This is a genomic window from Sphingopyxis sp. SCN 67-31 (assembly GCF_001725095.1).
The window spans coordinates 57672-115342 of the sequence record NZ_MEFH01000011.1 but is presented as its reverse complement, the minus strand read 5'-3'; the positions used below and the strand labels follow the sequence as shown (position 1 = coordinate 115342).

The 57671-nt window shown below is 67.0% G+C and carries 33 protein-coding genes and 1 tRNA gene (1 of these 34 only partly in view); 20 read left to right on the top strand and 14 right to left on the bottom strand.

Annotated features, from left to right (window positions below; all coding sequences use genetic code 11):
• Nucleotides 1-42 precede the first annotated feature (42 nt).
• Nucleotides 43-981, bottom strand: a complete 939-nt coding sequence (locus ABS88_RS01005; RefSeq protein WP_353745030.1) for a murein L,D-transpeptidase catalytic domain family protein — start codon at nt 979-981, stop codon at nt 43-45.
• A gap of 210 nt (nt 982-1191) precedes the next feature.
• Here ABS88_RS01005 and ABS88_RS24970 point away from each other — a divergent pair, with 210 nt between their 5' ends.
• Entirely contained in the window at nt 1192-1647 is a 456-nt protein-coding gene (locus ABS88_RS24970; RefSeq protein ID WP_338111733.1) for a hypothetical protein, read from the top strand.
• A 12-nt stretch (nt 1648-1659) separates the two neighbouring features.
• Here ABS88_RS24970 and ABS88_RS00995 read toward each other — a convergent pair whose 3' ends face one another.
• Nucleotides 1660-3477 carry a DUF885 domain-containing protein gene (locus ABS88_RS00995; protein WP_286748690.1) on the bottom strand — a complete coding sequence of 606 codons (1818 nt, stop codon included), beginning with the start codon at nt 3475-3477 and terminating at the stop codon, nt 1660-1662.
• Between the two features lie 105 nt (nt 3478-3582).
• Complete coding sequence (locus ABS88_RS00990) at nt 3583-3951, bottom strand: alpha-hydroxy-acid oxidizing protein (RefSeq protein WP_502686125.1); 369 nt, start codon at nt 3949-3951, stop codon at nt 3583-3585.
• Between ABS88_RS00990 and ABS88_RS24965 the strand changes: the two genes are divergently transcribed.
• Both ABS88_RS24965 and ABS88_RS25100 read left to right on the top strand, forming a co-directional pair.
• Nucleotides 3913-4155, top strand: coding sequence for a sensor histidine kinase (locus tag ABS88_RS24965; RefSeq protein ID WP_199774998.1), 243 nt, complete (start codon nt 3913-3915; stop codon nt 4153-4155). The two genes, ABS88_RS00990 and ABS88_RS24965, sit on opposite strands and share 39 nt — an antisense overlap.
• A gap of 192 nt (nt 4156-4347) precedes the next feature.
• Complete coding sequence (locus tag ABS88_RS25100; protein ID WP_502686126.1) at nt 4348-4557, top strand: entericidin A/B family lipoprotein; 210 nt, start codon at nt 4348-4350, stop codon at nt 4555-4557.
• Nucleotides 4558-4657: 100 nt separating this feature from the next.
• Here the strand turns inward: ABS88_RS25100 and ABS88_RS00980 are convergent, their stop codons facing one another.
• From ABS88_RS00980 to ABS88_RS00970, 3 genes are read right to left on the bottom strand one after another with little or no spacing between them, the layout of a single operon-like run.
• On the bottom strand, nt 4658-5845 hold the full coding sequence (locus ABS88_RS00980; RefSeq protein ID WP_286748687.1) for a sensor histidine kinase: 1188 nt from the start codon (nt 5843-5845) through the stop codon (nt 4658-4660).
• On the bottom strand, nt 5734-6180 hold the full coding sequence (locus ABS88_RS00975) for a response regulator (RefSeq protein ID WP_067107910.1): 447 nt from the start codon (nt 6178-6180) through the stop codon (nt 5734-5736). Before ABS88_RS00975 ends, ABS88_RS00980 begins: the two co-directional genes overlap by 112 nt.
• Nucleotides 6173-7675 carry a sensor histidine kinase gene (locus ABS88_RS00970; protein WP_067107907.1) on the bottom strand — a complete coding sequence of 501 codons (1503 nt, stop codon included), beginning with the start codon at nt 7673-7675 and terminating at the stop codon, nt 6173-6175. Before ABS88_RS00970 ends, ABS88_RS00975 begins: the two co-directional genes overlap by 8 nt.
• Before the next feature lie 182 nt (nt 7676-7857).
• On the opposite strand from ABS88_RS00970, the gene ABS88_RS00965 reads away from it, so the two are divergent.
• The 14 genes from ABS88_RS00965 to ABS88_RS00900 all read left to right on the top strand — a co-directional run bounded on the left by ABS88_RS00965 (nt 7858) and on the right by ABS88_RS00900 (nt 17207).
• Complete coding sequence (locus ABS88_RS00965) at nt 7858-10008, top strand: catalase (protein ID WP_286748686.1); 2151 nt, start codon at nt 7858-7860, stop codon at nt 10006-10008.
• A gap of 98 nt (nt 10009-10106) precedes the next feature.
• A complete protein-coding gene (locus ABS88_RS00960) occupies nt 10107-10601 on the top strand; it encodes a hypothetical protein (protein WP_104959744.1) in 495 nt (164 codons plus the stop codon).
• A gap of 239 nt (nt 10602-10840) precedes the next feature.
• Complete coding sequence (locus tag ABS88_RS00955) at nt 10841-11008, top strand: hypothetical protein (RefSeq protein WP_156483013.1); 168 nt, start codon at nt 10841-10843, stop codon at nt 11006-11008.
• 197 nt (nt 11009-11205) lie between these two features.
• Nucleotides 11206-12447 carry an NAD(P)/FAD-dependent oxidoreductase gene (locus tag ABS88_RS00950; protein WP_076074819.1) on the top strand — a complete coding sequence of 414 codons (1242 nt, stop codon included), beginning with the start codon at nt 11206-11208 and terminating at the stop codon, nt 12445-12447.
• Nucleotides 12448-12869: 422 nt separating this feature from the next.
• Nucleotides 12870-13625 (top strand): Crp/Fnr family transcriptional regulator, encoded by a 756-nt coding sequence (locus ABS88_RS00945; RefSeq protein ID WP_067107893.1) that lies wholly within the window; start codon nt 12870-12872, stop codon nt 13623-13625.
• A gap of 36 nt (nt 13626-13661) precedes the next feature.
• Nucleotides 13662-13943 (top strand): DUF6894 family protein, encoded by a 282-nt coding sequence (locus tag ABS88_RS00940; RefSeq protein WP_067107890.1) that lies wholly within the window; start codon nt 13662-13664, stop codon nt 13941-13943.
• Nucleotides 13944-13971: 28 nt separating this feature from the next.
• Complete coding sequence (locus tag ABS88_RS24960) at nt 13972-14292, top strand: histidine phosphatase family protein (RefSeq protein ID WP_353745028.1); 321 nt, start codon at nt 13972-13974, stop codon at nt 14290-14292.
• Between the two features lie 224 nt (nt 14293-14516).
• Nucleotides 14517-14693, top strand: coding sequence for a hypothetical protein (locus ABS88_RS00930; protein ID WP_286748684.1), 177 nt, complete (start codon nt 14517-14519; stop codon nt 14691-14693).
• A 317-nt stretch (nt 14694-15010) separates the two neighbouring features.
• Nucleotides 15011-15697, top strand: a complete 687-nt coding sequence (locus ABS88_RS00925; RefSeq protein ID WP_076074816.1) for an MgtC/SapB family protein — start codon at nt 15011-15013, stop codon at nt 15695-15697.
• A 72-nt stretch (nt 15698-15769) separates the two neighbouring features.
• Nucleotides 15770-16174: a hypothetical protein gene (locus tag ABS88_RS00920; RefSeq protein WP_076077710.1), complete on the top strand. Its 405-nt coding sequence runs from the start codon at nt 15770-15772 to the stop codon at nt 16172-16174.
• A 32-nt stretch (nt 16175-16206) separates the two neighbouring features.
• Nucleotides 16207-16359: a hypothetical protein gene (locus tag ABS88_RS00915; protein ID WP_158682236.1), complete on the top strand. Its 153-nt coding sequence runs from the start codon at nt 16207-16209 to the stop codon at nt 16357-16359.
• A 57-nt stretch (nt 16360-16416) separates the two neighbouring features.
• Nucleotides 16417-16914: a hypothetical protein gene (locus ABS88_RS00910; RefSeq protein WP_158682238.1), complete on the top strand. Its 498-nt coding sequence runs from the start codon at nt 16417-16419 to the stop codon at nt 16912-16914.
• A complete protein-coding gene (locus tag ABS88_RS00905; protein ID WP_156483012.1) occupies nt 16911-17054 on the top strand; it encodes a hypothetical protein in 144 nt (47 codons plus the stop codon). The genes ABS88_RS00910 and ABS88_RS00905 overlap by 4 nt, the downstream gene beginning before the upstream one ends.
• A 77-nt stretch (nt 17055-17131) precedes the next feature.
• Nucleotides 17132-17207, top strand: a tRNA-Lys gene (locus ABS88_RS00900).
• 78 nt (nt 17208-17285) lie between these two features.
• On the opposite strand, the gene ABS88_RS00895 is transcribed toward ABS88_RS00900, so the two are convergent.
• Nucleotides 17286-18896, bottom strand: coding sequence for an FMN-binding glutamate synthase family protein (locus tag ABS88_RS00895; protein WP_076075989.1), 1611 nt, complete (start codon nt 18894-18896; stop codon nt 17286-17288).
• Between the two features lie 103 nt (nt 18897-18999).
• Nucleotides 19000-19599, bottom strand: coding sequence for a hypothetical protein (locus tag ABS88_RS00890; RefSeq protein ID WP_158682240.1), 600 nt, complete (start codon nt 19597-19599; stop codon nt 19000-19002).
• A 383-nt stretch (nt 19600-19982) separates the two neighbouring features.
• Between ABS88_RS00890 and ABS88_RS00885 the strand changes: the two genes are divergently transcribed.
• On the top strand, nt 19983-22388 hold the full coding sequence (locus tag ABS88_RS00885; protein ID WP_286748683.1) for a serine/threonine-protein kinase: 2406 nt from the start codon (nt 19983-19985) through the stop codon (nt 22386-22388).
• A 31-nt stretch (nt 22389-22419) separates the two neighbouring features.
• Here the strand turns inward: ABS88_RS00885 and ABS88_RS00880 are convergent, their stop codons facing one another.
• Nucleotides 22420-22980 (bottom strand): ECF-type sigma factor, encoded by a 561-nt coding sequence (locus ABS88_RS00880; RefSeq protein WP_067112272.1) that lies wholly within the window; start codon nt 22978-22980, stop codon nt 22420-22422.
• A 237-nt stretch (nt 22981-23217) separates the two neighbouring features.
• Here ABS88_RS00880 and ABS88_RS00875 point away from each other — a divergent pair, with 237 nt between their 5' ends.
• Both ABS88_RS00875 and ABS88_RS00870 read left to right on the top strand, forming a co-directional pair.
• On the top strand, nt 23218-24171 hold the full coding sequence (locus ABS88_RS00875; protein ID WP_104959748.1) for an efflux RND transporter periplasmic adaptor subunit: 954 nt from the start codon (nt 23218-23220) through the stop codon (nt 24169-24171).
• 40 nt (nt 24172-24211) lie between these two features.
• Nucleotides 24212-25666, top strand: a complete 1455-nt coding sequence (locus ABS88_RS00870; protein ID WP_286748682.1) for a TolC family outer membrane protein — start codon at nt 24212-24214, stop codon at nt 25664-25666.
• 242 nt (nt 25667-25908) lie between these two features.
• On the opposite strand, the gene ABS88_RS00865 is transcribed toward ABS88_RS00870, so the two are convergent.
• From ABS88_RS00865 to ABS88_RS00845, 5 genes are all read right to left on the bottom strand, one after another.
• Nucleotides 25909-27930: a preprotein translocase subunit SecA gene (locus ABS88_RS00865; protein WP_104959749.1), complete on the bottom strand. Its 2022-nt coding sequence runs from the start codon at nt 27928-27930 to the stop codon at nt 25909-25911.
• Nucleotides 27923-30076, bottom strand: coding sequence for a PqqD family peptide modification chaperone (locus ABS88_RS00860; RefSeq protein WP_076076007.1), 2154 nt, complete (start codon nt 30074-30076; stop codon nt 27923-27925). The genes ABS88_RS00865 and ABS88_RS00860 overlap by 8 nt, the downstream gene beginning before the upstream one ends.
• A 95-nt stretch (nt 30077-30171) precedes the next feature.
• Nucleotides 30172-32025, bottom strand: coding sequence for a GAF domain-containing protein (locus ABS88_RS00855; RefSeq protein WP_234002436.1), 1854 nt, complete (start codon nt 32023-32025; stop codon nt 30172-30174).
• A gap of 15 nt (nt 32026-32040) precedes the next feature.
• On the bottom strand, nt 32041-32382 hold the full coding sequence (locus tag ABS88_RS00850) for a DUF3467 domain-containing protein (protein WP_067107964.1): 342 nt from the start codon (nt 32380-32382) through the stop codon (nt 32041-32043).
• Nucleotides 32382-57671: the 3' portion of a CARDB domain-containing protein gene (locus tag ABS88_RS00845; RefSeq protein ID WP_286748681.1), read on the bottom strand. Its footprint extends 11745 nt past the window's final position; the window shows 25290 of its 37035 coding nt (coding positions 11746-37035); its start codon lies beyond the right edge, outside the window; it ends in the stop codon at nt 32382-32384. Before ABS88_RS00845 ends, ABS88_RS00850 begins: the two co-directional genes overlap by 1 nt.

Here is a 57671-nt window from a genome sequence, read left to right as displayed (position 1 = left end):
GCTTAGGCAGCGTTCCCGCGAGATGCAAAAGCGGTGGTCGTTTCAGGCCTTTGCTGCGTAAAGAAGCCGCCCTTCGCCCAGGAAGCCGAAGACGCGATCCAGTTCATGTTCGCCGACCGCGAAACAGCCCTGGCTGCGCCCCAGTTTCCCATGCGCGGCAAGGATGTCGGCGTTCGCATACCATGCCGAATGGATCACGATCGCACGCCCCTGGGCATTGTCGTTCGTCGGGTCGAGTCCGGCAAGCCGCTGCGACCGCCCATGCTTTCCGACATAATAATCGCCGGTCAGAAAGGCCCCTTCGCTCGACGCGTTGGAACCGAAATCATTCGAGAAGCGCTGCAGGAAACCCGTATGCCCGGGATCCGAACCCGCGCCGTGGGCGACGAGCAGGCTCGACCGCTCTCCCTTGATGACGTCGAGAAAATGCAGACGCGCTTCCGATGACGGCGCGGAGAAGTCGACGATCGCGATGCGGTCGCGATGGGCGATCGCCCCGGCGTGACGATCCAGCGCGGCAAGGGCTTTGCGCAGCAGGGTCGGATCGAACGACGCGGGGGCCACGGATGCGGATGCCGGCGCCGGCACCGTCCCGACGCTCCGGGCATGGGGAGCAAGCGGCGCGGTGACGGCCGAGGACCGGCCGAGCAAGGCGGCAGTGGCCGTCGCCGTTCCCGACAGCATGAGCGCGCGTCTGTCGATCGGAAAGGAACGATCGGTCATGCGCATAATGTAGGCACGAGGAGCGGTTTTTGAAGCTTCGGTCGCGACCCGCGGAGGACGGGCCCGCTCTTCCGGTCGTACAAAGGCGGCGTTTCGGCGCGCAACCGGGGCCGTCGCGCGCATCGGTGGTTCCATGAGGAACCGTTGAAATCCGCGGCGCGTTCGAACGCCATGACCGGACGATATCGGATATGTGCGGGCCCGCTCGCTTCGCTGACGCTGGCGCTCGCGGCGTGCGGCGGACCGGCCGATCGACAAGCAGGCGCCCCCGAGCCGGCCGAAACGCCGCGCCCCGCAACCGATACTGTCGCGCGCGCCGCGCCTTTGCCTTCGACGCCTGCCGCGACCGGCGAGCCGCGGTCCTGCGCCGCGGAGATCGGCGGGCAGGCGGCCGATCGCCGCGCCCAGCTCTGCCGCACCCTGTCGCCGGCGACCCATCCGCCCTGCAACGTCGCCAACAGCTGCGCGATGATCGACGACGAGATCGCCCGAAGCTGCGCACTGCTGAGCCAGGCAGGATCGCCGCCCGCCGATTGCCGGCCCGACCCCCGAAGCAACGAGGCCGCCGCCGATGTCGTCAAGCGCTATTATGCGGCCCTCGACGCCCGGGACTATGCCACCGCCTGGCTGCAATGGGGTCAGGACGGGCCGCCGAACCAGCCCCTCGAAAAATTCAGGCAGGGTTTCGCCCATACCCGGTCGACGCACGTCACGATCGGTTCGGCGGGTGAGGCCGAAGGCGCCGCCGGGTCGCTTTATCTGACCGTCCCCGTCACGGTCGAGGCCACGCTCGATTCCGGTGAACTACAGCGGTTTCGCGGACACTATATCGTGCGCCGCGTCAACAACGTGGACGGGGCAACCGCCGACCAGCTTCGCTGGCATATCGAATCCGCGCATCTCCAGCCGCTGCCGCCCCGCTAGAGGTCCATGCGATCAGGCGGGTGCGGCGATCCAGCGGTCGACCTGCGCTTCGAGCACAGGCAGCGGCACAGAGCCCCGGCCGAGCACGATTTCGTGGAACATGCGCTGGTCGTATCGCGCGCCCAGTTCCGTCCGTGCCCGATCGCGAAGGGCCAGGATGCGCTGCATGCCGACCTTGTACGAGGTCGCCTGCCCCGGGCTCACGAAATAGCGGCGGATTTCGGAACGGATCTTGGCCGCGGGCTGCGGCGAATTGGCGGTGTAATAGGCCAGCGCCTGCGCCTCGCTCCACCCCTTGGCGTGGATGCCGGTATCGACCACCAGCCGGATCGCGCGCCATATCTCGCGGCCCAGCCGACCGAAATCGCTGTAGGGATCGGTATAGAATCCCATCTCCTTGGCCAGCCGCTCGACATAGAGCGCCCAGCCCTCGCCATAGGCGCCATAGAAATAATTCTTCCGGAATTCGGGGGTGCCGGTCATCTCCTGCGCGAGCGCGATCTGCATGTGATGGCCGGGCAGGCCTTCGTGATAGACGGTGCCTTCGATTTCATAGATCGGCGTCGCGCGCGTGTCGGCGAGGTGGACATAGAAGATGCCGGGCCGCGACCCGTCGAGCGCCGCCGGCGAATAATGCGCCGCGCCGCCCGGTTCCTCGCGAAACGCCTCGACGCGCTTGACGATCAGATCGGCCTTGGGCAGCCGCCCGAACTGTTCGGGAAGCCGCACGCGCATGCCGTCGAGATAGGCTTCCGCCATCTTGAGATAAGCGGCGCGGCCGGCATCGTCGTTGGCGACATAGAATCGATCGTCGCTGCGCAGGAAGACGAAGAAATCCTCCAGCTTCCCCGCGAAACCGATCCGATCCTTCAGCGTCTCCATCTCGGCCCGGATGCGCGCGACCTCGGACAGGCCGAGCGCGTGAATTTCGTCGGCGGTCATGCCGGTCGTCGTCTGCAGCCGCAGCATCGCATCATAATAGGCGGCGCCATCGGGCAGCGCGCCCGCGCCGAGCGGTTCGGCCGCGGCCTTGGCACGGTCGGCGGCGAGCCAGGCGCGCAGCCGCTCGTAAGCAGGCTGCATCGACCCGGTCATCGCCGCGGCGACCTGCGCGACATAGCGGTCGGCCGCGGCGGCATCGATCTGCCCCGACGCGACCAGGCCCGCCGCCTTCGCCTTCGCGTCGGCGAACAGCGCCGTATCGGGACCATCGCCGAACGGCGCCCCGGTGATGACGCGCCCCACGAGTTCGATCGACTGGTCATAGGCGAATCCGGGCATGCGAACGCCCTTCGCCGCCGCCGCCGTGGCCCGCTCCAGATAGGCGTCGAGCGTCGGACCAAGCGCCGTGACACGCGCCACATAGGCTTCCATGTCCGCCGGCGTATCGACGCGATGCTGGTTGATCATGAAGTTCGGCAGCCCGGTGTGCGGCCCGTTGCGATCGAAGATATAATTATGTCCGCGCCACTTCGTCGAAGCCTCGGCGCGCTCCAGTTCGAGCACCCACATGTCGTAGGACACCCGCGCGTCTTCGCCGAGCGCCGAGCGATCGAACTGCGTCTTCATCGCGGCGACATTGCCTCGCCGCCACGCGAGCCGCGCCGCCGCCGCCGCATCGCTGGGATCGGTGAACCGGTCCTGCTGCTCCTTGCGGCCGAGCTGGGTGAGCTGTTCGGGGTCGAGTGCGATCTCGGCCTCGAAGGCCGCATCGAGAAAGGCCGTAAGCGCCGCGTCGCTCTCCCCGGCCTTGCCCGCCGCCCGCGCCGCCGGTGCCGCGACCAGACCGGCCGCCAGCGCCCATGAGAATTCCCGTCGTGATAGCCGCACCGGACCCCTTTCTCCATTGCCTGTCATCAGCGGTACCGCGATTGACGGTCCGGGGCCAAGTCCAAATTCGGCAACCCACTCTGCTTTCGGGCTCGCATCACCCTCCTAAAAGTTGACAATGTCTCGCGTGAGCCGCCGACCGACATGATCGTTACATAAGAATCTGACGTTCTGGACCCCGGTCTGGATCATCGCCAGTTCGAGCTCGGTTCTCAGCAGGTGCAGCATATGGGCGGCGCCGGCTATTCCTGCGGCGGCGAGGGCGTGGAATTGGGGTCGGCCGACAAGAACCGCTTTCGCTCCGAGCGCCAGTGCCTTGACGATATCGCTTCCCTGACGCACGCCGCCGTCCATCAGGATCGGCAGCGTGCCGCCGGTTGCGGTAACGACGGCGGGGAGCATGTCGAACGGGCGGGCCGCGATGCAATCCTGCTGGTGAGCGACGACGGTCCGGGGATTCCGCCGTCCGAGCATCAACATATCTTCCGCCGCCTCACCCGCCTCGACGCCAGCCGCTCGAAGCCGGGGCACGGCCTTGGCCTGAGCCTCGTCGACGCAATCATGCGCGCCCACGGCGGAACAGCGTCGATCGAGCCAACGACAGTCGGGTTGAGAATTTGCTGCAATTTACCGGCGGCAGACACTCCATTTCGGCATTCTATTGCCGAGGCTCGCTAACGCCGAGCTTAGCCTTAGCGGTCAGGCCGCTTTTGGGGGATCGACGCAATGAAGCGGACATGACGCCGCATTCGGAATCGATGGCTTGGATACAATCTCCGGCGGATCGCTTTGCAAGCAGCGCCCAGTTATTTTTCCAGCCTAGCGATCATTTTGAACGCTTCGGCTAGTGTGACGCCGTGCACGGGAACAATGATTGCGGACGGCGGTTGTCGCAATATGGGAACGCAAATGAAAGGTCGTTTGCCCGCACCCCGGAGAGAGAAAATGAGAAGGTTTCTGACTATTTTCGCCCTTAGCGGCTCAATCCTGATCCTGTCTGCCTGCAACACGATCGAAGGTGCAGGCAAAGATATTGAATCCGCTGGAGATTGCGCTGATGGCGTTAAAGGAAACTGCTGAGCCGCAATTGCTCGCATCAGCTTGAACCAGAAGTCGCCCATGAACGGCAATTACGTCGGCTTTCCGTATCCAGGCACTGAGCGTAAATTGCCTTCCGGCTTCAACCAGGCGCCTTAAGCTCGTGGGATCGGAGTTCGATCGAGATTGACGCGCGTGTCCCAGGATTGTCCCGCGCGGTATGCACGGGCGCGTATCGCACGGTCGCCTTGTGCGTTCGTGCGAGCGCTTCGATGAGGCGAGTTCCAAGCCCGGTGCCCCGGGCAATGCCGTCAGACGGCATCCCGGCGCCGTCATCTTCCACCGCCAGCTCGACGGTCGACGCCCCCAATCTGTTGAGCATAATCCGGACCTCCCCGGCTTCACCCGCCGGATAGGCGTATTTGCACGCGTTGCTGACCCATTCATTGGCGATCATACCAAGCGCTACCGCCTTGTCGGTCGCGACCTTCAGAGCCTCGGCCGATGTAGACACCCGTCGTTCGCCCGTTCCATTCGACCAAGTATCGGAAAGATCGGTGGCGAGGCCCGACAGATAGTCGTCCATCGCGACGAATTCGACATCGTTGGTCGTGTAGAGACGCCGATTGACCTGCGCGACGGTAGCGATCCGCTGCTGGGTCTTCTGGAGCGCCTCCCGAGCACCGGGATCGGACAAATTCTTCGATTGGAGCGCAACGAACGACATGACCATCTGGAGGTTGTTCGCGACGCGGTGATTCACTTCCTTGAGAAGTGCTTCGAGCCGCGCGTTGCTTGCGCGAAGTTCCGCCTCGGCTTCCTCGCGCGCGCGGCGGAGCTGGGCACGCTCGAGAACCTGTCCGAAACTTGACGCGAGCAGGTCAAAAAAATCCTCGCCGACCGACTTTACGACATAATCATCGGCTCCCGATTTCAACGCCGCGACCGCGATCCGGCTCTCCTCGGAGCCGGTGACATAGACGACCGGCGGACAAGCCGGGAGCGAACGAAGCGCTTCGAGCGTAGCAAGGCCGTCCTGTCCGGGCATATAATGATCGACGGCAATCAGATCGAAGGCCGTCGCCTTTGCCATATCGACGCCCTCGGCGCCGTTCGCCGCGAGACTGACGTCATAGCCCTTGCGGCCGAGCGCGCGAGATGCGAGCCGGCGCATGCCATCGTCGTCGTCGATGTACAGAATGTGGGACAGAAAAATTCTCAGGCCGGATCGGGATCGGGGACTTGGATCACCGACAGGAAAAGGCCGAGCTGGCGGATGGCGTCGGCGAAATTCTCGTAGTTCACCGGCTTGGTGATATAGACGTTGCAACCGAGGTCGTAGCAGCGCTGGATCTCGACCTTGTCGTCGGTCGTCGTGAGCACGACGACCGGTGTGCGCCGTAGCGGACTTCCGTCTGCCTTGAGCTTCGCAAGAATATCGGTTCCGCTCATATCGGGCAGATTGAGGTCAAGCAGCACGAGCGCCGGCCCGTTGCGAACGGGGCCCTCGGCCGCGTCGTACAGAAACTCGAGCGCCGATGTACCGTCGAGGAAATGGTGGATCGTGTTCGAGATGCCCGCACGGCGGATATTCTTCTCGATGAGGCGCGCATGGCCCTCGTCGTCCTCGATCATCACGATATTGACGGGCTGCTGGTCAGTCATCCTCTTCTCCGCTTTGCCACACGAGTGGCAGGATCAGCCGGAAGGTGGACCCCACACCCAATTCGGACTGGATTTCGATATTTCCGCCGAGGCGATAGGCAAGCGCGCGTGCGTGCGCAAGGCCGATCCCCTCGCCCTGCTGATCCTGCACGCCCGATCGGCGGAAGAGGTCGAACACGCGCTCGTGATCGCGCGGCTCGATGCCGCGACCGTTGTCGGTCACCGATACCCAGGCGCGCCCAAGGTCGGTGCCCCCCGTCACGCTTATGGTCCCGGCGCGCCCCGGCTGAAGATATTTGAGCGCATTCTCGACGAGGTTCGACAGGATCTGCTCGACCGCGACACGGTCGTTCACGACTACCGGAAGCTCCTCCACCGTGACCACAGTGCCGGTCTCGTCGATCCGGTGCTGCAAACTCCCGACGATCGCGCGCACGACGCCGCCAAGATCGAGCGTTTCCGGAGCCAGCGTGCGCCGCCCCTGGCGCGAGAGATTGAGGATCGCGTTGATCAGCCGGTCCATCTTCTGGGTCGAGGTGCGAATGAACCCGATCGATTCCGGAAGATCCTCCTCGATCGCGAGACGCGTCGCGGCGTCAGGCGCTTGCCAGCCTTCGGACTCGCCCTTCTCGAGATAGCCCGCGATAGATTTGCGCGCGGTCTCGAGTTCGGCGGTGAAGCCCATGACGTTGACGAGCGGCGACCTGAGGTCATGCGACACGATATAGGCGAAGCGCTGGATTTCGGCATTGGCGCGCTGAAGCTCGCCGGTGCGGGCATCGACCAGTTCCTCAAGCCCTTCGTTGAGACGTCGAAGCTCCATGCGCGAGCTACGCAGGTCCACCAGATTGCGTCGGACGAGAAGCAGGGTCGCCGCCGCAACCACGAGCAGGAGGATGCCTGTAGCGATCAGGGTCGTTGTGAAAAGACGCTGCGTGCGGTGCTGCCGCTCCTCCCGCTCGCGAAGCAGGGCAAACTCGTCGGCAAGCATCGATTCGACAACCGCGCGCGAGGCGCGCACCGCGAGCACCCCGCGGTCGTTCGAGAAGCTGTCGATCAGCGACTGCCGGTCGGCACCGCGCAGTCCGAGCGTCTTGCTATAATGTTCGGCGTAGGCATCAAGGTGCCCGCGCAGCGTCCGGACGCGCATCTGCTGCTCGGGGTTGTCGCTGATCAGTTTCTCAAGCGTAGCCAGTTGCGCCCGCGAATTAGCCTCCGCTTCCTCGATGATCGTCGCGAACTGGGCATTTTGTGTGAGGATGAGACCGCGGCGCGCGGTTTCCATTCGCTCGGTGGCGCTAGCGAAGGCGCCGAGGCTGGCTTCGACGGCCAGCGTGTGTGCGACCATCCGCGCGTCGGTTTCATTCTGGCGCTGGACGTAAAAGGCGGTCGCAGCCGCGACGAGCAACGCCGCGAAGCCGACCGACAGGAGAAGGATGATGAGGCGGCTCGCGCGCGTGTCGCGCCCAAGCGCCGATAATCTGGCCGATTCCATCTGGCTGCCCCTCGGCCCGATCCTTTGCGGCCTGATCGATGTCTTAAAATCCGCCTTTACGCAAGCAAGGGCATCAAGCTCCTTAACATAGGTTATGTGCCGCTCACGCAATTCGCGCGGCGATGAAACCAGCGCGGAAAACAGGCGTTGGCTTGGCAAAGAAACCATCAAGGACCTGCCCGATGCCGAAGAAGCCCCGCCCCTCGCCCGCAACCGACAATAGCCTTGCCGCGCACCAGCCCGGAAGCGGCCAGATGACGCTCAAGGTCGACAAGGGGAATGCGGGTGAACTTCACCAGCATATCACCGCCGACGACGAGCGCGATGGCCGCGCGCACCTCACGGACAATTTCGGTCACCGCATTGCCGACAACCAGAACAGCCTCAGGGCGGGCGAACGCGGCCCGACCTTGCTCGAGGATTTTGTCCTCCGCGAGAAAATCTTCCACTTCGACCATGAGCGCATTCCCGAGCGTATCGTGCATGCGCGCGGCTCGGGCGCGCACGGCGTCTTTGAATGCACGCACGCAATCCCCGAGCTCACCAAGGCCGACATCTTTCAGGAGGTCGGCAAGACCTGCCCGGTCTTCGTGCGCTTCTCGACCGTGGCGGGCGGCGCCGGCTCGGTCGACACGCCGCGCGATGTGCGCGGCTTTGCAGTGAAGCTCTACACCGAGGCGGGGAACTGGGACCTCGTCGGCAATAATATCCCGGTCTTCTTCATCCAGGATGCGATGAAATTCCCCGATCTCGTCCATAGCGTGAAGATGGAAGCCGACCGGGGTTATCCGCAAGCGGCGAGCGCCCACGACACTTTCTGGGATTTCATCTCCCTGATGCCCGAGAGCTTCCACATGATCATGTGGGCGATGTCAGACCGAGCGATCCCGCGGAGCTTCCGCACGATCGAGGGCTTCGGCGTCCACACCTTCCGCTTCGTCAATGCGAAGGGCCAATCAAAGTTCGTGAAGTTCCACTGGAAGCCGGTGCTCGGGTTGCAGTCGACGGCGTGGGACGAGGCGGTCAAGATCGCAGGCGCCGATCCCGACTATCTGCGCCGCGATCTTTATGAGGCCATCGATGCCGGCGACTTCCCGCAATGGGACCTTGGCATCCAGGTCTTCGACGAGGCTTTTTCCGCCAAGCAGCCTTATGATGTGCTCGATGCGACCAAGCTCATCCCCGAAGAAGATGTCCCGGTCGAAATCGTCGGGCGGATGACGCTCAACCGCAATCCCGACAATTTCTTCGCCGAAACCGAGCAGGTCGCCTATCTTCCCTCGAACATCGTCCCCGGCATCGATTTCAGTAACGACCCGCTGCTGCAGGGCCGCCTCTTCTCCTATCTCGATACCCAGAAGTCGCGGCTCGGTACGACCAACTTCCACCAGATCCCGATCAACGCGCCGAAATGCCCGTTCCACAATTTCCAGCGCGACGGGATGATGCAGACGCTCGTTCCGAAGGGTCGCGCGAATTACGAGCCGAACAGCCTCGCCGAAGCCGGCGAGGATGCCGGGCCGCGTGCTTGCCCGGAGACGGGCTTCATTACCTTCCCGGCCAACGGCGAGCGCAACGACCCGACCGAGAAGCTGCGCGTCCGCGCAGCCCTTTTCGCCGATCACTTCAGCCAGGCGCGGCTCTTCTACCGCTCGCAGACCGGGAATGAGCAGGCGCATATCGCCTCGGCGCTGGTATTCGAACTCTCGAAGGTCACGCTCGATCATGTTCGCGCGCGCGTCGTCGGTCAGCTCCGCAATATCGACGAGGATCTTGCGAAGCGTGTCGCCAACGGACTCGCGATCGATCTGCCTGCCAGGATCAAGCCGGCAAAGACGCCCATCGACATGGCACCTTCCGACGCGCTCTCGATCCAGAAGGACGCGCGCCCCGACATCAGGGGGCGCAAGGTGGCGATCCGGTTCGCGGAGGGCTCCGACGCTTCTGCCATCGACAAGCTCAAGAAACAGATCGAGAAAGCGGGCGGAAGCGCCTTCCTCGTCGCTCCCAAGGTCGGCGGCATTCCGGTCTCGACCGGATTGCTCAAGGCCGATGGTCAACTGGCGGGATCGCCATCGGTGCTGTTCGACGCCGTCGCCTCGGTGCTCACCGCAGCCGCCGCCGAAAAGCTGACGCGTGAAGGCGCCGCCGTCCAATGGTTCATGGACGCCTATGGCCATTGCAAGACCATCGCGCACGACGAAGCGAGCCAGGTTCTGCTCGACAAGGCCGGGGTCGAGCCTGACGAAGGTATCGTCGCGCTTGCCGATTTCATCAAGGTCGGGACGCAGCGCCACTGGGACCGCGAGCCGAAAGTGCGCGATCTCGCCTAGCGGCCCATAGCGGGACATGAAGACCGAAAAACGCCCCGCGCTCGGCGCAACACCGAGCGATTCCGTGCGTTTCAATCTCGTATCAACGGGATAGTCAGATGACGCGTTTTCTCCTTCTCATGACCTCCGCACTTTCGATCGCCGCGGCCACGCTTGCTCTTCAGTCGTGTGGCGCGGAAAGCGTCGATGCGGCGCCTCCCGTTCGTCCGACCAACAGTCTAGTGGTCCTGCCCGACGGATCGACCATGGCCGCGGCGACAGGTTCGCTGTCCCGGCGCGTCTCCGAATGGCTGGCAAAACGCGAGGGCGGCAGCGCGGACTTTCAGTTCACCGGATTTCACGAAACGCAGCCCACACTCACCAGCAAGGGCCTCGGCCGTGCCGCCGATCTCGCGACGATCCTGCGCGCCGCGCCCACCGCGACGATCGAACTCGCAGGCGACGAGGCGCAGGCAACCACGCTCGCGCGCCTTCTCGAAGATCGCGGGATCGCCAACGAGAGGATGAGGGTAATTCCCGCCGCAGGTCTCGGCACCGTGACCATGACGATCCATCGCGGCACGACTGCGCCGCTGATGACCGCCCGGAGATAGGTCTCATTGACCAGCGTCGGGAATCAAGCCGGCGAGCCATTCCGCACAAAGAGCATTCGCAGTCTTATGGCGGTTGGAGCATCTGGAGTGAAAGGTTCCGGCCGCAGGGTTCCAGCCCCGATAAAATTCACGAACGTCATAACCTATGTTAAGTCCATGAAATTAGAGGAACAATCTGGAATATCCAAGCGTCTCTCCCATGCCCACCCCCGGGCAGATCATCATCAGGAGAGGCCATCATGGCGCAGAATAATCAACAGGGCGGCAACCAGCCGAATCCGAACCCCGGCCAGGACCGTCAGCAGGAACAGCAGGATCCGGCCCGCCGCCAGCAGGGCGACGATCGCGACGCCGATAAGAGCGGCAATCAGGGCGGCCGCGACGACGAGAATCGTCAGAACCGCTGATCCCTGGCACAACAACAGGCGGGCGCGCTGGTCGCGCTCTCCGGGCCGGGTCGTCGCTCCCGCGCGACCCGGCTTTTGCCGTGACGGGTCGGCCCGACCATGCTTCTGCTGCCCTCACTGTGCTCAAGACGGCGATCCAATCGAGGCGGCAATCGAGGACGAGACGATTGCCGATAGAGAACCGACACGAGACCATCATGAAAAGCGATGACGGCAGGTCGGCAAGCGAGGAGCGCGACCTCAGGACGGGGCGCACCATCTGGCAGGAGCACCGCCGCCCCCCGGTTCCCACCCTTCCCCTCCCGTCCCGCTCGCGCTGTGACGTCGCGGTGATCGGTGCGGGTATATCGGGCGCGCTGATTGCCGAGGCCCTGACCGAGGCGGGGCTCGACGTGATGATCCTCGACCGGCGCGGCATCGCGGAGGGATCGACCCCGGCTTCCACCGCGCTACTCCAATATGAACTCGACACGCCGCTCTCGCAGATGGCGGAGCGCATCGGCTGGGGGCGGGCGATGCGCATCTGGCGGCGCTCCTACCTGGCCGTCGAGGCCCTTCGCGCGCGCACCGAGCGGCTCGGACTCAAGGTCGGTGCTGCAACGCGCCCCTCGCTCTATCTCGACGGCGACCGCCTCGATCCTGCGCAGCTGGCGGCCGAGGCCGACGCAAGGCGCAGGGCCGGATTCGAGGTCGAACTCATCGGACCCGCCGAGACCGAGCGGCGCTACGGGATCAAGCGGCGCCATGCGATCGTCGGCTTCGGCAACTACTGCGCCGACCCGCGCGCGATGGCAGCAGCCTATCTGGGGGTCGCCGCGAAGCGCGGTGCACGGATCCATCCGCATAGCGAGATCGTGCGCGTCGACGCGGCGCAAAAGGGCGTGACGCTCGAGAGTGATCGGGGCGCACATGTGCAGGCTCGGCATGCCGTCTTTGCGACCGGATATGAGATGATGAAGGGCGTACCGAGGCTCGGCAACCATATCATGTCGACCTGGGTAATCGCGACGCGACCACAACCCGAAGCCCTCTGGCGGGACGGTGCGATGATCTGGGAGGCGTCCGATCCCTATCTCTATATCCGGACAACGCCGGAGGGCGCGGTGATCTGCGGCGGGGAGGATGAGGAAATCGCGAGCGCCGGCGAACGCGACGCCAGGCTTGCGGCCAAGACGAAAATCCTGACGCGCAAGCTCGCGGCCTTGCTTCCCGCGATCGATCCCGCGCCCGCCTTCGCCTGGGCAGGCAGCTTCGGCAATAGCCCGCTCGGGACACCGACCGTCGGGCGCGTGCCGCGGATGCCGAACTGCTATTCGGCGATGGGATATGGCGGCAATGGCATCACCTTCTCGATGATGGCCGCTCAGATATTGCGCTCGGAAATTTGCGGTGCGCGCGATCCCGACAGCGACCTTTTCGGATTCCGTCGGATATTCTGAACGGGCGGCGCGCAGGCACGCAGCAACGACAGGCGATAAGAACAGGGACATGACATCACAGGCAAGGACATCGGGGTCCGGAAAGCTGCTTGGCGTCGGCGTGCTCGGCGCGCTCGTCTGGTTCACGCGCCGCGGCCAGAAGCAGACCGCCAAGGACGACGGCCATTCAGCCGCGTCTCGTGTCCTCGTGCATCAGAGCCCCTCGCCCATTCATGCTGCGCGGTTGGGATAATATTGAGGGAGGTCGGTTTCGACTTAACCCATGTTGCTTCGCCCTTCCGCATACGCGGCCATAGCGTGTCGGCATGGTCCGCCATGCTGCGGGCCGGAACCGCATCGGCCCTGCCGATGTTCTTATGGCATGCACGATCGGAAATTCTGGAACGGGTTCGAAACGCCTTATGCCCTCATCGGTACGCTGGATGGGTGACGATCCCTTCAAGTCCAAGGAGGACCGGCTCGGTATCTTCATTCGCAAACTGCTCAGCCATAGCCGGCTGTCGACCGACGACCAGCAGGCGATAGCTTCCCTGCCCTTCAGTTTGCGACGGCTCGAGCCTAACGAATATATCTTGCGCGAAGGCGACCTCGCGAAGGTTTGCCCCGTGCTTCTCAGCGGCTTTGCGTATCGCCAGAAGACCTCGGCCGATGGCGGACGCCAGATCGTCGCGCTCAAGATTCCGGGCGATGCGCTCGACTTCCAGTCCCTCTACGTCGATATCGCCGACCACAACCTCCAGGCCCTTACCCCCGTCGAGCTTGCGGTCTTCGCCCAGAAGGATTTTGAAGCGCTCGTCGCGCCAAGGCCCAATATCGCGCGCGCCATCATCGTCGACATTCTGATCGAAGGCTCGATCAGCCGCGAGTGGCTGCTCAATATCGGCCGCCGCAACGCCCTCGGGCGCCTCGCTCACCTGCTGTGCGAGCTTTATTATCGCGTGCAGCAGATCGCGCTCGAAGAAGTTGGCGCCTTTGAATTTCCGCTGACCCAGGAGCAACTCGCCGACCTGCTCGGCCTGACGCCCGTTCACATCAACCGCACGATCAAGATTCTGGAGAAGGAAGGCGCGGTCAAACGCGTGTCGCGCCGCCTCACGATCGGCGATGTCGACACGTTGCGACGAATAGCCGATTTTTCTGATGTTTACCTGCATCGAACGTTGGATTCGCTCGTTTAGCAACCGGGGCGGCAAGACATCAGGAGAGAGCCTGCGATGCCCCGATATTATTTTCATGTTTGCGACGGCACGCAGGAGATCGACGAGCAGGGTCATGAGCTTGCCGATGACCTGGCCGCCCGGCGAGAGGCGGTTCACTATTGCTGCGGATTGCTCGGCGACGACCCCGACCTGCTCCTCGCTGACGAGAATTTGCGCATCAACGTCACTGCCGAAGACGGCCACCTCCGCTTCGCAATCGTCCTCAACGCGATCAGCGTCGATTGGCAACCGGGCACACGCGCCGAAAACCAACGCCTCACCGATACGCAGCGTTGAGCTCGGTGACGGCATTCAGTCTCCCCCTATGACGCCGCGCTGGCCCTCGATCCTTTGGGTCGTCCGGTATGGGCAAAGCGCGGGCAATGTCGCGCGCGATGCCGCCGACGCCGCGGGAGACCTCCGCATCGCGCTCGACCACCGCGATGTCGATGTCCCGCTCTCGCGCCTCGGAGAGGAACAATCGCGCGCGCTCGGCGAATGGTTTGCCGAAGGCCAGGAAGGATGCGCGGCGTCTGACCCCGCGAGAAAGGCCCCGCCTTCCGGCGGAGCCTTTCCGGGTCCAGAGGCATATCGCTATGCGCTGGAAGCCCCCCTCGAACGCTCCCGGGTCGCCAGGAACGCATGAAGAGCAGCGGTGATAAGCGCATCGCGCGTCTCGCGACACAACCTGGATCAAGTCGGAAGAACGGAACCGGCAACGACGCATGAAAGCCATCATTGTTCCCTTCGCAGGCGCCGACCTGATCTAGGTTAGGACGAATGCAAATTCTCTCGTGCGACTCCCTGTCGACACGCAACTCGCCACGGCAACGCCAGTTGTCCTCATGCCCCCTGCAAGAGGAGATCATCATGAGCATCAAAGGTAAAGCCAAGGAAGCCGCCGGCTATGTGAAGGAAGAAGCCTACGAAAATGGCGATTCCCCCGAAAGCCAGCGCAAGGCGCAGGAAGGCCGCGACCTTCGCAACGAAGGCCGGATCGAGGATGGCAAGCCGCCCAAAACCGGCAAGCCCGGCACCGAAAACTGAACCTTTCCCCTCGCAGCCGACCTCGACGCTGCGTCCTCGGCCCGCTTCGGCGGGCCGTTTTCTTGGCCATCGCCATCATGCGACCGTCGTGCAGCCGAACAGGCCGCGCCATCTTTCCCTCCGAACGCAAAGTTTCTGACGCGTCATGCAACCTTTCGCATTCTCACCGGTTTCTTTTCTGCAAGTCCCGATCTCCGGATCGGACTTCAGGAAAGCCCCGCCGCTTCGTGCAGTGGGGCTTTACCTTTTGGGCCGGGCACCACGATGCGTTATACTCGTGCCAAGGAACCTAAGTTCGCCCCGAGCGGTAACCGAACATGGACCTTTTTGACCCCGACCTGATCTGGCCGATTGCCGGCGCCACGCTGGCCGGCGCGATAATCGGCGCCGAACGCGAGTATCGAGCCAGCCCTGCGGGTCTCCGCACGCACATCCTCGTTTCGCTCTCGTGCTGCCTGCTGATGCTGTCCGCCGTGCATCAGATGGCGTGGCTCAACGATGCTCCTTCCGATGTCATCCGCATCGACCCGGTCCGCATGGCGCATGGCATCTTGACCGGCATCGGCTTCCTGTGCGGCGGCGTCATCTTCCGCGAAGGCTTCAATGTGCGCGGGCTGACGACGGCCGCCTCGCTCTGGACCACGGCAACGCTCGGCATGTTGTTCGGGATAGGGTTCTACCAGCTCGCGATTTTCGGCGGCGCCGCCACGCTCGCCGTGCTGGCGGCGGTTTCGGTCACCGAACGTTACGCGCCTCAGCGACGGATCGCGCACATCAGGGCCATATATCGTCACGGCAGCGCCATGACGCTGGGCGGCTTTGGCGACCTGCTCGCGGCGAAGCACCTCAAGTCGATCACGATCGACCAGGCGCTCGACGGCGATCAGCACAGCTTCACCGCGATCGCGGGCGGATACACCGAAAGCCGCGCGGAGGAGCTTGCGACAGACTGGTCGGCCGACGCCGATATCATCGGGTTCGAAATCCGCCCGCAACAGGCCTGACAGGGAAACGGCGAAGCCTGCAACCCTCTTCGCGGGGAGACGTTCAACTTGTTCGCAAGCAAAGGAATGATGATGCGCATGATTCTCACCCTCGCCGCCCCGGCTATCCTCCTCGCCGCCTGCTCCGACAGGAATGAAGCAGCCGAAGACAAGCTTGAGCGCTCCGCCGAGACAAGCGCCACCGTCGCGGGTCCCGTACCCGCAGCCCTCGGCCTCAGCGAAGCACAGCTGCTCGATGCCGATATCATCGGTGCCGACGGCAAGGAACTTGGCGACGTCGCTAAGGTCGAACGCGGAGCCGATAACAAGGTCGACCGCCTGCTCGTCGAACTCGATGGCGCGGGGCCGGATCGCTATGTCCATGTCCCGATCACCGGCCTCAAGGTCGTCGTTCGCGGAGACGACACCGATCTTCAGACGTCGATGACCAAGGCCGACCTTGCAAACCTGCCCGAGGTCAAGCTGCCCCCCGCGTGATCGACACGTCGCGATCAAACCTGGGATTAGCCATGGCGCCAGGATCGCGGCGGCGCGCCGCCATCGCGGACAAGTTCGCGGCGCTGCCGCGCTGGACGCGCATGACGCTCGCCTTGCTGGCCGGACTGTCGGCGGCGCTCGTCCTGTTGCTCGGGGCGTCCTCTCCTCGGATCTTCTCGACCTGACAGCAAAAGGCACGATGGCGGCACCGCTCGACACGAGCGCGATGACAATGACCATGCGTGCGCGGGGAACAAGCTTCAAGCAACTCGATCATATCGCCGAGGCGGGGCTCTTCGGTCGGCCGCTCGGCGATCCGCGCCAAGGCGACCGTCCTCAAGCGCGACGGCCGAACGAAAATCGATGCGACCATCGACGCGCCACAGCTCGACTTCGACGACCTCGCCGACGACGCAGGTCTCGCTGCCGCTCGTGCAAAGGAAGCCCGGATCGGTCCGCGCATCCTCCCCGACACGCGGATCAATCTCGAAAAGATGGGGCTAACCGACGGTACGATCCGCGTCTCGATCGCAAGCCTGCTGGTCAAGGGCGGTTCGGTCTTCAAGAGCCTGAGCGGCACACTCAAGCTCGATCACCGTGTCCTTCGCCTCCCTTATTGCCGCTCAGCAAGCCGTAGTGCATGCATCAGCCGTTGGACAAGTCCGGCTACTCATCAAAGCCGGACCGCCGCAGGAAACATCACGAATTGTGATGTTGCCAGGAGAAGAAGGTTAGCGTGATGCGCTTCAGCCAAGATCATGTTGCCGGCGTCTCGCGCCTCGTCGAACAAGAACCCGAAGTCTTGTCGAAAGCAGCCGTGTTTCGCCGCAGCTTGGCTTCGGCCGAAAAAATATCGGCGAAGGCCATTGCCATGTGCTGAGCACCATGATAGCGGGCCGCTCTCTTCGCAGCACAAGGCTCCAGAGCCACTGATGAAGAACGCCGCAAACCGGCAGTGGACGCATAGCTCAGTTGGTAGAGCAGCTGACTCTTAATCAGCGGGTCCTAGGTTCGAGCCCTAGTGCGTCCACCACTTCCTTCGACGATCTGCGCCGCAGAACCGCTCATGAATATGACCTCGCATATTCCGCGACGTGGAACGCGTGCGGCCTCAAATGGCGACTTCGAAACTGTCGGCCCGCGCCAGCTTCCAGGCGTTGCCGTAGAAATCGCGTTCGCAGGCGCCGTCCAGCAATTCGCCTTCCTCAAGGAAGATATGGAGTTGGGAGAAGAGCCGGATCTCGGTCAGGCTGACCCGGCGGACGAGATGGTGCGGGGTGATTTCGCCCGGATGAGCTAGTCCGGCCGTCGCGATCATCTCGGACAGCGCGAGAAGCGTGTTGCGGTGGTAATGATAGACGCGCTGCGCCTTGTCAGGCACGACGAGCGCGCGCTGGCGAACCGGGTCCTGCGTCGCGACGCCCGCCGGGCAGCGGTTGGTATGGCAGGAGAGCGACTGGATGCACCCGATCGCGAACATGAAACCGCGGCCCGCGTTGGTCCAGTCCGCCCCCAGCGCGATCGCGACCGCGATGTCGAAGGCGCTGACGATCTTGCCGGCCGCGCCAACCCGGATCCGGCTGCGCAGACCTGCCCCCACCAGCGTGTTGTGCACGAAGAGCAGGCTTTCGCGCAGCGGCATGCCGAGGTGGTCGGCGAATTCCTGCGGCGCCGCTCCGGTCCCGCCTTCGGCGCCGTCGACGACGATGTAATCGGGCAATATCCCGGTTTCGAGCATCGCCTTGACGATGCCCATGAATTCCCAGGGCTGGCCGACGCACAGCTTGAAGCCGACCGGCTTGCCGCCCGAAAGACGGCGCAGGTCGGCGATGAACTGCACAAGCTCGATCGGTGTCGAGAAGGCCTGGTGCCGCGCCGGCGAAATGCAGTCGCGGCCCATCGGGATGCCCCGCGTCGCCGCGATCTCCGCGCTCACCTTTTCGGCGGGCAGGATGCCGCCCTTCCCCGGCTTGGCGCCCTGGCTGATCTTCAGTTCGATCATCCGGACCTGCGGATCGGCCGCCCGTTCCGCAAAGCGGGCGGGGTCGAAGCGGCCGTCTTCGGTGCGACATCCGAAATAGCCGCTGCCGATTTCCCAGATCAGGTCGCCGCCATGCTCGCGATGATAGGGACTGATCGAACCCTCTCCGGTATCGTGCGCGAACCCGCCCAGCTTCGCCCCCTTGTTGAGCGCGCGGATGGCATTGGCGCTCAGCGCCCCGAAACTCATCGCGGAGATGTTGAAGATCGATGCCTGATAGGGTTGCCGGCACGCGTCGCCGCCGATCGCGACCCGGAACGTCGCCGGGTCCGACGGAGGCACGGGGCGGGTCGAATGCGCGATGAATTCATAGCCGTTCTGATAGACGTCGACCAACGTTCCGAACGGACGATCGCTGATCTGGTTCTTCGCACGCGCGTAGACCAGAGACCGCTGGATACGCGAGAAGGGCGCGCGTTCGTGGTCGCCCTCGATCAGATATTGCCGGATCGCCGGCCGGATCTCCTCGAAGAACCAGCGCAGCCTGCCGACGATCGGGTAATTCCGCTTGACCGCATGCCGTGCCTGGAAAATGTCGAACAAGCCGACGAGCGACAGGGCGACGCTCGCCGGAAAGACGAACAGCGCCCATGGCGTCGGAAGGAACAGCCCCGACACCAGCGCGGCGAGGACGCTGAGGAACAGCGGAGCAAAGCGTTTGGGAAACAAGTCGGTCTCCATTCGATCGGGCGACATGGCAAGGGGAGGAAGGTTGCGATGGCGCGCGACCGAAGGGGCGGTCATCCGGACCGGCGGCGCATCCGCGTCGTCGCGGGCATGGGGATCATGTGGCCCGCCGTCTGCCGCGCGGAACGAAACGAGGCGTCACGTCGCGTTCGTGAAGCAGGCTGACCATCGCGAGCATCACCCGGCGCGCCGATGCGCTCGCACCGATGCGCGGATCGCACCAGAGGCTGGAATAAAGCGCGGCATGGCGACGCAAGGCGCGATCGAGATCGCCCTCCCGGCCCGCCAGGCGGCGTTCGAGGTTCGCCACCGCGTGCGACGCGCGTTCGATCGGCAGGCCGTTCGCGTCGATGGCGCGCCAGACGGCGCGGCGCTGTGCCTCCTGCGCTGCGGGCGAAGCGTCGACACGGAAATGTCGGTCGAGCACGGCCTCCATCGGCTCGCCCGGCGTTCGCCGATCGGACAGGCGCAAGGCCAGCGCGAGCATCTGGTCGTCGGCTAACGGCGAATGTTCGAGCCGCTCGATCGCGCTGTATCCATCGTCCGCAACCGCCCGCATCCGGGACGCTTCCACAGCGGAAGCCAATATTTGCTCCGCCCGCTGCGCGGCTTCGTACAGCAGGCGCGAGAACAGCGCTTGCTGTTCCGCAGGTTCATCCACATCGATCTCCAAAGCGCTGAGCGGCGAGCGGCCCACGGGCGCGAACCATGCCGCATGTCTCGAAAACCCCCGGGCCCGCCGCGATGCGGGTCCGGGGCGGCTAGCCTTCGAGCAGCCGACCGGCGTGATGCGCCGAGCGCCTCAGGGACAGGGAGACATGCATGGCGCGCAACATGGCCTTCTTTGCGGAAAATTCAACAGGCCGCGATGCTTCCTCCGTATCGCGGCACGTCCGGCCACCCGCATCGACCGCACCGCGATCCCATTTCGCGCCGAATTTCGCTTTACAGGGCAGAGGGTGCCCGCCCGCTCTTGGCAGCGGGCCGCGAATGATGAACCATAAGCGGTCGCAAGGGGGATGTGATGGGGGAAGCTCGGTTGGGGAAAACGGCGACCGGCCCGATACGCGGCGGGCGGTCATGACCGACGTCAAGCTGGAGCGCGAGGCGCTGAAGCTGTTCGAGCGGATGCTCGACATCGAGGAAGCGGAACGCGACGCGTGGATCGAAGTGCAGACCGAGAACCGGCCCGAACTGGCGAGCCGGCTGAGGGCGATCCGCCGCGCCGCGGACAATGCGATGCTCCAGACCGGAGCGGCAACCGACGCGCTGGAGGACGAGGAAATTCCCGAGCGCATCGGCGCCTATCGCATCGTCGCGCGCATCGGGCGCGGCGGCATGGGTTCGGTTTATCGCGGCGAGCGCGCGGCGGGCGATTTCGTCCACGAAACGGCGATCAAGATCATCAAGCCGGGGCTGCTTTCCGAGAATCTGGTCGAACGCTTCGAACGCGAGCGCCAGACGCTGGCGCGGCTGCGCCACCCCAATATCGCCCAGCTCTATGACGGCGGCGCGACCGAGAACGGGTCGCCCTATATCGTCATGGAATATGTCGACGGCCTGCCGCTGTTGCAGTGGATCGACGAACATCGGGCGAGCCCGGCCGAGCGGCGGCGGCTGTTCCGCGACATCTGCGCCGCGGTCGGCGTCGCGCACCAGAATCTGATCGTCCACCGCGACCTGACGCCCTCGAATGTGCTCGTCACCCACGACGGAACGGTCAAGCTGATCGATTTCGGCATCGCGCGGCCCGCCGACGCGCTGGCGGGACCCGGCCCGGTCGCGACCACCGGCCGGTCGTCGCTCGACAGCCTGAGCCTGACGCCGGGCTATGCCGCGCCGGAGCGCATGACGGGCGCCGAGGTCACCACCGCCGCCGACATCTTCTCGCTCGGCCGGCTGCTGGCCCGGATGATGCCCGAAGGCGACGACCCCGAATTGCGCGCCCCTGAATTACGCGCCATCGTCGCGCGCGCGACGGCGGAGGAACCGGGGCGGCGCTACCCCACGGCGGAGGCGCTGCGCGCCGACGTCGAGGCCTGGGACGCGAACCTGCCCGTCGCGGCGATGGGCGGCGGGCGGGCCTATGTCCTGCGCAAGTTCGTTCAGCGCCACCGCTTCGGCGTGTTCGCCGCCACCGCCGCCGCGCTGCTGATCGCGGGCGCCTTTGCCGCGACGGGATATGCCTATTCGGTCGCGGATCGCGCACGCGCGGCCGAAGCGACGCGCTTCGGCCAGCTTCGCGACCTCGCGCGCTACATGCTCTTCGATCTCAACGACCGGCTCGAACGCGTCGTCGGCAACACCGAAGCACGCGTCGACCTGGCGCAGAGGGCACAGACCTATCTGTCCGCGCTGGCCGCATCACCGGGCATCGCGGACGACCTGCGGCTGGAGGCGGCCGAGGGTTTCATCAAGCTCGCGCGCATCCAGGGCGTTCCCGGCGAGCCCAATTTCGGCGAGAAGGAACAGGCGCGGACCAATCTGGCCGCGGCGGAAAGGCTGCTGCGCGCCGTTCGCGATCCGGGCGCGCCAACCGCCAATGTCCTGGCGCGACTGTACGCCCATCGCGCGGTGATCGAGGCGCACGGCTTTCTCGACGACAAGGCCGCCGACAGGGCGATCGCCGAAGCGGCCCGCGCCCTCGACCGGACGCCCGCGGCGAAACGCGACCTCGGCTGGTTCGAGGCGCGCAGCACCGTCCGCAAGGCACAGATCGAACTCGCCGACCTCGCCGACAGGATGGACCGCGTCGGCGCGCTCGCACAGGATCTGGAAAAGGAGGTCGGCGAATGGCCCGCCGACGCGCAGACCTCGCGCGCGGCCGAACTCGACCGCGCCTATGCCGACTATTACCGCGCCTATGCGCTGTCGTTCGACGACAAGACGATGGAACGGAGCCTGCCGCTGTTCCACGCCGCCGAACAAAGGTTCCGCGATCTCGAGCGCGCGCTGCCGAACGATCCCATCGTCCTCGACATGATCGCTTGGACCGGCTATAACGGCTTTCCGGTCGCCTCGCGCCTCGGCAAGAAGGAAGAGGCCGCCCATTTCAACGAACTGGCGCAGACGACGATCGATCGGCTGATGGCGATCGAGACCCGCGACAATGGCCTGATCACCATGTCGACCGGCATCCGCGAGGCGCAGGCGCAGTGGTTGCGCGACAGGGGCCGCTTCGCCGAAGCCATCGCCACCCAGCGCGAGGTGATCGCCGGACACCGGAAGCTGCTGGCGGTGAAGCGGTCGGCGAACACACTGAGCGCGCACGGCTTTTCGCATATCATCCTCGGGATCATCGGGCGCGATGCCGGCGACCGGGCGCTGGCGTGCGATTCATGGCGGCAGGCCGAGCGCGACTTCGCGGACCTTCAGAAACGCGGCACGCTGCTCGGCTTCTATGCCGAGTTCCTGCCGGGGCTGCGCGCGAATCTGGCGAAGTGCGCGGCGGGGCGGCCCGCGTCCGATTTCGGCCCGCTCCGCTGACCCGGCATTGTCGCCCCGCGGGACGGCACGGTCAGTCGGGGTCGATCGGATTGGCGAGCGCGTCGGCCAGCCAGGCCCGCGCCACCTGCCATCGCCGCTTCACAGTCGGTTCCGACACGCCCATCACCTCGGCGATATCGGCCGTCGTCATGCCGCCGAAATAGCGCATCTCGACGATCTCCATCAGTTCCTCGTCCAGCACCCGCAAACGCATCAGCGCCGCGTCGAGCGCACCGAGGTCGATGCGGCGTGGGCCGTCCTCGATCTGCGTCGACAATTCCACCTTGCGATGGCTGCGCTTCGACGAGGACCGCAGGCGCGCGTGATCGATCAGGATATGGCGCATCATCCGCGACGCGAGCGCGATGAAATGCGACTTGTCGGCCAGCGAGATGCGCTCCATCTGCACGAGCCGCAGCACCGCGTCGTTGATCAGGTCGCCGGTCGAAAGCGACGAATTCTGTTCGCGCCGCAACCGTGCGGCCGCGATCTGCTCCAGTTCGGGATAGAGTTTCCCGATCAGTTGATCGCGTCCATCGGCGACGCCATCGCGCCAGTTCCGCAGCAGCAATCTGGTCTGTGAACTTTCCACGAGCCGAATCCCCTCAACGCTCTGCGACCCGACCTTTCGGTCAGGGTAATATTGCAATGCATCATCGCGCAACCCCCTGCTTTTGCCGCGAATCCCGTTTTCGGGCGTCCGGCGGAAATTCGTCCGCCGCCGTGATCCGAATTCCACCGGTTCGCCGCTAACCAAGACGAGGGCGAACGGGCCGCATGGCGGATGCCGACGCGGAAATGCCGGGACTATTGGGGGGACCGTGGGCGCGTGACCGATCGAAAGCGCATATTCGTCGCCAGCGCCGCTGTCCTGGCCGTGGCGGGTGGCCTGTATCTGGCGCTGGCGGACAGCAGCGCCGACAGTCGCCCGGCGGCTCAGCCTGCCATCCAGCCCGCGACCCCCGCCATCCAGCCGCTCGCAGCCTCGCCGCCGGCCGACACGGTGGCGCCGCCCGGCCTCGACGCCTCCCGCCCCAACGACTGCCTGATCGAACCGAGCCGCGTCGTGCGGGTCAACAGCGGTGTCGAGGGCGTGATCGAGGCGATCTACGTCGACCGTGGCGACAATGTCGGCAAGGGACAGGTCGTCGCCCGCCTCCGCGCCGACGTCGACCGCGCGAGCGCCGCCGCCGCGGAGGCCCGCGCCGCCAATGCGCATGCGGTGCGCGCCGCCGACGCCCGCGCCGTCTACCTCGCTTCGGTCAGCCGCCGCAGCGACGAGATCCGCACCCACCTCGCCCGCGACAAGGTGGAGGAGGCGAAGGCCAACGCCGATGCTGCGGCGGAGGAACGCCGCGCCGCGGCGCAGGACCAGCGCGTCGCCCAGCTCGAATATGTCCGCACCCAGCGCATCCTGACCGAAAAGACCGTTCGCAGCCCGGTCAATGGCGTCGTCGTCGAGCGCGCGATGGCGCCGGGCGAATATCGCGGACCGAGCACGTCGCACATCCTGACCATCGCCCAGATCAACCCGCTCAACGTCGAGGTGTTCGCCCCGATCGCGCAGCTCGGCGCGGTGCACGTCGGCGACATGGTGACGGTGTTCCCCGAGGACCCGGTGGGCGGGTCCTATCAGGCGCAGGTCAAGGTGATCGACCGCGTGTTCGACGCGGCCAGCGGCACCTTCGGGATGCGGCTGGAGCTTCCCAATCCGGGCAACAAGCTACCCGCCGGGCTTCGTTGCCGGCTTGAAATCGGCGGAAAGGCGTCACCGCGCACATGACGGCGCGGGGGCAAGCCAGCGAGAACAGGAGATTCGAGCGATGATGCGAAAAATGGCACTGCTGGGGGGCGCCGCGATGCTGCTCGCTTCGGGGGTCGCGCAGGCCGAAACGCTGCACCAGGCGCTGGAGGCCGCCTATCGTTCGAACCCGACGCTGACCGCGCAGCGCGCGCAGGTGCGCGCGGGCGACGAGAATGTCCCGATCGCGCGTGCCGCGGGCCGGCCGACGCTCGAAGCCTCTGCGGTCTATCAGGAAAATGTCCTGAAGGGCGATCAGACCGGCAACCTCTTCACCTCCGACCCCGATCGCCAGCTCGTCGGACAGCTCAACATGAACGTCCCGCTGATCAGCTTCGGCGCCGTCCGCAATTCGGTGCGGTCGGCCGAAGCCCGCAGCGACGCCAGCCGCCACGGCCTGCGCAGCACCGAATCGGACCTCTTCACCCGCGTCGTCGCGGCCTATATGGACGTCATCCGCGACGAAGCGACGGTGCGCCTCAACCAGCGCAACAGGTCGGTGATCGACTATACGCTGGCCCAGACGCGCGACCGCTTCGACGTCGGCGACGCCGGACCGACCGATGTCGCGCAGGCGGAAGCGCGCGTCGCGCTCGCCATCAGCCAGCTCGAAACCGCCGAAGCGCGGCTGATCGCGAGCCGGGAGAATTATATCCGCCTCGTCGGCAACCCGCCGGGCGACCTCGCCCCGCCCCCGCCGCTGCCGCAATTCCCGGCGACATCGGAGGAAGCGGTGCGCGTCGCGCTCGACAACAACGCCGCGCTGCTCGCGGCGCAGGCCGAAAACCGCGCCGCAAGGCACGATATCGATGTCGCCGATGCCGAGAATCTGCCGCGCGTCAGCGCGATCGGCGGGCTCAACCGCTATGATTATCTGGGGTCGCTGGCGCCGAACACCGGACCGCGCAACCGCGATCAGGGAACGACCGGCTATGTCGGCGTACAGTTGAAGATGCCGCTCTATCAGGGCGGCCGCGTCGCAGCGCAGGCGCGGCAGGCGCGGCAGAAATACGGCGTGACGGTCGAGCAGATCGCCGCCGCCGAGCGCGATGCGGTGGCGGAAACGCGCTCCGCCTTCGCCAACTGGCGATCGACCAGCCGGGTCATCGACGCGGCGCGCAGCGGCGCGCGCGCCAACGAGCGGGCTTTGGTCGGAATCCGCGCCGAAGTGAAGAACGGCCTGCGTCCCCTGCTCGACCAGCTCAACGCCGATCAGGAACTGCTGAATGCCGAGGTCACGCTGGTGACGGCCGAGCGCGATGCCTATGTCGCCGGCTTTGCCCTGCTCGCCGCGATGGGCCGGGCCGAGGCGCGCCACCTCGATTTCGAAACGTCGCTGCTCTACGATCCGATGGTCCATTACGACGATGTGCGCGATCGCGTCTCGCTGTTCGAGGCCGATTCGCCGATTCCGCAGCCGGTCGCGACCGGAACGGCTGCGACGCCGGCGCAGGACGCCGTCATCAAGACGCCCTGACGCCGGCGGGAAGGCTTCCGATTGCCAGAGCGCCGCCACCGGCCCGATCGGCGATCATCCCGTTTCGACAACGAGCTGTTCCCCGGCGAAAGCCGGGGTCCAGATGGCACAGTGCTGCCCGCGTGGACCCCGGCTTTCGCCGGGGAACAACCCCTTACCTGCCTGAAGACATATGTGCCGACCCGATCCAGGGTCGGCGCAAACGCGGAAGAAAGCCTGATGCGATCTTCAGGGCCCGCCCCCTACGCCGTGCCGCTGAACGCCATGGTCTTTTGCAGACGTTCCTCGGACAATTCGGTCTGGCGGCGCGACGCGGCATGACGCCGCTCGGCCGCGCCCTGCGCCCAGCGGCGCAGCAGGTTCGCGGGACGCCCCTCTATCGGCCAGACCTTTGCCGACGCTTTCAGCGCCCGTGCGGCGCGCGGGGCGAACAGCGCGTAAAGCTCGTCGTCGATGGCGGTGATCGCCTGCGTGCTGCCGGGATCGCCCTGCCGCCCGGCGCGCCCTTCGAGCTGGCGGTCGATGCGCGGGGTTTCGTGAAAGGCGGTCAGGATGACGTGCAGCCCGCCCGCCGCATGCGCTTCCTTCGACAATTCGATATCGGTGCCGCGTCCGGCCATGTTGGTCGCGACCGTCACCGCGCCGATCCGGCCCGCCGCCGCGACGATCTCCGCCTCTTCGGCGTCCTGCCGCGCGTTGAGGATGCGGCAGGCGATGCCGATGCGGTCGAGCGCGGCGGCAACCGCCTCGGAATCCCCGACCGAGCGCGTCCCGACGAGGATCGGCCGCTGCCCTTCCTCCTCGCGCACCGTGCGCACCGCCTCTGCCACCGCCGCCCATTTCGAGGCGGCGTCGGCATGGAGCCGGTGCCCGCGATCGCGGCGCAGATTGGGGCGGTTGCGCGGCACGACCGTGACCTTCAGTCCATAGTCGGCCCACAGTTCGGGCGCGGTTTCCTTCACCGTCCCGCTCATCCCCGACAGGCGCAGATAGCGGCGGAAGAAACGCTGATAGGTGATGCGCGCCATCGTGTTGCGCGTGCCCGACAGCTCGACCTCCTCCTTCGCCTCGATCAACTGGTGCAGCCCGCCCTCCCACGACCGGTCGGCCATCACGCGGCCGGTCGATTCATCGACGATCTGCACCTTGTCCTCGGCGACGATATAGTCGCGGTCGCGTTGATAGAGGCGCAGTGCCGCGATTGCCTGCGACGCGATCTGCTCGCGCGCCTGCCGAATCCGCCAGCGCGTCTGCGGCAGCCCTTCCGACAGCTCGGCGACGACGCGATGTCCGCGCTCGGTCAGTTCGACCGCGCGGTCGGCCTCGCGGATGCGGTAATGGCGTCCCTCCTCCAGTTGGCGCACCAGTTCGAGCGCGGCCAGATACAGGCCGTCGTCGTTCGCCGGCATCTCGGCCGACAGGATCAGCGGCGTGCGCGCCTCGTCGATGAAGATCGAATCGGCCTCGTCGACCACGGCGAAATAGAGGCCGCGCATGATCAGCGGTTCGCGGGCGCGGTCGCCGAACAGGTCGCGCATCACCCGCCGCGCCGCGCCGCGCTTTGGCCCCAGCGCGGTCTGGTCGCGCAGATAGTCGAAGGTGATTTCCTTGTTGGTGCCATAGACGACGTCGGCGCGATAGGCGGCGCGGCGCTCGGGCGTCTCCTGCCCGTGGATCACCACCCCCAGGCTGAGCCCGAAGCGTTCGTAGACGGGGCGCAGCTTGGCGGCGTCGCGCTCCGCGAGATAGTCGTTCACCGTGAACACATGCACCGGCATGCCCGCCATCGCCCCGGTGATGGCCGGAAGCAGCGCGGTGATCGTCTTGCCCTCCCCCGTCGCCATTTCGGCGAGGCCGCCCTCGACCATCACCAGACCGCCCATCAACTGCACGGGAAAATGCCGCATCCCCAGCATCCGCCCCGTCACCTCGCGGATCAGCGCAAAGCATTGATCGATCAACGCCGGGTCGGAAAGCCCATGACGCATCAGCCTGACGCGCAGCGCGGCGCAGCGCGCGTCGAGGTCCGCGTCATCCAGCGGGCGGAGCGCCTCCGCCGCCTCCGCGATCGCCTCCGCCCGCGCGAGCATGGCGGGCCGCTCGCCCGCCAGCGCGCGGCCGACGAACAGGTCGACGGGGCGATCCCATTTCCACGACGGCGCGGGGCCGCGCTCGGGATAGGGCGCGATGACCGGGCGCGCGTCGCTGCGCACCTCGCGCCACAGGTCGCGGGCGCGCTCGCGGAGGACGGACAGCTCAGGCATTGAACCGCGACAACAGCAACTGGCGCAGCCGCCGCGCCACCTGCCAGCCGATCGGCTCCCAGCCGAGCTGGAAGCGGACATGGACGCGCGTCCCGAACGGCACCTGCCGCAGTTCGGGCGGCAGGCCGATGTCGAACAGGAAGACGCGGCCCAGCGCCTTGCGCCCGTTCGGATCGGTCGGGTCGGTGGGAATGGTGCCGCCCTTGCCCAGCGCCAGCGCCTCGCTCGGCAGGTCGCGCGTGCCGCCGGGCACCTCGCGCACCACACGCCCTTCGTGCGTCGCGCCGGGCAGCGCGGCGATGCGGTAGCGGACGCGGACGAGTTCGCGGCGGACGAGGTCGATGTCGTCCTGAGTCACCGCGACGCGCACCACCTCCGCCTGTCCGGGGGTGACATAGCCGATCAGTTCGCCCTGGCGGACATGCCGCCCCGGCAGGTCCGACGCGGGCGCCAGCGCGGTGACGAACCGCCCCTCCGCCCCCGCGAGCAGGCGAAGCTCGCCATAGCGCTCGCGCTGGATCGCCAGCTTCTGTTCGGCCTCGTCGATCGCGAACTGACCGATCTGACGCTTGACGCGGTCGCCGCCCAGTTCGGCATCGGCCGCCGCCTGCAACTCGCGCCGCCGCCAGTCGAGCCGCGCGACGTCGGTCTCCAGCGTCGGCTGGCTGGTCTCGATCAGCAACTGTCCGGTGCGGACTTGGCTCCCCTCCCCCACGGCGACGCGGGTGATGAAGCCGCCGGTCGCGGCGCGCACATGCGCCTGGTCGGGCAGCCACACCACCCCCTGCGCGTTGACGTGGTGCGGCGCCGGAATGACGAACAGGATCAGCAGCGCCGCCGCCACCGCGCCGCCCGTCAGCCGCATCGCGAAGCCCCGGTTGCGATGGAGCTGCGGGCTACTGACGACATGCGCCCCCATCTTCCACAGCGGCAGGCCGACCCCGGTCCACAGCGTCCACAGCGCGATCAGGACGCCGATCAGGAAAAAACGCGACGCAACGATCAGCGCGATGCCGAACAGCATCACCATGCGCGCGACGAAGGCCGCCGGGGCGTAGACGAGGAACCAGCGTTTCTCGCCCGGCGTCGCGTCGAACGGCGGCATGTCGTGGGTGCGAAAGACATGCCGGTTGACCAGATCGCCCCAATAGCGATTGGCGCGCGAGCCGAGGTTGGGGATTTCGAGCAGGTCGGCGAGGATATAATAGCCGTCGAAGCGCAGCAGCGGATTGCCGTTGACCAACACGGTCGAGATGCCGGCGATCAGCATGACGTTATAGGCGAAACTGCGCGCGAGCCCGGGCTCCAGCACAACCCACAGCAGCGCGGCAATCCCGGCGACGAACAGTTCGGACACCATCCCGGCAGCACCGACCAGCGCCCGCTGCCACTTGTTCGGCAAGGCGCTCGCCGCCGACGCGTCGACATAGGGGACCGGAAAGAGCACGAGCAGCATCACGCCCATCTCGCGCACCTCGCGTCCCCATGCCTTGGCGGCGAAGCCGTGGCCGAGTTCGTGGATCGTCTTCACCAGCGGATAGCAGACCGCCATGATCAGCAGATTGTCGGTCGACAGCACCCGGTCGATGATATTGGTCGTCAGTTCCTGCCAGTGGGTGCCGACGACCAGCAGCGCCGCGCCGACCACCGCGAGCCACAGCGCCAGCCCGGCCCAGCCGAACAGCGGCCGCACCCACGGCATCGCGCGGGTCAGGAAGGCATCGGGATCGACCAGCGGAATCCGCAGCGACATCGGGCTTTTCAGATTCTGCATCAGCAGTTGCCGCCGCTGCTTCCTCTGCCGCTTGATGAGCTCGCCGGTATCGGGAAGCATGTCGGTGGACAGCAGGTCGGACCCGTGCAATTGGCCGAGCGCCGTGATGACGTCGTCCTGCGTCGGCGCGTCCTCGCCCAGTTCCTCGACCAGCCGCTCCCACAACTGCTCGACCGTCCGTTCGCCGTCGAGCCGCCCGACGAAGCGCCACGCGCCCTTCGTCAGCCGGTGCGCCTTGCCGGCGGCGCCGTCGTCGAGCACATATTGCACCGTGCCGCGATAGCGATGGCGCCGGACGCGCACATGCGTCTTGAGCCGGGGCCTCAGCCGGGCGACCTGGAACCAGGAGGCGCTTTCAAAGGGATTGGCCATCGCGCGCCCAATCCGACAGCCATCAGCGTGGCGCCGGGCCGATGGGTGTCTCGACTTCGCTCGACACGAACGGATTCAACGAAATACTTCATGCTCTAGGGCAGCCACTTCCAGAAGAACAGCCGCAACCATTCGCGCAGGCCGCGCGTCCAGATCCAGGCGTTGCTGCGCCGGTCGATCTTCACCTTGGCGACGCCTTCCATGCCCGGGCGCAGCACCGCGCGGCGGTCGCCCGCCAGTTCCGCCTCGACGCGGAATACATTCTCGCCATCGACATTGGCCGTGACCGACGTGATCCGCCTGACGGTGAAGGGCACCGTCTCGCCCGCGAGTCCCGTGGGCGCGAAGCGGCCCTGCTGCCCGGGGCGCAGATAATTCACATCCTCCTCCGCGACGTTCAGTACGACACGGAAGCTGCCGAGCGGTGCGACCTCGAACAGCACGTCGCCCTCCTCGACCGGCGTCCCCACCTTCTGGCTGAGGTCGCCCGACACCAGCACGCCCGACAGCGGCGCGACGATGCGCGTGCGCGCGAGCTTGTATTCGATCAGGCGCAGGCTCGCCTCCGCCTGGCGAAGCTGCGCGCCGGCCAGGCTCATGTCGGCGCGCTCGTGCTTGGCCAGCGCCTCGCGATAGCGGCGGTCGAGCTGCTGCACCTCGCCGAGCGCGCGGGCGCGGTCGACGATCAGGTCGCGGTCGTCGAGCGTCGCAAGCACCTGTCCCGCACGCACGACGTCCCCGGCGCGCGCCTGCGACCGCGCGATGAAGCCCGAGAAGGGCGCCGAGGCCGCGCGCTGCACCTGGCCTTCGAGTTCGGCGTCGGCGCGCACCTGAAACTGGGCGAACGGAATGAACAGGATCAGCAGCAACAGCAGTGCGCCGATCCCCAGCGCCTTCGCCAGCGGACGGCGCGGGCCGAACAGCGCGCGCGCGCCGTCCATGCCGTGCCGCCGGACGCGGCCGCCGATCCATCTTTCCTCGCGCCGCCGCAGCGCGATCCCCGGCGCCACCAGCGCCGCGATCGTTTCGGCGAGCAGCAGGTCGCGAGCATCGAACGGATCGGCATCGACCGCGCGCTCGATCGTCAGCACCCCGACCGGCAGTCCGCGGTCGGTCATCGGCACGCTGGCGACCGCGCCCTTGCCCGCCAGCGCGAGCAGGCGGTCCTGCTGCAACAGGATCGGATCGCCTTCGCGCACCAGCGGGACCGACAGCAGCATGTCCTGGTCCATCGCCTCGTCCATCGCGGCTTCCAGCGCCTCGGCGACGTCCGACCGTTTGCGGAACCACGCACCGTGCGACATGGCGGACAGCTTGACGCGGTCGCCCTGCACCAGCCCCAGCGACACCCGGTCGGCGTCGAGGGCGATCGTCGCCGCATTGCACAGCGCCAGTTCCGCCTCGGCCAGCGTGTCATGCTCCTGCATCGCCGCAAGTACGTCCATCGCCGCGGTCGCCGCCTCCGTGCGCCCTTCGTCGCCGGCGGAGCAGTGCTGCCAGACCAGCGAGTGAATCCAGCCGACGCCCCAGTGGAGTTCGCGCAGCAGCAACTGCATCTGCGGCGAGGTCAGCCCGGTCACGGCGAGCAGCACCGCGCCCATCATCCGCCCGTCGGCGGCGATCGGATAGCCGATGCCCATCGTGTCGGGATCGTCCGCATCGCCTTCGACCACCACCTGCCCGTTCGCGAGCGTCGCCTCGGCGACCTTGCGCAGATGGGGGTGCTCCTGCGGGCCGGCGGGCCATCCCGCCGCGGGGGCGAAGGCGCCGCCGGTGCCCTCGAGCAGGATCAGTCCGGCGCTGACCCCGCGCGTGCGGGCGCATTGCAAGTCGAGCCAGGCCTGGCAGAAGGACCCCGCGTCGCGCGCCGACGCCAGCGATGCCCACAGCCGGGCCTCGTCCGCCCCCTGCGACCGCGACGCGGTCCCGATGTCGGCCGCCACGCTCACCCGGTCATCCGCGCATCAGCCGAGCGGGCCATAGCGCTGCTCATAATCGCGCACCAACTGGCCCAGCGCATCGCTGAGGCGCTTCGCGGCAAAGGGGCTGAGGATCACGCGGTGCTGGACATCGACCTCGAGCGGTCCCGGCGCGGCGCCGGGCTGGTCCCAATTCTGATTGACCCCGAAATTCAGCACCACCTCTTCGCGGGTCGAGGTGACGTTGGCCATGTTGCAATAGCTGCTCTTCAGATTGTCGGTGCGGAACTTCAGCGTCTGCTGACGCGGCGGCGGCGCGGGCGTGTTCTTGCCGGCCGCCGCGCGTCCACCCGCTTTCGCCTTCGCCGGTCGCTTGTCGTCGCTCATCATTTACGATCCTTGTTCCTGCGGCCCTTGCCGCGGCGCGGGCGCGGATCGGAACGGCGGTCGAGCAGCAGCGCCGGCAGCGCCACCGGCATCAGGTCGAGCGCGTCGCCGTCATCCACCGCGCCGGCGAGCCACTGTACCAGCGGCGCATCGACCTGCTCCGGCGCTTCGGTTTTCGCGATCAGCACCGGCGTGGCGCCGAAGTCGATCGTCGCCACGGCGGTCTGCCTGCCGCGCGGAGCGGCTGGCGCGGTTTCAGCCTTGGCGTCCTTCTTGCGCGCGGCATCCTTCGCGGCGGCGATCTCCTTGGCCTTCTTCGTCTTGCCCGAAGCGGTGGCATGGATGTCGCCCGCCCATTTGGCGACCGCCGCGTGCGTGCCATAGGTAACGGCATCGAAATGCGGCCGCTCCGCCGACGAAGACGACAGGATCGGCAGGCCGTCGACGACTCGCTCGACCTGGCGCAGCGCGTCGAATTCGGGCGAGCGGTCGTCGAGGAAGCCGACAAGTTGCACCGCCTCGTCCATGCGCGTCGAACTCGGCGCCGCCGCGTTGATGCTGTCGACGGTGACCGTCAGCCGCTCACTCGCGCCATAGGGTGCGTCGGCCGGAACGCGCGCGTCGAAGCTGAGCAGCCAGATCGCGCCCGCCGGGATCGGCGTGTCGCTGACGATCGAGACGATCGCCACGCGCTTGCCGCCCGGCGCGGCTTCGGCGCGGAAGTCGACGACCGCGTCGGCCGGAAGATCGGCCCCGCGCAATATGCCGTCGATCGTCAGCAGCGCCGGGTCGTAGGTGACGCGGAAGGACAGCGTCCTGACCCCGCCCTCGCTGGTGAAGCGCACCTGCAGGCCCGCACGGTCGGCCAGCGGCACATCGACCTGCTCGCCGGGCCCGCGCACGAAGTCGGGCAGCTCGGCGGTTCCCGCCGCGGCGCGCGCGAACAGGATCGAGGCGCGATAGTCGCCGCCCTCGGCCCCATCGCCATCGCCGTCGAGCAACCGGCCGTCACGGCTCAGGAAGCCGTCGTCGCCGATGAACAGGCTGTAGCGGTCGTATTGCAGCGGCTTGCCGTCGGTGCGCGACAGGGTGAAGCCCTGTCCATCGGCGTCGTAACGGATCGTCGCCGCAATCGCCCCGAAGCGCTCGCCGACCAGCGTCACCGTCCGCCCGGCCTGCTCGGCGCCCAGCGGCTGCGAGAAGCGGATCGTCAGGATACCGTCGGCGATCGTCGCCTGCGTCACCTGAAGCGGCGGCGTCTGCGGCTGATCGGCGATCGACAGCGCCAGCGGCACGGCGGCAAAGCTGCCGTCCTCGTTGACCAGTGTCGCCCGGACGACATAGTTGCCCGCCACCGCATAGTCGTGGCTTGCCGCCGTGGCGGTGCCGACGATCCGCGTCGGCGTAGAGCCGTCGCCCCAGTCGATGATCCACTCGATCGGCGTGTCCTGACCGGGATCGACGGCGCCGAGCAGCACGGTATAGCTCTGCGCGACCTGCCCCGTCGCTTCGCCGGTCACCGACAGCGTCGGCGCGACGTCGCGGACTGCGATGGCAAAGGCGAGTTCGGCCGACGCGCCGCCCGCATCGGTCACGCGGACGACGACCGGCACCGTCGCATCGCCGTCGAGCGCCTGCCAGGTGAACCGGCCGCTGGCGTCGATACTCGCTCCCTCCGGCCCCGACACCAGCGTCCAGACGAGCGCACTCGCGTCGCCATCGGGATCGCTGGCGGCCAGCTGGACCGAAACGGCCTGCCCTTCGTCCACCACGATGCCCGCCACGGGGGAGATCACCGGCGGCAGGTTGGAACTGGCAAGCCGGGCAATGGCGAAGCTCTGCTCGCTGAACGCCCCCTTGGGATCGGTCACGCGCACCGTCACCATCTGCGTGTCGGCGGCACCTGCGGCGATCCACTCGAACCGCCCGTCCGCCGTCACCCGCGCCCCTGCGGGACCGCTGACGAGGCTATAAACCAGCGTCTCCGCCGCGTCGTCGGCATCGCTCGCGGACAGCGCGACGTTCAGCAGCCGCCCGCGCTCTATGCTCTGCGCGGGGATCGGCGCCAGCACCGGTGCTTCGTTGGCCGCCGCCGCCACGGTGATGGTGAAGCGTTGCTCGCTGAACGCGCCCTTCGGATCGGTTACGCGCACCACCACCTCGCGCGGCCCGGCCGCGCCGGTCGCGACCCAATGGAACACGCCGTCGGCGCCCACGGTCGCACCCGCAGGACCGCTGACCAGCGACCAGACCAGCGTCTCCGCCGCGTCATCGGCGTCGCTCGCCGACAGCGGCACGGTCAGCGCCTTGCCCTGTTCGACGCTCTGCGGCGCGATCGGCGCCAGAACCGGCGCTTCGTTGCCGACCGGCGTCACCCGAAGCAGGAAGCTGCGTTCGGCCGACAGGCCAGCGGCATCGGTGACGCGAACCGTCACGGTCCGGTCGCCCAGCCCCGCCGCCGTCCAGGCGAGCAGGCCGTTCGACGACAGCGTCATCCCGGCCGGCCCTTCGACGAGCGTCCAGGTCAGCGCTGCCGCCGCATCGTCGACATCGGTCGCGGCAAGCTGCACCGACAGCGCCGTGCCTTCGACCACGCTGCGATTCGCCACCGGCTCCAGGACCGGCGCATCGTTCACCGGGTTGACGGTGATCGAAACGGTCGCGGAGACCGGTGTGCTCAGCCCGTCGGTGATCGTGTAGGTAAAGCTGTCGGTCCCGAAGAAATCGGCATCGGGCACATAGGTCCACGGCCCGCCCGGCACCGTCGGCGGCAACAGCGTGCCGCGCGTCGGGCCGGTCAGGATGGCGACGGTCAGCGCATCGCCGTCGGCATCGCTGTCGTTGGCGAGCATATCGATCAGGACAGAACCGTCCTCATCGACTTCCACGGCGTCGTCGACCGCGACCGGCGCCTGGTTGGGCACGGTGCGGAAGGTCACATCGTCGATGACGACCCGGCTGTCCTGATCGCCCATGCCGATCAGGTCGAACGACAGCAGGGCGCCGTTGCCGCGCGCCACGCCGAGCAGCGACACGGTCACGACCGCCGACCCGCTGCCGGGCGTCCCGGTTACGCTGACCCCCTGCGCAAGGTGCAGCGTCCCGTCGGCCTGCAGGTTGAGGAACGCATCGGTCAGGTCCAGCCCGTCGAGCGCGCCGAGCAGAGACCGGCCGGTGACCGGGTCGAGCAACGCGACCTCGAACGCGTCGGGCGGCAGGCTGCCGTTGGTGCCGAGCGTGGCTGAGCGGATGACGAAGCTGATCTCCGTCGCGCCGTCGGGAATGGCGAAGGCCTGGCGCAGATAGGACAGATAGCGCCCGTCCTCGGCAAGCACGCCCTCGCTGCCCGTGACGCTCGCGCCGCCGAAGGCGCTCCAGCCGTCCGCGGCGGCGAAATCGCCGTTGGTGAGCGTGGTGACCACGGGTCCCGACGCCAGCGGCAATCCGCTGCCCGGCGGGACCGCGAGCACGCCCGCGCCGCCCGGCGTCGACGACAGGGTGATCGTCGGCGGCGGCGTGCCGGTGTCGCCCTGCGGCGTCGCGGGCTTCGTCGCGTCGGGCACATCGGCGGCGCTCGGCAGGCGCCGTTCGCCGAGCCGGATCATCTCGGTCATCAACCGCGTCGGCTGGCTGGTCGGCACGTCGTCGAGCCGCAACGCATGCCCCATCTCGTGCATCACGACGGTCAGCAGGTCGACCTTGCCCTCGGCTTCGCTGCCCAGCGCGGCGGCGAGCAGCTGCGCCAGCGTTCCGCCTTCATATTCCGCGTCGTCCATCGGCGTCGTATCGACGAACCAGCCGCGGCCCGCGGCATCCGCGTCGATCGTGATGACGCCGTTCTCGAACCGGGCGAGCGCGCCGTCGGGCAGTTCGCCGATCTCGACCGTGATCCGGTCGAGCGCAGCGCCCGCGCCGTCGATCAGCCCCGACGCGACCCAGCGCGCCTGCGCCGCGGTGACGATCGGCGCGAGCTGGTCCGCGGTCAGCGGTTCCACCGCCGACGTCGTCACCATGTCCCTGGGGTCGAGCAGGATCGGCGAGCCCGACTTCACGGCCGTGAAGCGCACGGCGTCGAGCAGGAAGATCTGGCTCAGCGTCTCCGACAGGTCGATGGTCCTGTCGACGCCGCTGGTCGGGACGCCATCCCATGTTTCCACCAGCATTTCGGTCCGGCGGTCCATCGTCCAGCGCGTTTCCGTGTCCTTCTCCTGCATGCTGGGGAAGCGCTCGCCGCGGCTGATCGGATCGAGCACGCGTTCGGGATGCGCGTTGCGGTCGGCCAGATATTTGCGCAGGAACTGCGTGATCGCCGCCGCGCGATCGAGCCCGAGCTGGTCGTTATAGGCCACGTCCCCGCGCTCGTCGGCATAGCCATAGATGCGGACCTTGACGTCGGGATGCTTGACCAGCCAGTCGCCCTGCTGTTCCAGCAGCCGCATCTGGTCGGCATCGAGCTCGCTCAGCAGCCGCGATCCTTCCGCCGTCTTGGGCCACAGGATGCGATATTCGATCCCGGAAGGCTCCATGAAGGCGTGCTCGATGGTGGCGGTGTTTTCCATGTCCACCGGCTCGAGCGTGAAGGTGATGACCTTGCCCTTATAGGCCTGCGGCACTTCGACGCTGTAGCTGTTGTTCGACATGAAGCCGGGCTTGAGCTGAACGATCTCGCTGTGCGAGCCGAGGCTGGAATCCACCGGCGTGAAGGTCACCTTGATCGCGGCATTGGCCGTCATCATCCACGGCACGAAGGTGTCGAACGTCAGATAATTCGCATTGGCCGGCACATAGAGGCGATTGTGGGTGATCGCGCTGAAATTCACCACCTTGTCGATGAATTCATGCGCCGCCGTCTCGGCGCGCTGGACGTCGCCGGAGGTCGGATCGATTCCAGCCAGCATCGCGCTGGTTTCGATCATCGTCGACATGAAATCCTTGAGCAGCTTCTGCCCGCCCATGATGAGCGCATAGTCGGACTGCTGCGGGAAGAAATGGTCCATATAGGCGTTGAACACCTGGGTGATCAGCGACGCGACGCCGTCCAGCCCCGCCTTGTCGGCGGTCGCCGACTTTTCATACAGCTTGGACAGCGAGAAATCCTTGGTGACGATGCCGTCCTCGGTATTGAAGCTGACCCCGGCGTCGAGCAGCCGGCCGATCAGATTGTCGATCGCCTGGATGATCTGGACCGTCGCCATCGCCTGCAGCGCGGCCTTGCCCTGGCTGAAATCGCCCGCCGCGCGTTCGAGCCAATATTCATTGTACCATTGCCGGTATCCTTCCGACGATTCCGACGTCGGAATCGGCGGTCCGCCGTGCTTTTCCTGGATGAAGGCGCTGGCCAGCTTGGTCGCGAGAATATCCGCCCATTTCTTCAGGACGTTGTTCATCACCTCCTTGAACAGGGTGGAAAGGCTGGTCTGGACGGTGAAGATGCCGGTGATGTCGATATCGGGGAACGGATAGCCGAAGAGCGTGCCCTGGGTGTTCAGCTTGAACCCCGACCCGCCGTGATAGGACCAGCCGGGCAGTTCATAGGACAGCGGAAAGCGTCCATAGCCCGAATCGAAGATGAAATTCTGAAGGAAGCTGGTGATCGCCTGCTTGGTGCCGCTTTCAAAATCCCCGTTGAAGATCGTCGGCACCGCCGCGTCATTGTCGGCGCTCGCCACCTTGCCGTTGTCATAGACGGGCGAGATGGTGCCGATCGCTCCCGGCCGCACCCCGGCGCCCCCGCCGACCGCGCTGAAGAACCAGCCGGTGCCGATGCCGTCCCAGATCGCGGGAGAGACGAAGCCGTCGAGCGCGCCGCTCGATCCGCCCTTCCCGCCGGACACCAGCACCGGATAGACCTGATACCAGGGTGCGGTGCCGAATTCCTGCGTCTCGATGCCCAGCGCATAGGTGCTGCGGCCCTCGTCGACGACGCGGCGGAAGATCGGATAGCCCTGAATATTGTCGACGTTGGTGTTGATGGTGCCGGCGTACCAATGGAGGATGCGGCTGTCGGGTCCGCCGAGGCCGAACATCGCGAACAGCGTGTCGTCGCCCTGTATCCCCGAAATGCCTTCGAGGTTGACGTCGAGATTGGGGCGGTTGGGCGTGAAGGCGCCTCCGGCCGATCCGGGCGCGTTGTTGACCAGCGACCGGCCGTTCATCGTCGCGGTGAAGATATATTTCTTCATCGGGCCGGTGATCCTGTCGGGCAGCAGCGTGATCGTCTTGCCGCCCACGGTGATTTCCGACAGCTTGACCTCGGTCAGTCCCGTCGCCTGGTAATAATTGTCGGCGAACTTGACGTTGCTCCAGACCTGCACCGTGGGATCGGAGAAGTCGGCGAATTCGACCGGATTGAGTTTCAGCCCCAGCTTGCCCACCACCTTCATCAGCTTGGTGAAGGCCTTGCTGACGTAATTGATCGTCTTGGAAAGCGGCGGGAACATGAAGGTAGCCGCCGAAGCCGCGCTTAACAGAAGTTCGACGAGGTCCGTCAGCGGGATGTTGAGCGCGTCCTGCTTGAAGTCGTGCGGGTCCAGCGTCGTCATGTGGATGCCGTCCTCGCCCCCCGCACCCTCGAAATAGGTGCCGAGCCGCTGGATGATCTCCGAATTGACGACCGAGCCGCGGTTGTGCCCGACGAAGTGCAGCGGCGACTGGAATATCCCGCCGCCCGACGCGCGGTTGAGCTCGACCAGCGACGCGAACAGCGCATCGGCCGCGGCCTCCGCAAAGCCGGTGTCGGTGATGTCCGACTGGCTCGACCAGTCGCTGACCAGCACGATCGCCTTGCCGCGCGCTTCGGCAAGCGCGGCGGCGTTGCGCTTGCCCGTCGTGCGGTCGACCCAGTCGCCGGTCTTGCCGTCGTAGAAAAGCACCACGCCGCCGCCGCTGGCGTCGGTGATGAAGCCCGCCATGTCGGTGAAAACACCGCCGTCCTGCTCGAACGCCGACCCGAACAGCGCGGGCGAGTTCATCATGCCGAGGCCGAGCTGGAAGCCGTGGGTGAGCAGCGTGACGCCGTTGAACGGGGCGTCGGCCACCACTTCCTTGACCTGCCACGACGCGGCTTCGCGCATGCCCTTGCCGACGATTTCGACGCCCCAGTAGTAACGCTGTCCCGCGGTCATCGCCTTCGCATATTCGGGCGAGAAAGTGACCTGCCAGGTCTGGCCGTCGAGCGGATTGTTCGGGTCGTCGGGCAGCTTGACCACCGTGCCGTCGGCCTTGACCAGATAGGCCCCCGGGTCGAGTTCGCGCGTCGTCAGGATGCGGTTGGGATGGTGATCCCCGGCCATCGATGCGGCGGACGGATCGCTGTCGAACAGGTTGCGGATCGACGGCGGATCGTCGGGCCACAGGCCCGATCCGGGGAGCAGCGAACTGACGTAGAGCTTCGCCTTGGCGTTCTTCGTACCGGTCAGCGTCGAATCGAGCCGCCATTCGAAGGTCAGCGGCGGAGCACTGGCGCCATGCAGGTCCTGCTTGCCGAGCGGCGCGAGCAGTTCGAGCGCGTCGAGCTGCTGCAACGCCAGCCCGCGCCCATGCCTGGCGACGTTGATCGACAGATAGTTGGGCGGGTTGGTCGGATCGTCGAAGCTGCCCGGATTTTCCGGATCGATCGGATAGATGTCGGGATGCCCGAAATTGACGTTGTCGATCGGCGTCTGCTTCCACTTGTAGCTGCCGTCGGTGTCCTTCGCCCCCGGCGTGATGCCCCGGATCACGTCGATGTCGAGGACGACGATGTTCCCGAGGCCGCGATAGTTGGCGTAGAGTTTCTGCCCCGAACTGTCGACGCGCAGTTCCTCCAGGAACGCCAGCGGAATCGGCGTCGTCGATCCCACGATCTCCGGCGCGGCGGAGAAGGGATTCTTGATGACCATGATCTTCGACCCGGTCTGGTGCAGCGCATCGACATCGCGGGCGACGGTCTGGTCGCCGTACCACATATAGACGGGCAACCCCCAGTCGGCGACGAACATGTAGCTGAGGTCGGGCGTCACCGCGATGCCCGCGGCGTTGCGGATGTCGAGGTCGAAGATCTGGCCCTGCGTCACGCGCTTGGTCGATGAATAATAGATGCCGGCGATGCTGTTGATGACGTCGCGGACGCCGATCGGCCCCTCGTTGATCACCGGCGCCACGCCGACATGCTTGACCTGGAAATTGATCGGATTGTTGTTGGTGACGCTCAGCAGGTGGACGCCGTTGCGCGTATCGCCGCGCGACACGAACACCATCTTGTCGGCTTCCGCCGTCGCCTGGATGTCATAGACCTCGACGCCGCCGTCGATCTTGCCGATCACCTCGCGCCACTTGCGGGCGTTGGGCTGGCCGGCCTTCGGACGGTCGCGGTCGTCGACGTTGATGACCATGACCAGCCCATGGTCCTTGCCATAGTTGGTCCAGCCGCGCGGCCCGTACATCTCCGACACCGGCACGCCGACATAGAGGCGCGTGCCGTCGGCGTTGATCGCCATGCTGGTGATGTGGCCGAACTCCTCGCCGCCGCTGCGGATCGCGACGTTGATCGCGTGCGTTTCATTCTCCAGCAGTTGCAGGTAGGTCGCCGAACCGGGGTCGATGTCGATGATGTAGACCTTGCCGAGCCCGCCGACGTAGAGGTAGCGGTTGTTGGGATCGACCGCGAGCGTGGTCACCCCGCCCGGGATTTCGATCATGTCCACTTCGGGCGTGTCGAAATCGGCGTCATATTGCTGAAGCGTCAGCGTATCGATGATCGCAATGCCCTTCTGGGTCGCCACGAAGGCGCTTCCGAGGTCGGTCGTCACGACGATTTCGGTCACGGGCGCGCCCAACTCGATCCGCCCCACCAGCAGGTCGGCGCCGCCTTCGTCCTTGCGCGCAAGGTCGATGATCTGGACGCCGCTGGCATCGCCCGCGAAGGCAAAGCCGCCCTTGTTGTCAATGGTGATCGTCTTGCTCGCCACATATTGGGCGTTCGCGGGAATCCGCCCCTTGGCGTCCAGCATCGTGCCGGCGGCGGGCCGTTCGACGCGGATTTCCGTGACGCCCAGCAGGACGCGCTGCGGCACGTCGAACTCGACGACCGCGAAATCCTGCGTCCCGCCTTCGCGCACGCGGATCTTGTCGCTGGTCAGGACGATCTCCTGGCTGCCGTTGCGCAGCACCACGCGCATGTCGGCGAAGCTGTCGCCCGCCGTCGTCGCCCCCAGCGCCGCCGTCGCGGCGGGATAGATGAAATTGCGCCCCGTCAGCACCGCGACCGGCTTGCCGTCCACGAATTGCACGGTGCCGCCCAATATCTCCGGCGTGCCGTCGCTGATCTTCTTGGGCGTCGGCACCGTGGCCGTGACCTTGGTGTAAAGGTCGGTCGGAGAGATGGTGACGTCGAGCGTCGTTTTCAGAACCTCCCCATCGGCATAGGTGCGCCATACCTCGAGCTCCGCGAGCCCGAACAGCGTCGGCGCGGCCATCAGCGCGATCGCCGTCGCGCCAAGACCCAGACCGACGACCGCGCCGCCGAGGCCGCCCGACGCCGCGATGCCGAGCGCCGGGACCATGATCGCGGTCAGCGCGGCGGCATAGCCGGGGTCGAGCTGGATGCGCGGCAGCGGCGACGCGACCCGCGCCACCAGAATCTGGCCGCGCCGCGTCAGGCCGGGGAACGGCGGCGATTCGGCGCGCGCCATGCCGTCTTCGTCGATGCGGCCCGAATCGATGACGGTCCACACCTCGACCTCGGCGCCGTTTTCGCCGACCGGCAGCAGCATCTTCTGGAAGAACCAGACCTCGTCGCCCACCGCGCCGACACCGCCGGCGGCCGGTACCGCCAGCTGCACGGGGCCGGTCAATTCGGCGCCCGCGACATCGAATTCGAACGCGCCGACGAAATCGAAGATATCCTCGTTGGGCATCGCGACCGGCAGGTCATCAAGGGCGATCGACTCGATCGTCACCGTCGCGTCGCCGTCCAGCCCGCCGGGGCCGAAGCCGATGGTGATGCCGTCGGTATTGGCGACGATCGCGCCGTCCTTGCCGATCTGCACGACATTGCCGACGATCGGATCGGACACGCGCACCTCGATGCGGTCCTCGCCGAAGCGGTTGATGACGGTGACGGTCGTCACCCCCGGACCGACCGCGCGCATCACGCCGTCGGCATCGACCGTGACCACGGCGGTGTCGCCCGAAACATAGGTGGTCCCGGCTTCCGCGCCGTCGAGGAAATACTGCTTTTCGGGGTCCTGCGCGGTGACGATCCGGCGCGTCGCGCCGCCCGCCATCATCGTCACATTGTCGGGATAGGCGTCGATATTGTAGACGGCGGTCAATATCTCGTCGCCGTCCTTCGGCGACCCGACGGTGACGACCGTCGCCGCCGCGATGCTGCCCCGCTCGACCTTGATATAGGTCGCGCCGTCGCGCAGCGCGGTCAGCAGCCCATCGTCGCCCCAGCGCACCACCTCGGGGTTGGCGACCGTCACGTTCAGATAGGATAGCGGCAGATAGACGTCGGCCTGATCCTCGAACTGACCGATCACCATGATCGGCGCCACCCCGCCTTCTTCGGCGAAGCGGACGCGGCGCAGGTCGAAATCGATCGCGACCAGCCGCGCGTCGGACACCGCGATGTCGATCACGCCCTCGGCCGAGGTGCCGAAGCCGTCGTCGGCGGAAATCCGGATTGCGGCCGCGCCGCTGTACCCGGCGTCGGGGGTGAAGACGACCGAGCGGCCGTCGGCGGTCAGCACCGCCGAGCCGCCGGTGACGCCGACGATCCGGTAATAGAGGCGGTCGCCGTCGGGATCGGTCGCGACCTTGCCCAGGTCGATCCAGGCCGACAGGTCGACGTGGGTCTTCACCGCATCGATGGCGTCGGCGATCACCGGCGCCTGGTTGGCGCGGAAGCCGTAGTTGGCCGCGACGAGCTGCGTGTCGGTGGCATCGACGACGCCATCGCCGTCGACATCGGCGCCCGCCAGCGCCGCGATCACCGCCGCGCTGTCGACGCCGTCGACCCTGCCGTCGCCATTGATGTCGCCGGCGATGCGCATCTCGACGCCATAGGCACCGGCGCCGGTCACGATCAGTTCGTGCAGTCCGGCCTCGCGCAGCGCGAACAGCGTGACCCGCTGGCCGCCCGACACGCTGCTGGCGATGGCGGTCAGCCCGGCGATTTCGGGGATCGCATCGCCCGTGGTCGCGACCCGCAGGATCAACGCGCCGCTCTCCATCCCCGCGATCTCGCTCGCGCGCACGGTGAAGGCATAGCTGTCGCTGCCGCCCCCGGCGGGCAGCGTGCCGGCGAAGGGTTTGCCGGTGAAGGCCGCGGCGCTGCCCAGATCGTCGCGCACGACGCTGGTCGTGACGCTGCCGTCGGCGGCATAGTCGATGCGCCGCCCCTCGCCATCGGACGGAATCTCGATGGCGAGCCGCCCGTCGACATAGCCGTAGCGGACCCCCGCCCCGGTCGCGAGGTCGCGCACCGCGGTCAGCCGCCCGGCGTCGTCATATTCATAGACGGTGGCCGACCCACCGGGTCCGGTCACCTGCACGACGCGGCCCGCCGCATCGCGCAGGAACTGGAGCGCCGCGCCGCCCAGCGCGGTCACGCCGCCATCGCCGACCAGAAGCATTCCCGCGGCCGACCGGATTTCTACCGTGCCGTTGCCGCTGTCGATCACGTAGGTCGTGCCGTCCGGTCCCTTCAGCACATAGTCGCGGTTGCCGTAGACCGGCGACGCCGGGTTGTAGGCCAGCCCGGTCTCGACATCGAAATAGGCTCCGCCGACCTTGCGAAGCTGGCGGTCGATCGACTGCAACGTCCAGCCGTTGCCGCTGTCCGCCACCCAGGCGGGGCGATAGAAGGTCACCGAACCGATCGTCTCCGCCACCGGGCGGAAGGTGAAGCCCGCGCGCTCGCCGGTCGGCAGCGTCAGCATCAGCCGCGTGCCCTGCTCGAAACCGGGCAGCGCCCCGCCGACGCCGGGCAGCGTCCCGGCGTTGGTTTCCATCGCGACGTCGAGGCCCAGGAAGATCCATTCGCCGGTCAGGCTGTCATAGGCGCGGGTCAGCGCGAACGGCACGCTGCCGAGCTGCGCCGAAACATCGACATGGGTCGATTGATAGCGCCCCAGCTTGTCGGCGCCGGTGCGCACCTCGACCGCTGCGCTCGCGACGCTCGTGCGTCCCGAAATGTCGCGCCCGGTCAGACGCAGCGTATAGAAGCCGTCAGCCAGCCGCCGTCCGTCGAGCGTCGCCAGCACGCCGTCGGCGGCCGCGTCGCCGCGTGCGACGTCCTGCACGCTGCCGTCGGCGCCGATCAGTTGCAGCGTCCAGAAATCGAGATTGGTGTCGGCGATGCTGCCGCGCACGTCGAGCGCGCCGCGCACGATCATCGCGTCGATCCCGCCGCCGAACGCGACGACCGGCGCCGCCTTGTCGGCGGGATCGCGGACCTTCAGCCATTGCTCGACCGTCGCGGTTCCGCCATCGGCATCGACCGCCGTCGCGCGCACCCAATATTTGCCGGGATTGCCGGCCGTGATCGTCGCGCGTCCATTGGCGTCGAGCGCGACCTCCTGCCCGTCGACCCACAGGCGCAGCGACACGATGTCGGACAGGCTGTCCGCCGTCGGATGGAGCAGCACCTTCTGCCCCGGCGTCGCGGCGAAGCTGGGGGTCGTCTCGATCCGCAGCGTCGGCGCCGCGGGTTCGAGCTGCGCCCGCATCAGCACGGTCCGCCGCGTCGTCGCGCGCCCGTCGCTGACGATCAGCGTCACGACATAGTCGCCCGCCTGCCCCGGTCCCGGCATCCAGACGAACTCGCCCGTCGCGGCGTCGATCATCGCGCCCTCGGGCAGGTTTTCGGCGCTGAAGGTCAGCGTGTCGTCGCTGTCGGGGTCCTGCGCCGCGATGCGGAAGCGCTTTTCCTCGCCGATCAGGAAGGCATGATAACCCTCGGTGATCGTGGGCGCGCGGTTCACATTGGCGACGCGCACCAGCACGTCGATGGTGCCGACCGCGCCCGACGGATCGGTCGCGGCAAAGCGGATCAGATGATCGCCCGCCTGGTCATAGCCGGGCGTCCATTGCAGCTCGCCGCGCGCCGCGACGAACAGCGCGCCCGCGGGCAGGCCGCTGACCACCGACAGCGACAGCGGATCGCCGTCGCCATCGGCCGCGACGACGGTGAAGGTCGACGCGGCGCCCTCGCGCAGCAATTGCGTCGCCATCGGCACGAACAGCGGCGTCTGGTTCGCGTTGGCGACGGTGATCGTCACCCGCTCGGTGCTGCGCGAATGGCCGTCGCCGGCCGCGAACAGGATCTGGTAGCTGCCGGCGGCGTTCAGCGCCGGTTTCCAGCGGAACAGACCGGTCACCGGATCGAGCGTCGCGCCCTCGGGCGCACCCTCCATCGTGAAGCTGATGTCGTCGCCGTCGGCGTCGATCCCGCGCAGGCTGAACAGCAGTTCCTCGCCCTCGGCGATCGCCTTGTCGCCGACCGGGGTCAGTTGCGGGCCGCTGTTGGCGGCGCGGACGACGACGCGGAATGCCCGCGTGTCGCTGGCCGCCAGCGTGACGCCGTTGCCGCTGTCGGTGACGGTCAGGCTGGCGTCATAGCTGCCGATCTCAGCCGCCGTCGGCGTCCACTCCAGCGTCACGCGGCCATAGACGGAGGTCGGCGTCACGGTCGCGCCGGGCAGGCCCGACAGCGCATAGGACAAGGCATCCTGGTCCATGTCGCGAACGTCGATCGTCGCCGTCAGCTTTTGACCGGCCACCGCGACCAGATTGCCGATATGGCCGATCACCGGCGCTTCGTTGGGGCTCGTGACCGAAATGATGAAGGTATAGGCGCCGGTCAGCGGGATCCCGGTGCCGTCGCCGTCGTCGGTCGCGGTCACCGTCACCGCATGGTCGCCGCGATGGTTCGCGCCCGGCGCGATCCGCATCACGCCGGTGCCGTCGCCATTGTCGACGAAGGTGATGAAGGGCGGCAGCGGCTGGAACGGGCTTTCGTTGATCGCCGCGAGGCGCAACGGATTGCCGTCGGCGTCGAAGGCCGAAACCGGAATCTCGACCACCGTGTCCTTGGCCACGGTGACATTCTCGATCGTCCGCACTTCGGGGCGGCGGTTCTGGTTGAACACGCGGATCGGCACCGTGATCTCGGTCGACAGCGGCGGCTCGTCGCCGTCGCCCGTGTCGGTGGCGCGGAAGCGCAGCTCGTAATCGCCGGCCTGCGCATTGTCGGGCGTCCAGCGCAGCTCCATGGTCTCGGGGTCGAAGGTCGCGCCCGGCGGTAGCGCCGACAACAGCTCGACCGTCACCGTCTTGGGCAGGCTGGTGGTCGCCACGACCTCGCCGGTCTGCATGTTGCGCAGCGCGGGCGTGTAATAGGGATTGTCGGGATCGAAGGCGAACGCCTTGAAGACCAGAAGCTGGCCTTCGAGCACCTGCCACCCGTCGAGCTGGTCGAACACCGGCGCCGCATTGGCGTTGAGTACCGTGATCTTCGTCGTGAAGCGCACCGTGGTTTCGCCATCGCTGACGTCGAAGGTGACGTTGTAGTCGCCGGCCTGGATATAGGTCGGCGTCCATTCGAACGCGCCGGTCGTCGGGTTCAGCGTCGCGCCGAACGGCAGCGAGGGGCTGGAGAAGGTCAGCGGCCGGTCGCTGTCGGCGGTCGCGTTGATGCGGAAGCGGATGAAATCGCCTTCGCGGGCGCTGCGGTCGGCGACCGGCACCACCTGCGGCGGCTGATTGCGGTCGGCAACGACCAGCGAGATCAGCGCCTCGTCCCGGCTGATCCCGTCGGTGACATAGAAGCGCACGTCATAGGTGCCCGCCGAGCGATAGTCGGTGAGCCAGCTGAACATGCGCGTCACCGGGTCGAAGCTCGCGCCGGCGGGCAGGCCGTCGACCCAATAGGTGAGCGGATCGAAATCGGCGTCGGTGGCGGCAAGCTGGAATTCGAACAATTGCCCTTCCGCTCCCTCGACGCGTATCGGCGCGTTGCGGAACTCGGGCGCGCTGTTGCCGCCTTCGACCGCCAGCACGAAGCGCTGAAGCGACACCGCCCCGCGCGAATCGAAGGCTTCGACCACCACGGCGACGCTCGCCGGGCTGTCGGGCCCGGGCGTCCAGCGGATCAGCCCGGTGTCGGCGTCGATGGTCATGCCGTCGGGATGGGTCAGCAGGCCGAAGACGACCGTCTGCCCCTCGGCATCGCTCGCGGCGGCCTGATAGGCGAAGGCCTGGCCGACCCTGGCGCGGTCGGGCGCCTGACTGGTGAAGCTCGGCGCGGTGTTGGGCAGCGTGCCGGCGACGATGCCCGCGGCGAACTCCAGCCGCCGGTCGCCCGGCGCGGTGATCGACACGGTGCGGCCGCTCGTGCTCTGCCCGGCCTCCAGCACGCCGCCCGGCGGCAGCGCCGAAGCCAGATCGACCAGCCAGCGGCCGTCGTCGGTGCGTCCGGAGGCGTCGGTCGGAACGCCCGGAAAGCCGCCGAGCGGATCGATGGTCAACAGCGCCGGCAGCGTGATCGGCCCGTCGGTGCGGTTGGTGATCGTCACCTTGTAGGAGATGGTGCCGGTCAGGCGGTCCATCCGCGTGTCGCTGAACACGACATCGACCAGCATCGAAATATCGTCATACGCCTGGAACGCGCTCTGGTAATTGACCGCCATGCGCTGGCCGGTCGCGGCGGCAATCCCCGCCTTGACCGTCAGCCGGTAGGAACCGGCAAGCAACGTCCCGACCTCCAGCACCGCGGTGCGCGTCGTCGCGTCGTAGGAGACCGACCGGATCGCGTGCGTCTTGCCGCTGTCGTCGGTCAGTTCGTAATATTGGCGGTTGGTGACCGAGGCGGCATCGCTGGCCGCGCCGACGAACATGTCCTGATCGAAGGTCACGGTCAGGAACGGCATCGGCAGCACCGCATTCGATCCGGCGGGCGGATTCGTGGCGACGACCGCCGGCACGGTCGCCGGGGCGACGACATCGACCTGCCCGCTCTGGCTGATCAGCAGCCGCCCGTCGCTGGTCGCATGCACGACGTCGCCGCGCGATCCTCCCGTCGCCACCGCGATGCGGCGCAGCGTCGCCATGTCCACCATCGTCAGCTCGCTGCCCTCGGCGGCAAGGCCGGTGTCGGCGACCTTGCCCGCGGTGTGCGACACGAACATCAGCCCTTCGAGCCGCGTTCCGCTCCGCCCGAAGGCGATCGAATCGGCGGGCGCGTCGAAGGTCAGCATCGTCTCCGCCCGCGCGCGGTCGTTGAAGCGCACGACCTGCTTGCGGTCGGGCCAGGTCACGGCCCACAGCGTGCCGTCGCCGTCGAAGGCGAGGCTGCCGACACGCAGATTCTCGTCGCGGCTCCACTGGGTGAAGCTGCCGTCGTCGGGGTCGAAGACCGAAATGCCGGCGTTGGTCGAGACATAGATCGCGCCGCTTTCGGGATGCACCGCGATCGCGATCGTAATGCCGTCGCCATGACGTTCGATTACCGCGCCGGTGTCGGGGTCGAGCCGCAGCAGCGCGCCGCCGCCCGTCGTCGCCCACAGACGCCCTTCGAGGTCGAAGGCCATGTTGAACACCGGCACGTCGAGTTCGGCGAGCGGCGTGCCCGCCGCCCCGCCGCGCGCGTCGAAGCGCCAGATGGTGCCGCGATTGGCGCCGCCCGAAACCAGGATGCTGCCGTCGGGCGCCTCGACGATCGCCATCGGACCGATGCCGCCGTCGCTCTGCCCGATGCCCACGGCAAAGGCGCGCGCGATGAACGGACTCAATATCGCGTCGAACTCGCTGGGCGCCGACAGCGCCGCCGCGGCGGGAACCTTGGCTTCGGCCGCGGTGAACAGCGCGTTGGTCGACGGCGCGGGCGAGGGTTCGGGCGCCTGCCCGAAATTGGGCGGCGTCGTCCCCGGCACGGTCGGCAGCGCGCCCAGATTGACGCCCGATCCGTCGGCGACGGCGTTGACGCCGGGCTTCGGCACCTCGCGATTGCCCGCGACGTCGGTCGCCAGCGCCAGGAACTCATAGGTCTTTCCAGCCTCGCCCTCGAACACCAGCGATCCCGACGCGTCGGTCAGCCGCCGCTGCCAGATGCGGAAATCGCCGCCATCCTCTGCCACATAAAGGGTGACGTGGCGCACGCCCGACCCGCCATTGTCGTCGCGGACGTTCCAGTCGATGCGATAATCGTCGGTGGTGCCGATGCGCGTCGCGGTCAGGCGGCTTTCGGCCGCCTTGCCGTCGACCATCTGGTTGAGGATCGTCGTGTCCTCGGGCGCGAAGCCGTCCATCAGCACGCGCGCCGACGCGGCGATGGTCTCGCCCGTCGCGACGTCGGCCGCCGGCCGTACCGCATAGGAAACGAAGCCCGCGCCCGACCCCTGCGCGTTGTTGGGCGCCAGCAGGCCGCGCGTCGTGTCCTGCAGCACCTCGCCCGTCACCGGATCGATCGCCTGGATCAGCCAGCTCGCGCTCGCGGGCTGCTGATAGAGGTCGAGCACCGCGCTGACGCGCAGGATGAAACCGCGCGTGCGCACGAAGTCGTATTCGGCCTGAAAGCTCGTCCGCCCGTCGGGCACGTCGATGGTGATGTCGCCGATGCGGATATCGCCGAAGGTGAAGCTGCGCGCGTCGAGCTGCGGGTCGAGTTGCGTGACGATACGAATCTCGTTCGTGTAGCGCGACGATCCGGCCGAATTCTCGAAGCCGATGCTGTAGGGAAGCTCGGCCGACGCGGGCAGCCAGCCCAGCGTGTCCATCGTCTGCGGCCCGGTGATCGACGCCAGCCGCCCACCCGCGCCGCCGCTGGTGAAGAAGCGCGAGAAATCGAGCTGCGCCAGCGGATCGCCGTCGACCGGCTCCGGTCCGTTGATCTGGAAATCGGCGGGCAGGCCCGCGCCGCGCTGCGCGAAATCGACCCAGGGGACATAGACGCGGAACGCCTCGAACCAGGTCGGACCGCTCAGGCCCAGATCATAGTCGGCGGGGTCGGGAAGCGCCGGGATCGGCACCTCGCCCGTGTAGCGCGGGCTCTGGCGCGGATCCATATATTCGATCGCCGCCATCTGGCCGTTCTTGTGGCCGTACAGCGCGCGCACCTGCTCGAAGAAGCCGAGGTAATCGCCGTTCGAGCGGATTTCGCTGCCCACCGGACCATAGAGGATGCCCGACGCCAGCGTCGCCATCAGGCTGACGATATGCGCCTGCGTGCGGATCGGCGGCACCTCGCCCTCGGGACGCAGCAATCCCGCATCCTCCAGCGCGGCAAGATACAGATTCACCCAGTCCCGCTCGCTCGCGGCGAGCGCCAGCAGCGCGGGCGGCGCGTCGTCCGCCGCCAGTATTGCGTCGCGCAGCCGCAGGGCCTCGTTCATCTGGAAGGCGACGAACTCCGCCCGCGTCATCGTCGTCGCGGAGGCGAGGATGTGGAAGCGGAACGGGATGAACGGAATCTCGTCGCGGCTCGGCGTCGCGGCGTTCGACTGATAGAGGCCGACGAAGTCGAGCTGGTCGAGCACCCCGCGCGCGGCGGGAAGCTGGTCGGCGATCAGGTCCTTGACCGCATCCCACCAGTTTTCGAGATTCCCCTCGCCCGCCGCCAGCAGATTGTCGAGCGACGGGAAGGATTGCGCCATCTGCGCGCGGAACGCCTCGAACGAGCGATCCGCCATCGCCTTCAGCCCCGGATAGGTCGACACGTTGAAGGTGAAGCCCGTGAAGCCGTCGGCCGGATGATCGTAGAGGAAGCCCGAGGTGATGAGCTGACCGTTGGTGTTGGTGATCGATTCGAGGCCCAGCCACGGCACCAGCGCGTTGACCCCCGCCAGCACGCCTTCGGGCGCGCCGCGGACGTTGGTGAAGAAGTCGAGGAAGCGCAGGCCATAGACATATTGGTTGCTGCCCAGCTCGGGCACGCCGACCTGGAAATAGGTGTAGGGCGCGTCGAGGTTCGACCGGTTCTCCAGCGCCACCGAATAGGTCGCCTGGTCGCCCGCCAGGATCACCCGCGGGCCGCCGACGCCGATCGTCACCTCGGGCTCGATCCCGCGCTCGATCAGGAAGCGATAGGGCTCGCTCGACTGGGCGCCGTCGGGGTTGATGACCTTGATGTCGTAAAGGCCGTGCGGCGCGTCGGTGAAATCGAAGGTCGCGATGATCGTCGACGCGTCGACGACCTTCCACGCGACGGGTTCATATTCGGCGATATTGGGACGCGACACCTTGACGATGGCGTCGGGGTGGAACTGCGCGCCCTTGATCGTCGTCGTCACATAGCGCGAATCGCCGCCGCGATCGGTCTGGATGTCGGTGATGACCAGCGGCAGCAGGTCGGCGACCAGCGTCACCTGCGATCCGTCGGCGGGGCCGCTGTAGCCGCGCACCAGCACATAATAGACGCCGGGTTCGGTGCCGGGGACGATCGCCGTCAGTTCCTGCGCCAGCGGGCCGGTATAGGTCGCGTCGAACGCGGCCGAGGTCGGCACCTCGTCGTGGCGCACGAACACCTCGTTGATGCTGCGTTCGTCGTCGGAGCCGACGCGCAGCCGCAGCGTCTTGTCGGCGGGAACCTCGATCCGGTAGAGCCGCTCCTGCCCCGGCGCCAGCGCGACGGTCAGCGGAATGCCGAGCGTCAGCGTATCGACGGCGATCGACAGCGTCTCGGCCGACGCGGTGGTGTTGTTCGCCTCGCCGACATCCTCGTGCAACTGGTTGCGCACGTCGGCACGGACGATGATGCGATAGTCGCCCGCCGCCGCGCCGGGCAGCGTCGTCGTCAGGCTGAGCGTATAGGTGCCGTCGGGATTGAGGACGCCGCCGTAATCGGCGCGGCCGAGCAGCTTGTCGCCGACGTCCCAGGTCGCGTCGCGCGACAGATAGACGGCGTCGGTCCAGCGCCCAGCCGCGACGACGTCGCTGACATTCTTCACCGTCCAGCTGATCGTCACTTCGTCGCCGGGCCGCTGGGTATCGGGCACGGTGATGTCCATGACCTGGATATCGGTCGGCGGCGGCAATTCGATCACCATCGGGACGGCGCTGACGCGCGCATTGTCCCGCTCGTCGCTCTCGAAGACCTGTCCGGTCGCGTTGTAGCGCGCGGGGTCGGACACGACGAAGACGTAATAGGCCTCGGTCCCGAGGTCGGTCGGCACCGCAAGGTCGAGCGCGACGTCATAGCTGTCGCCGGCCGCCAGTCCGCCGGTGTGGCGGACCGATCCGATATAGCGGTCGGACGTCAGGTCGAGGAACGGATCGCGCGACAGATAGATCAGGTCGTCCCACTGCGCCTGAAGCGCCGGGGTCGCCCCGCCGTTGTTGGTCACGCGATATTCGAGGCGGAAGGTCTGTCCGCGCACCGCGCGTTCGGGCGCGGTGAGCGCCGTCACCTGAAGGTTGGGCGGCGTATAGGGGGTCAGCGTTACCGCCTTCGCGGTGCTGTTATTGCCTTCGCCCTGGAACTCGCGGACCTTGCCCGCCAGCGATCCGCGCACGCCGTTGAGGCGCGGCGACAGGGTGCTGTTCGCATAGCCCGAATCGGCGAGCTCCGAATCGGTCATCGCGATGACGTGCATCGCCCCGTTCAGCTCGAAGGGCAGCGTCACCGTCACGGTGGCGTAATAGGATTCGCCGGCCTCCAGCACGCCGACATGCTTGTTCTCGGCACGGACGATCACGCCGGGCGCGCTCTCGCGCGACATCAGCCAGTCGCCTTCGTCGAGCGAGGCGTCGAGCGACAGATAGACGCGGTCGGTCCAGCTGTCCTCGCGCGTCGCGCGGTTGCCGACATTCTCGACCTTGAAGCTGATGGTGATCGTGCTGCCCGCGGCGATAGTGTCGGGCAGCGTCAGTTCGGTGACGCGCACGTCGGGCTCGCGATAGACGACCGGGAAGGCCGCCTGCCCGACGTTGCCCTGCGGCAGTTCGAAGGCATATTTGGCGAAGCGGTCGAGCAGGGCGCTGTTGCCGCCGTCGCGGACGATGTCGGTGGGCACCGGCGTGTTGCCGGCCGAGTTCGCGACGACATAAACGTAATATTCGCCCTCGACCCCCGGCGGCAGGGAATATTCGGCGGTGCGGCTATAGCTCTGCCCGGCGCCGAGCGGGCCGTTGGTGACGTTGACCGTCGCGACCTTCTGCGCGCGGCGGGTGTCGAACACCGGGTCCTTCGAGATCCAGATTTCGTCGGTCCAATATTGGGTGCCGCTCCACACCGCGCCGCCACGGTTCTCGACCGTATAGGTGACGCTGGTCTTCTCGCCCGAATAGGCCGGGGCCGTCGGCGCCGCCGGCACCACCTGGACGACGCGCAGGTCGGCGGGCGCGTTGGTGACGCTGGTCGCGGCAAAGCCGTTGTTGTCGAGATTGTTCGGATCGCCCGCCAGCTGCGATACGACGATCACGTACATCCCCGCCGCCGCGGGGTTCAGCGTGAAGGTCTGGCTGTTGGTATAGGACTGGCCGGGGTCGAGCGGCTTCAGATTGTCGAAGCTGCCGAGGTCGAAGCGCCGCGTCGCATTTTCGAGCAGCGGCGCATCGGCCAGATAGACGCGATCGATCCACTTGGCCGCAGCCGCGTTGCCGTTGGAACGGACCGTCCAGCTGACGTTGAACTGCCCCCCGCCGACGCCGACCGGATCGGCCGTGACCGCATCGACGGCGATCGCGCGGGTGAAGGTCTGCGGCGGGACGCCGACGATGTCGATCGCACGGGCGCGATAGTTGCTGCTGTTGATCTCGTTCGGGTCGTCGGGATTGACGTTGGTCGCGAGCGAATCCTCGAGCAGCGTCGCATAGGGGTCGACCCACGGCATGATGTAATAGGTGCCCGACACCAGCCCCTCGGGCAGCGTCAGCGTCAGTTCGCGGTCGTATCCCGCATCCTTGACCAGGATGCCGCCGTCATAGGTCAGCGTCGTCAGCAGGATGTCGCCCTGCCCCGGATGCGGCCGGTTCTTGTCGCGGGTCAGCCAGATCTGCTCGGTCCAGCGGCCGAGGTCGGTGTCGCCGGCGCCGCGGTTGGTGACGCTGTAGCGCACCGTGACGCTGTTGCCCTCGAACGCCTGCGCCGGGGCGACGACGCTGTCGACCACCAGATCGGCGAAGGGGATCGGATCGACGAAGATCTCATGCGCGACGATATTGCTCTGCGCCGTGTCGTTCGGCCATTCGTCGATGGCGTTGCCGCTGTCGGTGGCGACGAGGATATAGACGGTGCCGCGGAAGCGCTTGGGGATGGTGAAGGTCCCCGAGGCTGACAGATATTCCTCGAGCGAGCCGAGCGCCGACGGGTTCTGCAGGCTCGACACCAATATGTCGTCGTTGGAAATCTTGTCGTCGAGCGACAGCCACACCTGATCGGTCCACAGCCCGTTGGCGGCGACCAGCCCCTGGTTGACGACCTTGAACTCGATCGACGCGGTCGCGCCGGCGGTGATGCGGTCGGGGGCGATGACCTCGCTGACGCGCAGGTCGGGTCGCGGCAGCGCCGACACCAGGATCGCGGTGCTGCTGACCCGCCGGTTGTTGTCCTCGTTCAGATGCTCGTAGACGCTGTTCCCCGCGTCGGTGACGACGATCAGCTCATATTGATCGCTCGTCTTCGACGGCAGCCGCATTTCCTCCTTGCGGCTATAGGTCTTTCCGGCCTCCAGCGGCCCGGTGTAGCTGTAGGTGCCGATCAGCGTGCCGGCGCCCGTGTCGCCGACCTTGCGCAGATAGACGCGGTCGGTCCACGTCCCGGTCGCATTGGCGGTGCCGGCGTTGCGGACGGTCCATTCGACGTCGATGACCTGCCCCTCGACACCCGTCGCGGGGAAGGAGATGCTGTCGACGACCAGGTCGGGCGGCGGCGCGAGCGCGATCGCCATCGCGTCCGACGCGCGGCTGTTGTTGGTCGTGAACACGAACTCATAGGGGCCGCTGCGCGGGTCGCTCGACCCCGGCGTCTCGACGACGATGCGATAGGCGCCCGACAGCCCGTCGGGCAGGCGGAAGCTGGCCGTGCGGTCATAGCTGGCGCCCGGCGCCAGATAGCCGAGGTGGTTGACGCTGCCCAGCCGCACCCGGCCGGTGCCGTCGGTCCGTTCCAGATAGACCTGATCGAACCACTCGCCGCTGTTGGTCAGCCCGATGCCCTGATTGGTGACGCGCCAGGTGACGTCGATCGTCTGTCCCGACACCGCGCCGGCGGGAACCGCGACCGACGCGACGACCAGGTCCGCCCACGGAATCGGCGACACGTCGAAATTCCCCGCCAGCACGCCGCGGTTCGCCTCCGCGCCATTCTCGAACACCTCGCCCTTCGCGTCCGACTGCACGAACAGCGTGTAGCGGCCGTGGAATCCGGCCGGCAGGATCAGGTCGAGCCCCGCGCGATAGGTCTCTCCGACGTTCAGCGCGCCGCTGTGGACATATTCGCCGAGCACGATGTCGTCATTGTTGCCGAGCACGCCGTCGCGCGACACGATCACCCGGTCGGTCCAGCCGTGGGTGAAACCGGCGCCGGTGCCGACGTTGGTGATGGTCCACTCGACGCGGACGCGCGCGGGATCGTCGATCGTCTGCGCGGGCGCCGTGACGTCGCTGACCTCAAGGTCGGCATAATCGGACAGCCCGACGTTGAGCGCGATCGACCCGATGTTGTTCGCCTCGCCCGCCGCCGTTTCGGCGACGACCCCGCCGCTGTCCGACTGGACGATCAGGCGCCAGGGACCGCTGGCGTCGATCGGCAGCGTGACCTTGAGCACCCCGTCATAGATCGCGCCCGCCGCGAGCTGCGCCTGCGCGATCAGCTCGCCCAGCTTGATGTCGCCCGCGCCGACCACATCGTCGCGCGACAGCCAGACGGTATCGGTCCAGCCGCCCAGCGTCGAACCGGTGCCGTCGTTGCGGATCTGCCAGCGCACCTCGATTTCGGAGAAGGATTCGGCGTTGCCGCCTTCCGGCCCCTGGATCAGCACCGGCACCAGGTCCGGATGGGTCAGCATCAGCGCGCCCGACATGCCGTCGTTGTCGCCGTCGCGCCCGCCTTCATAGACCTGGCCCTGCGCGTCGGCGCGCACGAAGATGCGCCATTCGCCGTCGGTATAGCCGGTCGGAATGGTGACGAGCTGCTTGACCTCATAGGTTTCGCCGGGCGCAAGATCGAAATTGCGCGGCACCGACACAAGCTGCTGCGCGCCCGAAATCGTCGTGTCGTCGTCGATATAGATACGGTCGACCCACGGCGCGGTCGCCGCGCTCTCGCCCGTGTTGCGGATGACATAGGTGACGAGGACGGTCTCGCCGGGCACCGCGCCCGGCGGCACCGAAACGCTGTCGACGACCAGATTGGGCGCCGCCGTCGCGGCGAAGCGCACCACCGGCGACACGGCGCTGTTGTCGCCTTCCAGGAAATTCTCGAACACCGTTTGCCCGGCATCGGTCACCAGAATCAGGCGATAGTCGCCGACGCGGCCGTCGGTCACCCGCACCTCGACGCTGGCGGTGTAGCTGTCGCCGACCGCGAGCCCCGATCCGCGCACCACCTCGGCCAGCACCAGATCGTTCGCGTCGACGACGCCGTCGGCCGACAGGATCAGCCGGTCGATATGCCCGCCCGCGGCGGGGGCGTCGCCGGTGTTGCGGACGCGCCACGACACGGTGAAGGGATCGCCGCCGAACACGGTGCCGGCGGGCCCCGACACCGCGTCCGCCACCAGGTTCGGCGCGGTCGCGCTGATCTGGATTTCCACCGGCGCGCTGGCGTTGTCGGCGCGCGTATCGGGCTCCACCACGGCCTGTCCCGCGTCGGTGACGACGAACAGGCGATAGAGGCCGCCGATGTCGGAGGGCAGCGCGATGTCGAGCGACGCCGTATAGCTGCCGCCTTCGGCGAGCGGATCGGTGCGGCGATATTCGCCGATGACGATGTCGTCGCCGTTGCCGAGCACCGCGTCGGCGCTCAGGATCACCCGGTCGACCCAGCCGCCCTCGGCCGACGCCGGCGCGCCGGCATTGTCGACCCGCCAGCTCACCGTCATCGTCCCGCCGCCGATCGCGGTCGGCGGCGCGCCGACGTCGCCGACGCGCAGGTCGGCATAGACGCGCGCCGCGACGGGCGTCGTCAGCTGCGCGCTGTTGTTGCCTTCGGCGTTGCGGCCGTCGGCGACCTCGCGCACCGCATTGCCGCCGCCCCCGGCATTCTGGTCGGCATACAGGGTGACGCGGATCGACCCGACCGAGCGCGCGCCGTCGGGCAGCTTGAAGGTGAAGCTGCGCGCCCGCTCCGCCCCGGCGGCGAGCAGCAT

Bases quoted from the DNA above. Each gene is read 5' to 3' on its own strand.
- ABS88_RS24970 (WP_338111733.1), top strand. From the start codon at position 1,192: ATGATCGACGACGAGATCGCCCGAAGCTGCGCACTGCTGAGCCAGGCA.
- ABS88_RS00990 (WP_502686125.1), bottom strand. From the start codon at position 3,951: ATGCTCGGACGGCGGAATCCCCGGACCGTCGTCGCTCACCAGCAGGAT.
- ABS88_RS25100 (WP_502686126.1), top strand. From the start codon at position 4,348: ATGATTGCGGACGGCGGTTGTCGCAATATGGGAACGCAAATGAAAGGT.
- ABS88_RS00975 (WP_067107910.1), bottom strand. From the start codon at position 6,180: ATGACTGACCAGCAGCCCGTCAATATCGTGATGATCGAGGACGACGAG.
- ABS88_RS00970 (WP_067107907.1), bottom strand. From the start codon at position 7,675: ATGGAATCGGCCAGATTATCGGCGCTTGGGCGCGACACGCGCGCGAGC.
- ABS88_RS00965 (WP_286748686.1), top strand. From the start codon at position 7,858: ATGCCGAAGAAGCCCCGCCCCTCGCCCGCAACCGACAATAGCCTTGCC.
- ABS88_RS00960 (WP_104959744.1), top strand. From the start codon at position 10,107: ATGACGCGTTTTCTCCTTCTCATGACCTCCGCACTTTCGATCGCCGCG.
- ABS88_RS00955 (WP_156483013.1), top strand. From the start codon at position 10,841: ATGGCGCAGAATAATCAACAGGGCGGCAACCAGCCGAATCCGAACCCC.
- ABS88_RS00950 (WP_076074819.1), top strand. From the start codon at position 11,206: ATGAAAAGCGATGACGGCAGGTCGGCAAGCGAGGAGCGCGACCTCAGG.
- ABS88_RS00945 (WP_067107893.1), top strand. From the start codon at position 12,870: ATGGGTGACGATCCCTTCAAGTCCAAGGAGGACCGGCTCGGTATCTTC.
- ABS88_RS00940 (WP_067107890.1), top strand. From the start codon at position 13,662: ATGCCCCGATATTATTTTCATGTTTGCGACGGCACGCAGGAGATCGAC.
- ABS88_RS24960 (WP_353745028.1), top strand. From the start codon at position 13,972: ATGACGCCGCGCTGGCCCTCGATCCTTTGGGTCGTCCGGTATGGGCAA.
- ABS88_RS00930 (WP_286748684.1), top strand. From the start codon at position 14,517: ATGAGCATCAAAGGTAAAGCCAAGGAAGCCGCCGGCTATGTGAAGGAA.
- ABS88_RS00925 (WP_076074816.1), top strand. From the start codon at position 15,011: ATGGACCTTTTTGACCCCGACCTGATCTGGCCGATTGCCGGCGCCACG.
- ABS88_RS00920 (WP_076077710.1), top strand. From the start codon at position 15,770: ATGCGCATGATTCTCACCCTCGCCGCCCCGGCTATCCTCCTCGCCGCC.
- ABS88_RS00915 (WP_158682236.1), top strand. From the start codon at position 16,207: ATGGCGCCAGGATCGCGGCGGCGCGCCGCCATCGCGGACAAGTTCGCG.
- ABS88_RS00895 (WP_076075989.1), bottom strand. From the start codon at position 18,896: ATGGAGACCGACTTGTTTCCCAAACGCTTTGCTCCGCTGTTCCTCAGC.
- ABS88_RS00885 (WP_286748683.1), top strand. From the start codon at position 19,983: ATGACCGACGTCAAGCTGGAGCGCGAGGCGCTGAAGCTGTTCGAGCGG.
- ABS88_RS00870 (WP_286748682.1), top strand. From the start codon at position 24,212: ATGATGCGAAAAATGGCACTGCTGGGGGGCGCCGCGATGCTGCTCGCT.
- ABS88_RS00865 (WP_104959749.1), bottom strand. From the start codon at position 27,930: ATGCCTGAGCTGTCCGTCCTCCGCGAGCGCGCCCGCGACCTGTGGCGC.
- ABS88_RS00860 (WP_076076007.1), bottom strand. From the start codon at position 30,076: ATGGCCAATCCCTTTGAAAGCGCCTCCTGGTTCCAGGTCGCCCGGCTG.
- ABS88_RS00850 (WP_067107964.1), bottom strand. From the start codon at position 32,382: ATGAGCGACGACAAGCGACCGGCGAAGGCGAAAGCGGGTGGACGCGCG.